General features: G+C 63.3%; 52 protein-coding genes and 2 rRNA genes (1 of these 54 cut by a window edge). 28 read left to right on the plus strand and 26 right to left on the minus strand.

Features of this window, described 5'->3' with window-relative positions; all coding sequences use genetic code 11:
* A partial coding sequence (locus LQ952_RS00955; RefSeq protein WP_238620676.1) for a glutathione S-transferase family protein occupies positions 1-583 on the plus strand: 583 nt, incomplete at its 5' end.
* 10 nt (positions 584-593) lie between these two features.
* Here the strand turns inward: LQ952_RS00955 and LQ952_RS00960 are convergent.
* On the minus strand, positions 594-1049 hold the full coding sequence (locus LQ952_RS00960; protein WP_430733429.1) for a YcgN family cysteine cluster protein: 456 nt from the start codon (positions 1047-1049) through the stop codon (positions 594-596).
* Positions 1050-1057: 8 nt separating this feature from the next.
* On the minus strand, positions 1058-1738 hold the full coding sequence (locus LQ952_RS00965; protein WP_238620678.1) for a hypothetical protein: 681 nt from the start codon (positions 1736-1738) through the stop codon (positions 1058-1060).
* Positions 1739-1899: 161 nt separating this feature from the next.
* On the opposite strand from LQ952_RS00965, the gene LQ952_RS00970 reads away from it, so the two are divergent.
* The 3 genes from LQ952_RS00970 to LQ952_RS00980 all read left to right on the plus strand — a co-directional run bounded on the left by LQ952_RS00970 (position 1900) and on the right by LQ952_RS00980 (position 4471).
* Complete coding sequence (locus tag LQ952_RS00970; protein WP_238620679.1) at positions 1900-2136, plus strand: flagellar basal body rod C-terminal domain-containing protein; 237 nt, start codon at positions 1900-1902, stop codon at positions 2134-2136.
* 18 nt (positions 2137-2154) lie between these two features.
* Entirely contained in the window at positions 2155-2652 is a 498-nt protein-coding gene (locus LQ952_RS00975; RefSeq protein ID WP_238620680.1) for a hypothetical protein, read from the plus strand.
* 136 nt (positions 2653-2788) lie between these two features.
* Complete coding sequence (locus tag LQ952_RS00980) at positions 2789-4471, plus strand: glutamine--tRNA ligase/YqeY domain fusion protein (RefSeq protein ID WP_238620681.1); 1683 nt, start codon at positions 2789-2791, stop codon at positions 4469-4471.
* Between the two features lie 105 nt (positions 4472-4576).
* Here the strand turns inward: LQ952_RS00980 and LQ952_RS00985 are convergent, their stop codons facing one another.
* Positions 4577-5230, minus strand: coding sequence for a TSCPD domain-containing protein (locus LQ952_RS00985; protein ID WP_238620797.1), 654 nt, complete (start codon positions 5228-5230; stop codon positions 4577-4579).
* Between the two features lie 98 nt (positions 5231-5328).
* Positions 5329-7485, minus strand: a complete 2157-nt coding sequence (locus tag LQ952_RS00990; protein ID WP_238620682.1) for an adenosylcobalamin-dependent ribonucleoside-diphosphate reductase — start codon at positions 7483-7485, stop codon at positions 5329-5331.
* A 456-nt stretch (positions 7486-7941) separates the two neighbouring features.
* Between LQ952_RS00990 and LQ952_RS00995 the strand changes: the two genes are divergently transcribed.
* Positions 7942-8703 carry a glutaredoxin family protein gene (locus LQ952_RS00995; protein ID WP_238620683.1) on the plus strand — a complete coding sequence of 254 codons (762 nt, stop codon included), beginning with the start codon at positions 7942-7944 and terminating at the stop codon, positions 8701-8703.
* Between the two features lie 75 nt (positions 8704-8778).
* On the opposite strand, the gene htpG is transcribed toward LQ952_RS00995, so the two are convergent.
* The 12 genes from htpG to LQ952_RS01055 form a co-directional block, all read right to left on the minus strand.
* On the minus strand, positions 8779-10665 hold the full coding sequence (htpG, locus tag LQ952_RS01000) for a molecular chaperone HtpG (protein ID WP_238620684.1): 1887 nt from the start codon (positions 10663-10665) through the stop codon (positions 8779-8781).
* A 77-nt stretch (positions 10666-10742) separates the two neighbouring features.
* On the minus strand, positions 10743-11603 hold the full coding sequence (locus LQ952_RS01005; protein ID WP_238620685.1) for a 23S rRNA (adenine(2030)-N(6))-methyltransferase RlmJ: 861 nt from the start codon (positions 11601-11603) through the stop codon (positions 10743-10745).
* Positions 11604-11766: 163 nt separating this feature from the next.
* Complete coding sequence (soxX, locus tag LQ952_RS01010; protein WP_430733428.1) at positions 11767-12432, minus strand: sulfur oxidation c-type cytochrome SoxX; 666 nt, start codon at positions 12430-12432, stop codon at positions 11767-11769.
* A 66-nt stretch (positions 12433-12498) separates the two neighbouring features.
* Positions 12499-13302 (minus strand): sulfur oxidation c-type cytochrome SoxA, encoded by an 804-nt coding sequence (soxA, locus tag LQ952_RS01015; protein WP_238620687.1) that lies wholly within the window; start codon positions 13300-13302, stop codon positions 12499-12501.
* A gap of 160 nt (positions 13303-13462) precedes the next feature.
* The gene (locus LQ952_RS01020; RefSeq protein WP_238620688.1) at positions 13463-13966 is read right to left on the minus strand and encodes a methylated-DNA--[protein]-cysteine S-methyltransferase; all 504 of its coding nucleotides are present in this window, start codon (positions 13964-13966) and stop codon (positions 13463-13465) included.
* A 10-nt stretch (positions 13967-13976) separates the two neighbouring features.
* Positions 13977-15746 (minus strand): hypothetical protein, encoded by a 1770-nt coding sequence (locus LQ952_RS01025; protein WP_238620689.1) that lies wholly within the window; start codon positions 15744-15746, stop codon positions 13977-13979.
* Positions 15747-15852: 106 nt separating this feature from the next.
* Positions 15853-16200, minus strand: coding sequence for a 50S ribosomal protein L19 (gene rplS / locus LQ952_RS01030; RefSeq protein WP_238620690.1), 348 nt, complete (start codon positions 16198-16200; stop codon positions 15853-15855).
* A gap of 13 nt (positions 16201-16213) precedes the next feature.
* Positions 16214-16978, minus strand: coding sequence for a tRNA (guanosine(37)-N1)-methyltransferase TrmD (trmD, locus tag LQ952_RS01035; protein WP_238620691.1), 765 nt, complete (start codon positions 16976-16978; stop codon positions 16214-16216).
* A gap of 10 nt (positions 16979-16988) precedes the next feature.
* Entirely contained in the window at positions 16989-17495 is a 507-nt protein-coding gene (rimM, locus tag LQ952_RS01040; protein ID WP_238620692.1) for a ribosome maturation factor RimM, read from the minus strand.
* A 29-nt stretch (positions 17496-17524) separates the two neighbouring features.
* Positions 17525-17785 carry a 30S ribosomal protein S16 gene (rpsP, locus tag LQ952_RS01045; RefSeq protein WP_238620693.1) on the minus strand — a complete coding sequence of 87 codons (261 nt, stop codon included), beginning with the start codon at positions 17783-17785 and terminating at the stop codon, positions 17525-17527.
* Between the two features lie 90 nt (positions 17786-17875).
* Positions 17876-19237: a signal recognition particle protein gene (ffh, locus tag LQ952_RS01050; protein WP_238620694.1), complete on the minus strand. Its 1362-nt coding sequence runs from the start codon at positions 19235-19237 to the stop codon at positions 17876-17878.
* 51 nt (positions 19238-19288) lie between these two features.
* The gene (locus tag LQ952_RS01055; RefSeq protein ID WP_238620695.1) at positions 19289-20056 is read right to left on the minus strand and encodes a 3',5'-cyclic-nucleotide phosphodiesterase; all 768 of its coding nucleotides are present in this window, start codon (positions 20054-20056) and stop codon (positions 19289-19291) included.
* A 145-nt stretch (positions 20057-20201) separates the two neighbouring features.
* On the opposite strand from LQ952_RS01055, the gene LQ952_RS01060 reads away from it, so the two are divergent.
* The 8 genes from LQ952_RS01060 (at position 20202) to folE2 (ending at position 28291) form a co-directional block, all read left to right on the plus strand.
* The gene (locus LQ952_RS01060) at positions 20202-21020 is read left to right on the plus strand and encodes a cytochrome C assembly family protein (protein WP_238620696.1); all 819 of its coding nucleotides are present in this window, start codon (positions 20202-20204) and stop codon (positions 21018-21020) included.
* A 140-nt stretch (positions 21021-21160) separates the two neighbouring features.
* A complete protein-coding gene (locus LQ952_RS01065; RefSeq protein ID WP_238620697.1) occupies positions 21161-22441 on the plus strand; it encodes an HlyC/CorC family transporter in 1281 nt (426 codons plus the stop codon).
* An 8-nt stretch (positions 22442-22449) separates the two neighbouring features.
* Positions 22450-23808, plus strand: a complete 1359-nt coding sequence (gene radA, locus LQ952_RS01070; RefSeq protein ID WP_238620698.1) for a DNA repair protein RadA — start codon at positions 22450-22452, stop codon at positions 23806-23808.
* A 107-nt stretch (positions 23809-23915) separates the two neighbouring features.
* Complete coding sequence (locus tag LQ952_RS01075; RefSeq protein ID WP_238620699.1) at positions 23916-24182, plus strand: exodeoxyribonuclease VII small subunit; 267 nt, start codon at positions 23916-23918, stop codon at positions 24180-24182.
* Positions 24183-25067 carry a (2E,6E)-farnesyl diphosphate synthase gene (ispA, locus tag LQ952_RS01080; protein ID WP_238620700.1) on the plus strand — a complete coding sequence of 295 codons (885 nt, stop codon included), beginning with the start codon at positions 24183-24185 and terminating at the stop codon, positions 25065-25067. It abuts the gene before it with no gap.
* A gap of 91 nt (positions 25068-25158) precedes the next feature.
* The gene (gene dxs, locus LQ952_RS01085; RefSeq protein ID WP_238620701.1) at positions 25159-27018 is read left to right on the plus strand and encodes a 1-deoxy-D-xylulose-5-phosphate synthase; all 1860 of its coding nucleotides are present in this window, start codon (positions 25159-25161) and stop codon (positions 27016-27018) included.
* A 67-nt stretch (positions 27019-27085) separates the two neighbouring features.
* Positions 27086-27463, plus strand: coding sequence for a 6-carboxytetrahydropterin synthase QueD (gene queD, locus LQ952_RS01090; RefSeq protein WP_238620702.1), 378 nt, complete (start codon positions 27086-27088; stop codon positions 27461-27463).
* A 15-nt stretch (positions 27464-27478) separates the two neighbouring features.
* A complete protein-coding gene (folE2, locus tag LQ952_RS01095) occupies positions 27479-28291 on the plus strand; it encodes a GTP cyclohydrolase FolE2 (RefSeq protein ID WP_238620703.1) in 813 nt (270 codons plus the stop codon).
* Positions 28292-28336: 45 nt separating this feature from the next.
* Here folE2 and bamC read toward each other — a convergent pair whose 3' ends face one another.
* On the minus strand, positions 28337-29482 hold the full coding sequence (gene bamC, locus LQ952_RS01100; RefSeq protein WP_238620704.1) for an NlpB/DapX family lipoprotein: 1146 nt from the start codon (positions 29480-29482) through the stop codon (positions 28337-28339).
* Positions 29479-30372, minus strand: coding sequence for a 4-hydroxy-tetrahydrodipicolinate synthase (gene dapA, locus LQ952_RS01105; protein ID WP_238620705.1), 894 nt, complete (start codon positions 30370-30372; stop codon positions 29479-29481). The genes bamC and dapA overlap by 4 nt, the downstream gene beginning before the upstream one ends.
* Positions 30373-30556: 184 nt before the next feature.
* On the opposite strand from dapA, the gene LQ952_RS01110 reads away from it, so the two are divergent.
* The 3 genes from LQ952_RS01110 to LQ952_RS01120 all read left to right on the plus strand — a co-directional run bounded on the left by LQ952_RS01110 (position 30557) and on the right by LQ952_RS01120 (position 33099).
* Positions 30557-31111, plus strand: a complete 555-nt coding sequence (locus LQ952_RS01110) for a glycine cleavage system transcriptional repressor (protein WP_238620798.1) — start codon at positions 30557-30559, stop codon at positions 31109-31111.
* Between the two features lie 69 nt (positions 31112-31180).
* Positions 31181-31657, plus strand: a complete 477-nt coding sequence (locus tag LQ952_RS01115) for a peroxiredoxin (RefSeq protein ID WP_238620707.1) — start codon at positions 31181-31183, stop codon at positions 31655-31657.
* A 29-nt stretch (positions 31658-31686) separates the two neighbouring features.
* Positions 31687-33099: a PhoH family protein gene (locus LQ952_RS01120; protein WP_238620708.1), complete on the plus strand. Its 1413-nt coding sequence runs from the start codon at positions 31687-31689 to the stop codon at positions 33097-33099.
* Between the two features lie 8 nt (positions 33100-33107).
* Here the strand turns inward: LQ952_RS01120 and LQ952_RS01125 are convergent, their stop codons facing one another.
* The 4 genes from LQ952_RS01125 to LQ952_RS01140 are packed head-to-tail and all read right to left on the minus strand — an operon-like array spanning position 33108 to position 36312.
* The gene (locus LQ952_RS01125) at positions 33108-34208 is read right to left on the minus strand and encodes an AI-2E family transporter (RefSeq protein ID WP_238620709.1); all 1101 of its coding nucleotides are present in this window, start codon (positions 34206-34208) and stop codon (positions 33108-33110) included.
* Positions 34205-34585 (minus strand): Crp/Fnr family transcriptional regulator, encoded by a 381-nt coding sequence (locus LQ952_RS01130; RefSeq protein WP_430733750.1) that lies wholly within the window; start codon positions 34583-34585, stop codon positions 34205-34207. The genes LQ952_RS01125 and LQ952_RS01130 overlap by 4 nt, the downstream gene beginning before the upstream one ends.
* A complete protein-coding gene (locus tag LQ952_RS01135; protein WP_238620711.1) occupies positions 34582-35325 on the minus strand; it encodes a type 1 glutamine amidotransferase in 744 nt (247 codons plus the stop codon). Before LQ952_RS01135 ends, LQ952_RS01130 begins: the two co-directional genes overlap by 4 nt.
* Positions 35326-35382: 57 nt before the next feature.
* Positions 35383-36312, minus strand: coding sequence for a LysR family transcriptional regulator (locus tag LQ952_RS01140; protein ID WP_238620713.1), 930 nt, complete (start codon positions 36310-36312; stop codon positions 35383-35385).
* 68 nt (positions 36313-36380) lie between these two features.
* Here LQ952_RS01140 and LQ952_RS01145 point away from each other — a divergent pair, with 68 nt between their 5' ends.
* Positions 36381-36884 carry a TM2 domain-containing protein gene (locus LQ952_RS01145; RefSeq protein ID WP_238620715.1) on the plus strand — a complete coding sequence of 168 codons (504 nt, stop codon included), beginning with the start codon at positions 36381-36383 and terminating at the stop codon, positions 36882-36884.
* A gap of 15 nt (positions 36885-36899) precedes the next feature.
* Here the strand turns inward: LQ952_RS01145 and LQ952_RS01150 are convergent, their stop codons facing one another.
* Both LQ952_RS01150 and clpB read right to left on the minus strand, forming a co-directional pair.
* On the minus strand, positions 36900-37199 hold the full coding sequence (locus LQ952_RS01150) for a hypothetical protein (protein WP_238620716.1): 300 nt from the start codon (positions 37197-37199) through the stop codon (positions 36900-36902).
* Between the two features lie 80 nt (positions 37200-37279).
* On the minus strand, positions 37280-39865 hold the full coding sequence (clpB, locus tag LQ952_RS01155; protein WP_238620718.1) for an ATP-dependent chaperone ClpB: 2586 nt from the start codon (positions 39863-39865) through the stop codon (positions 37280-37282).
* A 326-nt stretch (positions 39866-40191) separates the two neighbouring features.
* Between clpB and LQ952_RS01160 the strand changes: the two genes are divergently transcribed.
* From LQ952_RS01160 to hemG, 11 genes are all read left to right on the plus strand, one after another.
* A complete protein-coding gene (locus tag LQ952_RS01160; RefSeq protein ID WP_238620720.1) occupies positions 40192-41634 on the plus strand; it encodes an isochorismate synthase in 1443 nt (480 codons plus the stop codon).
* Between the two features lie 9 nt (positions 41635-41643).
* Positions 41644-43335, plus strand: coding sequence for a 2-succinyl-5-enolpyruvyl-6-hydroxy-3-cyclohexene-1-carboxylic-acid synthase (menD, locus tag LQ952_RS01165; protein ID WP_238620723.1), 1692 nt, complete (start codon positions 41644-41646; stop codon positions 43333-43335).
* Positions 43332-44144, plus strand: a complete 813-nt coding sequence (menH, locus tag LQ952_RS01170) for a 2-succinyl-6-hydroxy-2,4-cyclohexadiene-1-carboxylate synthase (protein ID WP_238620725.1) — start codon at positions 43332-43334, stop codon at positions 44142-44144. Before menD ends, menH begins: the two co-directional genes overlap by 4 nt.
* Entirely contained in the window at positions 44141-44992 is an 852-nt protein-coding gene (gene menB / locus LQ952_RS01175) for a 1,4-dihydroxy-2-naphthoyl-CoA synthase (RefSeq protein ID WP_238620727.1), read from the plus strand. Before menH ends, menB begins: the two co-directional genes overlap by 4 nt.
* Before the next feature lie 70 nt (positions 44993-45062).
* On the plus strand, positions 45063-46061 hold the full coding sequence (gene menC / locus LQ952_RS01180; RefSeq protein ID WP_238620729.1) for an o-succinylbenzoate synthase: 999 nt from the start codon (positions 45063-45065) through the stop codon (positions 46059-46061).
* A complete protein-coding gene (menE, locus tag LQ952_RS01185) occupies positions 46058-47464 on the plus strand; it encodes an o-succinylbenzoate--CoA ligase (protein WP_238620731.1) in 1407 nt (468 codons plus the stop codon). The genes menC and menE overlap by 4 nt, the downstream gene beginning before the upstream one ends.
* A gap of 2 nt (positions 47465-47466) precedes the next feature.
* A complete protein-coding gene (locus LQ952_RS01190) occupies positions 47467-47907 on the plus strand; it encodes a hotdog fold thioesterase (protein WP_238620733.1) in 441 nt (146 codons plus the stop codon).
* An 87-nt stretch (positions 47908-47994) separates the two neighbouring features.
* The gene (locus tag LQ952_RS01195) at positions 47995-49497 is read left to right on the plus strand and encodes a DUF2867 domain-containing protein (protein WP_238620734.1); all 1503 of its coding nucleotides are present in this window, start codon (positions 47995-47997) and stop codon (positions 49495-49497) included.
* A 53-nt stretch (positions 49498-49550) separates the two neighbouring features.
* Positions 49551-50012, plus strand: a complete 462-nt coding sequence (locus LQ952_RS01200; protein ID WP_238620736.1) for an SRPBCC family protein — start codon at positions 49551-49553, stop codon at positions 50010-50012.
* 42 nt (positions 50013-50054) lie between these two features.
* Complete coding sequence (gene ubiE, locus LQ952_RS01205) at positions 50055-50780, plus strand: bifunctional demethylmenaquinone methyltransferase/2-methoxy-6-polyprenyl-1,4-benzoquinol methylase UbiE (RefSeq protein ID WP_238620737.1); 726 nt, start codon at positions 50055-50057, stop codon at positions 50778-50780.
* Between the two features lie 101 nt (positions 50781-50881).
* A complete protein-coding gene (gene hemG, locus LQ952_RS01210; RefSeq protein WP_238620738.1) occupies positions 50882-52225 on the plus strand; it encodes a protoporphyrinogen oxidase in 1344 nt (447 codons plus the stop codon).
* A gap of 437 nt (positions 52226-52662) precedes the next feature.
* On the opposite strand, the gene rrf is transcribed toward hemG, so the two are convergent.
* Positions 52663-52778 (minus strand): 5S ribosomal RNA (gene rrf / locus LQ952_RS01215).
* 106 nt (positions 52779-52884) lie between these two features.
* A 23S ribosomal RNA gene (locus LQ952_RS01220) occupies positions 52885-55000 on the minus strand (it continues 772 nt past the right edge of the window).

A 55000-nucleotide genomic window follows, 5' to 3' on the forward strand; every position in this document is an offset into this window, starting at 1 on the left:
CGACTATATCGACCTGGAACACCCGCCGGAATGGTTTCTCGCCCTCTCCCCCACCGGCAAGGTCCCGGTGCTGCAGGTGGACCAGCGGACGGTCCTGTTCGAATCCGCCGTCATCAACGAATTCATCGATGACATCACCCCACCCGGCCTCAAGCCCACCGACCCGCTGACCCTGGCCCTGAACCGGGCCTGGATCGAGTTCGGCAGCCAGGCCATCATCGACCAGTACCGGCTCATGATGGCTGAAACGGAACATGACCTGGAACAGCATCTGGCCGCCGCCATCGCCGGACTGCGCCGCCTGGAAGCGGCCCTCGGTGAAGGCCCCTGGTTCAACGGCGAGGCCTTCTCCCTGGTGGATGCCGCCTACGCCCCCCTGTTCATGCGCTATACCCTACTGAACCGGGCCATACCTCTGCTCGACGGGGCCGACTTCCCCCGAATCCAGGCCTGGGCGGACCGACTCAATGCCCTGGATGCAGTCAAGACGTCCGTGGTGCCGGATTTCGCCGCCCGCCTCAAGGCCTATCTACAGACCAAGGAGGGGCACGGCCCCCGGCAGTTTGCAAGGATTCCGGGTTGAGAAGGAGCGGTCAACCCGGCCCGTCTTGGCAGGGCCAGATGACGATCCGGGTCTGCCAGTCATCCCGCATCCTCTGCTCGCAGAGGATGCGGCCTTGCACGGACACGCCCGCCCGATGGACGCTCTCCGGATCACCGGTAAGCAGAGGATGCCACGACGGCAGCCCCCTACCCTCATGGAGGCGGCGATAGGCGCAGGTAGGCGGCAGCCACGCCACCTGGGTCACTTCAGCCGGGGTCAGCCGGACACAGTCCGGTACCTGAGACAGGCGATCCTCATACCGGCTGCAGCGGCAGCTCTGGGGGTCCAGCAGACGGCAGGCCACGTCCGTGTAGTAAATCTCGTCGGTATCCTCGTCCTGCAGCTTGTGCAGGCAGCAGCGTCCGCAGCCGTCACAGAGTGCTTCCCATTCATGATCGTCCAGGTCGGCCAGCGGCCGGCCTTCCCAGAAACCGGGCTTGAGCAATGCCCCGGTCATGGCTGCAGCCGATCCAGGCCCTCGCCGGCCAGGATGCGCCCCTGGGCCTCGTCGAAACGGGCCGGTGCGACGTAGTGCAACACATCCCGGCCCCGGCGATTGAACATCAACACCAGCCCCTGCTCCGGATACAGCCAGTAGCGGCGACCATCATCCATGGGCAGGCGCTGGTAGGGCTCACCAAAACGGGCCAGCACGGATTCCTCATCATAACGGGCCCTTGGCACATAGGTGATCTCCGCCACCGGCAGCGCCAGCGCGGCCCGGGTGTCGCTTTCCGACAGTTCCAGACGGCGTGCGCCGCTGGGGGTGGCCTTGCCATGGACCGCCCGCTCGGCAAAGCCTGACAGGATCTCCTCATCCGCCACCAGTACCGCCAGGAAATTGGCCTCGAAGGGCCCCAGTTTCACCGGCCCGAAATAGGCCTCCAGGCTCTTCCCATCCTCCCGGGTCTGAAACAGGGCCAGGCTGGGAAATGCCATGAACCGTTCCCGCAGGTCCGACAGCGGCGTCTGTTCCAGGTGAATGCCGAAGACGCTGGAGGTCCCGTCGGCATGGACCTCCACATCCCAGGGCAGATCATCGTAATGGGTCCGGGGCGGCGAGCCGGTCAGCAGAAAGGCCAACCCGAAAAAGGGGATGGCAACGGATAGGGTCAACAGGATCTTTTTGAACATGATGTGGTCACAGTGGGAAGCGCCGTGGAATGGGCAAGATTAACATCCCCTGACCGGGGGGCGGGCGCGGCCGCCGGACGGCGCGAAGAATCCGCCCGATGGGAAGACATTCGCCCATCATTCAACTAGACTTGTAGTAAGCCTCAATCCAGAACAAGCCAATGGTCATCACAACCGCAAGCTACAGTGCGCTGTCCGGGATCCACACCGGCATGCAGGGGCTGCGCGGAAACGCGGCGGAGATCGCTGGTGCCGGACAGATGAACGGCACGGCGCAACGCAGTCTGATGGAACCCCTGGTCGAGCAGATTCAGCATGCCACCCAGGTGGAGGCCTCCGTCAAGGTCCTGCAGACGGAAGACCGGATGCTGGGCACACTTATCAACGTGAAGGCCTAACGGCGAGGAGTCCAAGCCATGATGGTCACGACCCCAGTCATGAACCCCGTCCAACCGGTGATTCCCAACCCGGTGATCCCCGCCCCTGTGGAACGTGAGGGTGGCGGCGGCACGGTGACCCCTACCGAATTCGATCGGGCCGTGCTCAATAGCGAGGAGGTCGAGCAAGGCCGACCCGACGCGGCACGCTCCCAGGAGGAGGCCATTGCCCGTCAGCAAGGCGGTAGCGAACTGGCGGCCCAGGCCCGGCTCCAGGCGGCCCGCGAGGCGGAAACCGCCCCGGCCGGCTTTGGTGTCGATCCCGCCCAACTGGCGGATCCCGAATCTGCCCGGCAAGCACCCGCAAGCACCGCAGGTGATGCCGCTGCCGCAGCGACCGGTCCCGCACCCGGCGATGAAACCGGCCGGCCCGGCGTGACCGAGATGCAGGAACGTCTGGAATCACGCATTGTTCGGGACATGTTCCCCGATCCCAACCGTCCGGCGGAATCCAGTCGGTTCTTCGATGTGACCTGAGATCAATAACGTGTTCCTGCCTCAAGCCCCCTGTTTCAGGGGGCTTTTTTGTTGACCTCTCGACGCCTCGCCCATATTGGCGCCGCCACGACCTCCCCCGTATACTGAGCGGCTTCCCCCAAGCACGCATCAGGCAATGACTGAACCGGACATCCAGGGCCCTACCCACTTCATCCGCAACCGTATCCGCAAGGAGCTGGATGCAGGCCAGTATCAGCAGATCGTCACCCGTTTTCCGCCGGAGCCCAACGGCTACCTGCATCTGGGGCATGCCAAATCCATCGCCCTGAACTTCAGCGTGGCCGAGGCGTTCGGCGGGCACACCAATCTTCGCTTCGACGACACCAACCCGGCCAAGGAGGAGCAGCGGTACATCGACGCCATCAAGGAAGATGTGCGCTGGCTGGGCTACACCTGGAAGCACGAGCGCCACGCCTCCGACTACTTCGAACAGCTCTATGCGTGGGCCCTGCACCTGATCGACCATGGCCTGGCCTACGTGGACAGCCAGGATGCGGAGAGCATCCGCGCCCAGCGCGGCACCCTCACCGAACCCGGCGTGGAAAGCCCCTTCCGCAATCGCCCCAGCGAGGAAAGCCGCGACCTGTTCCAGCGCATGCGTGCCGGCGAGTTCGCGGACGGCGCCCACGTGTTGCGGGCGAAGATTGACATGGCCTCCGGCAACATCAATCTGCGGGACCCGGTCATCTATCGCATCCGCCACCTGACCCACCCGCGCACCGGTGACCAGTGGTGCATCTATCCCAGCTATGACTACGCCCATGGACAAAGTGATGCCATCGAGCACATCACCCACTCCCTGTGCACCCTGGAATTCGAGGATCACCGCCCCCTCTACGAATGGCTGCTGGCGCACCTGCCGGTGCCTTCCCACCCGGTGCAGATTGAATTCTCCCGGCTCAACCTGGACTTCACCGTCCTCTCCAAGCGCCGCCTCACCCGCCTGGTGGACGAAGGCCATGTCAGCGGCTGGGATGACCCCCGCATGCCCACCCTGGCCGGGGTGCGTCGTCGGGGCTTCACCCCCGAAGCCATCCGCACCTTCTGTGCCGAGATCGGCGTCACCAAGTCCGACTCCATCATCCCCTTCGGCGTGCTGGAAAACGCCCTGCGCAACGATCTGAACGAACGCGCCCCCCGCACCATGGCCGTCCTGCGTCCCCTCAAGCTGGTGCTGACCAACTTCCCCGAAGGCGAGACGGAATGGCTGGACGCGGCGGTCCACCCACAGAAGCCGGACATGGGCACCCGCCGGGTAGCCATGACCCGTGAGATCTACATCGAAGCCGACGACTTCATGGAAGAGGCGCCCAAGAAGTTCTTCCGCCTCAAGCCCGGCGGTGAAGTACGCCTGCGCAATGCCTTCATCATCCGCTGTGACGAGGTGATCAAGGATACAGGCGGCCAGGTGGTGGAACTGCGCTGCAGCCTGGATCCGGACACCCGTTCCGGCCAACCCGGCGCCAACCGCAAGGTCAAGGGCACCATCCACTGGGTCTCGGCCGTCCACTCGGTGCAGACCGAAGTCCGGCTCTACGACCGTCTGTTCCAGGTGCCCGATCCCGCCGGCGACAAGGCCGTAGACTTCACCGAGCATCTGAACCCGGAATCCCTGGTGGTGATCCCGGATGCCCGCATCGAACCCGAGACGGCCAAGGCCCGGCCCGGCGACTCCTTCCAGTTCGAGCGCCTGGGGTACTTCGCCGCCGACCCGGACGGCACCCCGGAGCGGCCGGTATTCAACCGGGCCGTCACCCTGCGGGATACCTGGGCAAAGATCGAGGGCCAGGGCGCCTGATCCGGGTGCCCCCACAGGCATCAACCCGCTAGGCGCATCTAAAAAAGCCCCCGCCGATGATCCATCGGCGGGGGCTTTTTTCATGTCACATCATTTCATTTCCCATCAGCCGCACTTGCTGTCGCCGCAGTTCAGGCAGGTGAGGCAGTTGTCCATCACCACCACGGCCTTGGTGTGGCACTTGCCGCAGAGCTGGGCACCGGGGGGGAAGCTCTCCCGGGCCTGGGGATCGTCGCTGGCCTGATGCACGCTGGCCTCGTACTGGGCGCGCTTTTCCTCCACCAGGCGGCGCTGATGTTCGTCCAGACCCTCATCCTTGATCAGACCGATCATGCGCATGTGGCTCTCGATGGCATCGCCGATCTCGGCCACCAGGGAAGGCATGTACTTGCCGCCCTTCTTGAAATAGCCGCCCCGGGGATCGAACACGGAGCGCAGCTCCTCCACCAGGAAGGTGACGTCGCCACCCTTTCTGAATACCGCCGAGATGATGCGGGTCAGGGCCACGATCCACTGGAAGTGATCCATATTCTTGGAGTTGATGAAGATCTCGAAGGGACGCCGCAGCTCGTGCTCGGTGCCCGGGTTCAGGATCACATCGTTGATGGTCACGTACAGGGCATGCTCGGAGAGCGGGGTCTTCAGCTTGTAGGTGGACCCCAGCAGCATCTCAGGCCGTTCCAGCTTCTCATGCATGTGCACCACCTTGGGGGCCTTGTCGGCCGGCGCCGCTGCGGGCGCCGGTTCCTCTTGGGGTATAGCCGGCGGCTGGCTCTAGCCCTCGGGGCGAGGCTCGCGGCTGATGCCGAAAAACACGATCTTGCTACTGATCTTGATGGTCATGATGATGCCCTTGTTCAGAATTTACCGTAATACCCTTCCTTCAGGGCATCGTAGAGATTGGCGGCGTTATGGGTCTCGCCGTCGTATTCGATTTCTTCATTGCCCTTGGCCAGCACCACGCTGCCGTCTTCCAGCACGAAGCGATAGGTGGTGTTCTCCAGATCCTTTTCCTTCACCAGCACGCCCTGGAAGGCTTCCGGATTGAAGCGGAAGGTGGTGCAGCCCTTGAGCCCCTGCTCATAGGCATACATGTAGATGTCCTTGAAGTCGTCGAACAGATGGGCCGTGGGCACGTTGATGGTCTTGGAAATGGACGAGTCGATCCACCTCTGTGCCGCCGCCTGCACATCCACATGGGCCTTGGGATCGATCTCGTCGGCGGTGATGAAATACTCGGGCAACTGGGCCTTGGGGTCTTCCGCATAGGGCATGGCCTCGGGATTGACCAGGTGCCGGTAAGCCAGCAGTTCGAAGGAGTACACGTCCACCTTTTCCTTGGTCTTCTTGCCGGAGCGGATCACGTTGCGGGCATAGTGGTGGGCGAACGAGGGCTCGATCCCGTTACTGGCATTGTTGGCCAGGGACAGGGAGATGGTCCCCGTAGGCGCGATGGAGGTGTGGTGGGTGAAACGGCAACCCTGGGCCGCCAAGACCTTCACCAGCTCAGGGTCCACCTGGGCCACCTGCTGCATATAGCGGCTGTAGCGGGCATGCAGCACCTTGCCCTTGATCCGGTCGCCCACCTTGATGCCGTCCTGCTCCATCTCCGGGCGCAGGCGCAGCATGGTGGGGGTCACTTCGAACTCTTCTTCCATGATGGGCGCCGGTCCCTTCTCCCGAGCCAGGGACAGACCGGTGCGCCAGCCCGACAGGGCCATCTCCCGGGTGACGTCCTCGGTGAAGCGCAGGGATCTTTCCTCGCCGTACTTCATGCCCAGCATGGTGATGGCGGAGCCCAGCCCCAGGTAGCCCATGCCGTGGCGGCGCTTGCGGATGATCTCCTCCCGCTGCTGGGGCAGCGGCAGGCCGTTGATCTCCACCACGTTGTCCAGCATGCGGGTAAAGACGGCGACGGTCTCCCGGAACTGTTCCCAGTCGAACCGGGCCTTGGCGGTGAAGGGCTCGCGCACGAACTTGATGAGGTTGATGGAGCCCAAGAGACAGGCGCCGTAGGGCGGCAAGGGCTGCTCGCCGCATGGGTTCGTCGCCCGGATCTGCTCGCACCACCAGTTGTTGTTCATCTCGTTGACCTTGTCGATGAGCACGAAGCCCGGCTCGGCATAGTCATAAGTGGAGGTCATGACCACATTCCACAGCTTGCGGGCAGGCAGGCGTCGGTAGATGCGGCAGGCCACCAGGCCGTCGTTATTGGTGATGTAGTCGGCGGGATCGGGCCAGTCGCGCCACAGCACCTGCGCCGGATCATCCAGGTCGATGCCGTCCTGCTCCGCCTCCTGCAGGGTCATGGGGAAGGCCAGGGGCCATTCGGCGTCATCCTTCACCGCCTGCATGAAATCGGCGGTGATGAGCAGGGAGAGGTTGAACTGGCGCAGGCTACCGTCCGCACGCTTGGCGCGGATGAAATCCACCACGTCCGGATGACCGATGTCGAAGGTGCCCATCTGCGCCCCCCGGCGCCCCCCGGCGGAGGACACGGTGAAGCACATCTTGTCGTAGATATCCATGAACGACAAAGGCCCGGAGGTATAGGCACCGGCGCCGGAGACATAGGCCCCCCGGGGACGCAGGGTGGAGAAGTCATAGCCGATACCGCTGCCGGCCTTCAGGGTCAGCCCCGCCTCGTGGAGTTTCTGCAGGATGTCGTCCATGGAGTCATGGATGGTGCCCGATACGGTGCAGTTGATGGTGGAGGTGGCAGGCTTGTGCTCCCAGGCACCGGCATTGGCGATGATACGCCCGGCCGGGATCGCCCCCTGGCGCAGGGCCCAGAGGAACTTGCCGTACCATTTTTCCCGCAGTTCGGGGGTGGCCTCCACATCGGCCAGGGCCCGAGCGATGCGCTTCCAGGTGTCATCCAGGGTCTCATCCAGGGTCTCGTCGGTGCGGGTCTTGAGACGGTACTTCTTGTCCCAGATATCCAGGGAGGCCGGCTGCATCGGCACCTCCCGTGAAGATGGATTCGCAAGGGCTTGTTCGGCCTGGAGTTTCATGGGGGCGTTCCTTTTGAAGATACAACTTGTTGTGCCTTGTGGAATGAATAGGCACAACATAGGGGAATTTCGTGGGGCAAGACTAGACCCTGAGAGAGAGAAATTCAAGCTGGAAAAACGGTGGGGAATAGGCTATGTGCAGGCACAAAAAAGGACGGCTCTCTCAGTTTGAGGCCCTGCACCGGCAACAGCGGCGACGATCTGCGGCCTGACGGCCTTCCCCACCGAGTTTGATATTGGCCATGGTGGGATGCGGTTTCTGAGCCCTTGCGACAGCCATCAATGTGGGCCAGCGAACGGAAACTACGGCGGCCACAATCTAGAGTGAGCGCCGATGTGCGGGTGTGCCGCACGAGGCATGTCGGGCCATCGACGGTCACCGTTTCCACCAAGAGCACATCACCAGATGGCGCTGGGTGGCCGTTGAGCGGGCAAAAATCCCTGCAAGGAGACCACATGGCCTTGGATCACAATAGCAAAACAGCGACCCTCTACCGGATGGTCATGCCCGACCATCTTTGCCCATTTGGGCTCAAGTCGAAGGATCTCCTCGAGCGGCAGGGCTTCATCGTCGAGGATCACCCGCTTACGACGCAGGACGAGACCGAAGCGTTCAAGAAGGAGCATGGCGTCGAGACGACCCCGCAGACCTTCATCGATGGAGATCGGATCGGCGGCTATGAAGATCTTCGCGCCCATTTCGGCAAGGAGGTCAAGGACGCGGACGAGACCAGCTACGGGCCGGTCGTTGCGATTTTCTCGGTCGCTTTCCTCATGGCCCTGTCGGTCAGCTGGTACACGTTCGGCACCGTGTTCAGTGTCAGGACTGTGGAGTGGTTCATCGCGATCAGCATGTGCATCCTCGCCATCCAAAAGCTCCAGGATATCGAGAGCTTCTCGACGATGTTCCTGAATTACGATCTGCTGGCGCGACGCTGGGTCCGCTACGGGTACATCTATCCCTTCGGTGAGGCACTGGCCGGTGTCCTGATGATCGCCGGCGCGCTGATCTGGATCGCGTCTCCCGTCGCGCTGTTCATCGGCACCGTCGGCGCGGCCTCGGTCTTCAAGGCCGTCTACATTGACAGGCGCGAGCTCAAGTGCGCCTGCGTGGGCGGCTCGAGCAACGTACCGCTCGGCTTCGTCTCCCTGACGGAGAACCTGATGATGATCGCCATGGCCATCTGGATGCCGATCCGAATGCTCTGGCTGGGGTAATCCTGGTTTTGGGGTATTCGTGAGGGGCCTGTCCCTTCTCCCCCGCTGCGGGAGAGAAGGGCATGATCAACGCCGTCAGCCGCTGGTGATCAAGGCGTTCAGACGCCGCACGAAGCCCGCGGGGTCTTCCAGCTGGCCGCCTTCGGCCAGAATCGCCTGATCCATGAGCAGCCTGGCCCAGTCGGCGAAACGGGCGTCGTCGGTCTCCTCGCCCATGCGCTCGATGAGGCGATGGGCCGGGTTGACCTCCAGCACCGGACGGGTATCCGGCAGGTTCTGGCCCGCCTGCTTGAGCAGCTGCTGCATGTACAGGGCCATGTCGTGCTCGGAAAGGACGATACAGGCCGGGGAGTCGGTGAGACGGTGGGAGAAGCGCACGTCTTCCACCCGCTCCTCCAGAGCCGCCTTGATGCGCGGCAACAGGTCCTTGACCTTCTCCTCGGCGGCCTGCTGAGCCTGCTTTTCTTCCTCGGTCTCGGTGTCTCCCAGGTCCAGTTCGCCCTTGGCCACGGACTTGAGGGATTTGCCCTCGAACTCGTGCAGGTGGGACACCAGCCATTCGTCCACCCGGTCGGACAGCAGCAGCACCTCGATGCCGCGCTTGCGGAAGACCTCCAGATGGGGGCTGTGCAGGGCTGCCGTGTGGCTGTCGGCGGTAATGAAGTAGATGTGCTGTTGCCCCTCCTTCATCCGCGCCACATAGTCCGACAGGGAGACGATCTGGGCGGCATCACCGGTGTGGGTGCTGGCAAAGCGCAGCAGACGGGCGATCTGCTCCCGGTTGGCGTAGTCCTCACCGGGGCCTTCCTTCATCACCCGGCCAAAGGCGTCCCAGAAGCCCTGGTACTTCTCGGGCTCGTTGGCGGCCATGTCCTCCAGCAGTCCCAGTACCTTCTTCACCGAACCGGAGCGCATGCCGTCGATGAGCTTATTGCTTTGCAGGATCTCGCGGGAGATGTTCAGGGGCAGGTCGCTGGAGTCCACCACGCCGCGCACGAAGCGCAGATAGGTCGGCATCAGGTGCTCGGCGTCGTCCATGATGAACACCCGCTGTACATACAGTTTGATGCCGTGGCGACGGTCCCGGTCCCACAGGTCGAAGGGCGCGCGGGCGGGGATGTACAGCAGGGAGGTGTATTCCTGTCGACCCTCCACCCGATTGTGGGTCCAGACCAGGGGATCTTCGAAGTCGTGCCCCACGTGCTTGTAGAAGGCCTTGTACTCGTCGTCGGTGATCTCCGATTTGGGACGGGTCCACAGGGCGTTGGCCCGGTTCACCGTTTCCCATTCATCGTTGGGTTCGCCCTTGTCATCGGTGCCCGGCATGCTGATGGGCAGGGGGATATGATCGGAGTAGCGGGTGATGATGTGACGCAGCCGCCACTGATCCAGGAACTCGTCCTCGTCCGCCTTCAGGTGCAGGACCACCTCGGTGCCGCGCTCGGCCTTTTCCACGGTCTCCACGGAGAATTCGCCGGAGCCATCGGAGGTCCAGCACACACCATGCTCCGGGGTCATGCCGGCACGGCGGGTAGTGAGGGTCACCTGGTCGGCGACGATGAAGGCGGAGTAGAAGCCCACACCGAACTGGCCGATGAGATGGGCGTCCTTCTTCTGGTCGCCGGTGAGCTTGCCGATGAACTCTCGGGTGCCGGATCGGGCGATGGTGCCGATGTTCTGAATCACCTCTTCCCGACTCATGCCGATGCCGTTGTCACGCACGGTGACGGTGCGGGCGTCCTTGTCGAAGCTCACCTGGATCTGCAGGTCGCCCTGCCCTTCCATCAGGGCATCATCGGACAGGGCCTCGAAGCGCAGCTTGTCACAGGCATCGGCGGCATTGGAGATGAGTTCGCGCAGGAAGATCTCCTTGTTGGAGTACAGCGCGTTGATCATCAGGTGCAGCAACTGGCTGACCTCGGTCTGGAACTGTCGGGTTTCCTTGTGGGTATCGACGCTCATGGATGCTCCGCGGTTAAGGATTTTGGGTCTGATCGAGCGTGAGATATCTGGGGACGATCAACGAGGTTTCAAGGGGGTTATTTCAATGCGCTTGCGGGGACACCCCGCCACGCCAGCGTGCTGCCCCCCTGCCCCTGCGGGTCCAGACACGCGTGCAGCCAGGGCTGAAGCTCGGCCAGGGTCCGATCCAGCTGCCAGGGCGCATTGATGACGGCCATGCCGGAGCCATTGAGCCCCATGGGCGTCTCCGGCGGCGCAACGCACAGCTCACTCACCAACAGATCCTTCACCCCGCCCCGCACCAGCCCCTGGACCAGGCTTCGGTGGCGTCCCGCCGCCAGAATGGGATACCAGATCATGAAGACCGCCGTCGGCCAGCGACGATGGGCCTCCAACACCAGGTCCAGGGTCACCCGGTAGTCCCGGTCCCGCTCATAGGGTGGATCCACCAGCACCAGCCCGCGTCGGATGACCGGCGGCAGCAGGGACCGGGGGACTTCGCGGGCGTCCCGCTGATGCACGGCCACCTGCGGGTCATCACTGAAGTTGGCCCGCAGCACGGCATGGTCTGCCGGATGCAGTTCGTTGAGGATCAGCCGATCGTCTTCGCGCATCAGTGCGCGGGCCACTTTCGGCGAACCCGGATAAAGCTGCGGCTCCCCGAGCAACGGATTCAGGGCACGGATAATCCCCAGATAGGGCGCCAGGGCCGGAGGCGCATCGGGTGCAGTCAGCACCCGCAAGACCCCCATCCGGTATTCGGCGGTCTTGAGTGCCAGCGGATCCTGCAGGTCATACAGACCGGCCCCGGCATGGGTATCCACCACCGCCAGGGGCTTGTCCTTGCGGGTCAGGGCCGTCAGCACACAGGCCAGCAGCGCGTGCTTGTGCACATCGGCAAAATTGCCGGCGTGAAAGCCGTGACGGTAACTCAACATATAGGGGCTCTCTCGAGACTTGCGGCAAGGAAGATGGCACGGACGAAAACCGGCGGACAGACACGGCCGCCCACCGGAAAGCCCGATGTACTCGGTGGGAATGATAGAGCTTTTGCAGCAACCAGGGGGAAGATTAGGGACATCCCTGTCCCCGGCGTGACCATTATCGGCTGTGGCGGACATTCACCGGCGACTGCGGATCCAGCAGATAGGCCATGATGTGGGAGATGCTCTCCTGATTCAGGAACTGGCTGACACCAAAGCGAGGCATCTGGGTGCAGGGAAAATAACTGTGGGGATTATAAATCATGTCATAGACGAACCTGCGCACCGCCTCGCTGTCCCCCCGCAGGGCGCCGTAGGCGGCCAGGCTGGGGCCCAGATTGCCGAAACCCAGTTCATCCGGGTCCAGCTGGTGGCAGGCGTAGCAGTTCCCGCCCACGGGCCGGCTGTGGTCATCCACGTTGTGGCCAATACGGAACCCCGTCCCGCTGCGGGCCAGTTCAGCCCCCTGGCGCCAGTCTCCCAGCTGAATCCCTCCCTCGGGATAGACGATGCTGTCCCGGGCCGCACCGACGATACGCACCGCCATCTCGGGCTGGGGACGGTTACGAGCCTCGCTGCACATGCGCTGCAGGACATCCTGCGCCATGCGATCTGCCGCGGTGCCGCCTTCCTGGGTCTCCTGGGCGAGATTGAAACTGCCCGAGCGGAAGATCAGATACTCGGCATAGGCCTCCGGGGAGAGACGACTGAAGTCCCGTTCGGCCTGGGTATCCGGCCTGGGCTGGGCACAACCGGCCATCAGTGTCACCGAAACCAGCGCCATGCCGATAGCAATGAGGGTATGTCCGACAATATTGTTCTGTTTGTTCATGGTCTGCGCCCCCCATTATCAGCGCTTGAGATCAGGCAACGTAGCCACACCACCCTGGGCCTGATGGGTCCAGTAGGAAATGATGGCAATGGAGGCATCCGAACCGAACTGGATGCCGGCCTGGCGCATCTGGTAATAGCAGCCCCGGACCCGGTGCTGGGAAGTGCGCACCACCCCATGACCGATGCGGTAGGCAGGCCAGGAAACGGCCTTTGACCATTCCTCAACGTTGGATGCCACCGGCAGGAAGGACAGCCGGATACGCTTGCGGGGTGTGGAGTGACAGGTGGCGCAGGCAAAATCCATGCTGCCGGCACGACGATGGAACAGCACCTCCCCTGCATTGCGGGTCAGGCGTTCCATGGGGTGATTCATGGGAGGGTTCCATTTCATGCCGTTGGACTGACTGGCAACGTAGGTGTAGATGGCCACCAGGTCCGCCTCGCGGGTATCACTGGAGTGCTTGCGGGCGACAGGGTCGTCCTCGTCGGTAAAGCCTTGCAGGGTCTTCATGCAATGGATGATCCTGGATTCCAGGTCCATGACCTTGCCTGCGTCCTCGAACCAGCGCGGCATCCTCACATAGGCCCCTTTCAGCACGCCGGGCCCAAGGCCGAAATCACAGCGTTCCAGGGACACATTTTTCGGCCCCCGAACCTCATGAAACAGTTCTTCGCCACGCCACAGGGTCAGTTCCGCCGGATTATCGTCGGCCAGCATCAACAACTGCTCGCGCCCGGTCAGGTACGGCGAGTCGGAGGCCATGGCACCACCCACCAGCCCCCCGGCCAGCGCCACGCCGGCCAAGAATTTTTTGAGCATACCCCTGTCCTCCACACGTTTTTTCAACGTCTTTGTTGTGTTTTCGAGTCTCCCGTAACCCCTGCAACCAGACACCCGAAGCCCTGCCCCATAGACTGCGAGCAACATGGACAAATGTCAATAAAAAGGAAATATCCTAAGAACCGCAAGGAATGACCCACTACGAAAACCCCGACAGTGCTCCCTCGTGAACCAGCAACCAGGACTTGACCTCCAGTCCTGCCCCACAGGTTGCCCCCCCATAGCCACCCAGGCCACCGCGGGTCGATATCACGCGATGACAGGGCACGATCACGGGGAGGGGATTGGCCCGGCAGGCACCGCCGATCGCACGGGGACCGGACCCCACCAGGCGGGCAAGCGCCCCATAGCTGAGCACCTTGCCACTGGGAATACGGATCAGGGCTGACCAGATACGCTGCTGAAACGGGGTCCCCTGCAGATCCAGAGGCAGATCGAAGACGAAGGAGGGGTCCTTGAAATAGTGCCGCAGTTGCTCCGCGGCCTGGGAGGAAAGGGTATTGCAGGGATCGCGCAGGGGCACTTCGTCGGCGACATAATCCAGCGCCGTCAGACCCTGCCCGGAACAGCGCAGGGCCAGTCGCCCCAAGGGCGAATCCAGTACCAGATCGTAATCGGGACTGCGGGGCATGGGTGAGGCCATGCCCACAAGCCTACTGCTGTAACTGCAACTGCTGCAAGCGCTGCCGGAGCATCACCCGGCGCTCCGGCTCCGGGGTACGACGGATCAGGTCCTCGTAGATGACCCCGGCATCCCCGACCAGTCCCGCCTCGCCCAAGGCCTCGGCTGCCTGGAACCGGGCGCTGAGCGCCCACATGTCGGTACTGTCCCCCAGCAGGGCGGAACGAAGATACAGCCGGGCGGCCTGCTCATGCTCCCCCAGGGCACCGTGGGAATCGGCTTGCCAGAACATCAGCTCCCGCAACCTGCGACGCTCCGTCAATCGGGGAGCGACCACCTGGAACAGGTTCAGGGCGTCCTGATGACGGCGGACCGCCTGCAGATCGAACAGCACCTGCATGAAACGGTCCGCCGCCTCCCCTTCCAGCTGTCGAACAGCGGACAACACCCGGTAGAGACCATCGATACCCGCCTCTTCCTGCCCGCCCAGGATCAGGGTACGTGCCCGACGCAAGCCCCACAGGAAGGGGTCCACCCCGTCGGGCGCCCGGTCCAGCCCGGCCATCAGGCGGGAGGCGGTATTCAGATCTCCTTGGCTCAGGGCGGTTTCCGCCAACAGATGGCGCACCGGTGCCGGGACACGATCGGCCTGTCCGAACGGGCCATCGCCAAGGTAGAGGGCCTGCAGCAGCGGCTCACCCAATCCTTCGATACCCGCCAGTTGCTCGCTCAGACGGCGGTGGGCCCGAGCCTGCCCCTGGGGCATGGGGCTTCTCAAGGCCACAACCGCCAGCAGGCCACGGAAGGCCAGGGGCTGCCCGGCCTCCAGGCTATCCGCCAGTTTGAACCAGGGCTCATCATCGCCGATCAGAAGCTGACGCTCGTTGGCCAGTCGTTCCCCCAGGCGCAGATAACTCTGCCAGAGGGGCTGTGCCGTCAGCCGATACAGGTCATCCCCAGCACCCAGCCGAGATTGCGCCACCAGGGCGGATTCCAGCACCGGAATCTGCTGCATCGGGTCCCGTAGCGACTGGGCCGCCATGGCCGCCACCGCCAGGTAGCGAGCTGCCACCACCGAGTCCTTTTCCTGTACACGGGCGGCGCGACCGGCCTGACTAACCGCATCCTCGGCGGAAAGCGCGCCGGCCCGGAACCGGGCCAGGATTCGCAGAGCACCGGCCTCGTGACCGTCCACGCCGCTCAGGGCATTGACCGCTTCCTCATGCCGCCCCACCGAGAGCAGGATGCGCGCTTCCAGCAACGCGGCATCTCCGGCCTCGCGGCCGTAATCCTGGCGGTAACGGCGCAGCGCGGTCAGGGCGTCTTCCGGCCGACCATCCAGACTGTAGGATTCCGCCAGCATGCGGCGCCAGGCCCGAAACCATTGTTCCGTGGCATTGGGGGCGCCAAACCAGATCAGGGGTCTGAGTACATCCCGCGCTTCCCCCCCTCGTTCCAGGGCGATGAGGGCGTGGGCCTGTCGGGTGCGGGTCCAGATCACGAAATCCACCGGCAGTTCCACCGGCACGCCCCGAGCCCGCTCCACCACCTGTTCCCAGCGCTCGCTGGTCCCGAGGATCTCGATACGCGCCTGTTCCCGGGCCATCCAGCGTCCCGGCTGGGCCTGGTGATCCAGCGACTGCCTCGCCAGCACCCCCAAGGCCAGGTCGGTAGCGCCCAGGCGTGACAGGGCCATGGCCTCATCCACCACCGGGTCGGCAAGGACCCGCGGCATCCAGCCCAGCACCAGACTCATCAGGAAAAAGACCAGGAAAACCTTCGGCATCAGCAAACCAGGCATGACGATACTCCTTGACCACATCCTCCGGCGGCCCATTCATGCAGACGAAAAAAAAGCGCCCCGGTTTCCCGAAGCGCTTTCTTCATGCCCCTCAAGGCCATCAATGTTACTTGATGTCTTCCTTGATGCGGGCAGCCTTGCCGGTACGCCCACGCAGGTAATACAGCTTGGCGCGGCGCACGGCGCCACGACGCTTCACTTGGATCTCGGCCACGACCGGGCTGTAGGTCTGGAACACGCGCTCCACGCCTTCGCCATGGGAGATCTTGCGCACCGTGAAGGCGGAATTGATGCCGCGGTTGCGCTTGGCGATGACCACGCCTTCAAAGGCCTGCAGACGCTCGCGGCTGCCTTCCTTCACCTTCACCTGGACGACAACGGTGTCGCCTGGCGTGAAATCGGGCACCTCGCGGTTCATCTGCTCGGCTTCCAGTTGCTGGATGATGTTGCTCATGTTTCGACCCCTGTCAGTCACTGCTCGGCGCGGCCTGCGCGTCCGCCAGCTCGCGTTGATATTCTTCCAGCAGGCGGCAGTCCGCCTCGCTTAATTCCAGTTGTGCCAATATGTCGGGCCGCCGTTCCAAGGTTCGACCCAGGGCCTGCTTGCGACGCCAGCGCTCGATTCGGCCATGGTCGCCGCAACGAAGCACCTCCGGTACGCCCAATCCGTCCACCACCTCCGGCCGGGTGTAGTGAGGACAATCCAGCAGTCCCTGGCTGAAGGAGTCCTGCATGGCGGACAATTCGTCCCCCAGGGCCCCGGGCAAGAGCCGGGCGCAGGCATCGATCACCACCATGGCCGCCAACTCGCCACCGGACAGCACGTAGTCACCGATGGACCATTCCTCGTCCACTTCCAGCCGGATCAGCCGTTCATCAATACCTTCGTAGCGGCCTGCCAGCAAAATGACCCTTGGCAGGGTTGCCAGCTGCCGCACGCCGGCCTGATCCAGAGGCCGCCCCTGAGGGCTCATGTAGATCACCCGGGCCGGTACCTCGTCATCGGCCCGAGCAGCCCAAATGGCCTGCCGCAGGGGTTCTACCTTCATCACCATGCCGGGACCACCCCCGTAAGGGCGATCATCCACGGTCCGATGCCGGTCGTGGGTGTAGTCCCGCGGATCCCAGCAGTGGACGGACAACAGTCCGCGTTCGCGGGCGCGGCCCGTAATGCCCCAGTCGGCTACCGAGGCAGCCCACTCGGGGAACAGGCTGATGACATCGAATCGCACCGTGGCGGGCCTAGAAATCCGGATCCCAGTCCACGCGAATGATACCTGCCTCCAGATCAATCTCCAGGATGACCTGATCCCTGACGTAGGGTATCAGACGTTCCCGATCACCACTCACCACCAGGACATCGTTGGCGCCGGTCTCCATGAGGTGATCCACCCAGCCCAGACTGACGGCCTCCAGGTTGATCACCTCAAGCCCGACCAGGTCGGCCCAGTAATACTCGCCTTCCGGCAAGGGCTCCAGCTGTTCCGGACGAATGCCGATCGGAGCACCGACCAGTACGGCCGCTGCGTCGCGATCGTCGATGCCTGTCAGCTTGGCCACCACACCCTTACCATGGGCCCGGCCGGACTCCACACTGAGGACTCGCCACTCGCCGTCAATCTGGATGGACAGCGGGTTATAGGCCAGGATGCCCTCACGGGGCTCGGTCTCGGAAAACAGCTTGACCCAGCCCTTGACGCCGTACACCCCGGCAATGCGTCCCAGTATGATCCAGTCCGGACGGTTCATCTGCGGGGCGACTCGAACGGGCCGTCGCCTCAGGCGGCGGCAGCGTTCTGCTTGGTGAATTCCTTGATCAGCCTGGCGGCACGGTCGGAAGCCGCAGCGCCCTTGGACAGCCAGTGCTCCACGCGCTGGGTATCCAGGTGCAGACGCACCTCCTGACCACGGGCCACGGGGTTGAAGTAGCCCACACGCTCAATATAGCCGCTGTCGCGGCGGCTGCGGGAGTCGGTCACCACGATGTGGTAGAAAGGCGCCTTCTTGGCGCCGCCGCGAGCCAGTCGAATCGTTACCATCTGCTGTTAGCCCTGCTTGTCTGGTATCGTTTGGGGGACATGCCCCGGAAAAACGCGCCATTATACACGCGCATCGTCAAGGCACAAGCTTCAGAAGGGCAAACGCCCCCCCGGCATACGTCCCTTGAGGGATTTCATCATCTTACTCATGCCGCCCTTGGAAAACTGCTTGACCATCTTGCTCATCTGCAGGTGCTGTTTGAGCAGGCGGTTCACATCCTGCACCTGGGTCCCGGACCCGGCGGCGATGCGCCGCTTGCGTGAGCCCTTGATGATATCCGGATTGCGCCGCTCTTTGGGGGTCATGGAGTTGATGATGGCCACCATGCGCTGCAGATCCTTGTCATGGGACTTGTTCTTGATGGCATCGGGCAGATCACCCGCCCCGGGCAACTTCTCCAGCAGTGAGCTCATCCCCCCCATCTTGGACATCTGACCGAGCTGATCCCGCAGGTCTTCCAGATCAAAGGTCTTGCCCTTCTTGATCTTGCGGGCCAGCTTCTCGGCCTTGTCCTGATCCACCTGACGGGAAGCCTCTTCCACCAGGCTGAGGACATCCCCCATACCCAGGATGCGGGAGGCGAGGCGGTCGGGATGGAAGGGCTCCAGGGCTGCGGTCTTCTCCCCCATGCCAAGGAACTTGATGGGCTTGCCGGTGATATGACGCACCGACAGGGCCGCACCACCCCGGGCATCACCATCAGCCTTGGTGAGCACCACCCCGGTGAGCGGGAGGGCGTCATTGAAGGCCTTGGCGGTGTTGGCGGCATCCTGGCCGGTCATGCTGTCCACCACGAACAGGGTTTCGGCGGGATTCAGGCGCTCGTGCAGGCGACGGATCTCATCCATCATCTCCCCGTCGATGTGCAGGCGACCGGCGGTATCCACGATCAGCACATCCTGGTGCTGTCTGCGGGCCTGCTCCAGGGCGGCGGCGGCAATATCCAGGGGGGCCTGACCGGCCTCGCTGGGAAAGAAGTTCACGCCCACTTCGCCGGCCAGGGTCTGCAGCTGCCGGATAGCGGCGGGACGGTAGACGTCACAGCTGGCTACCATCACCTTCTTGTCCTGACGCTCCTTGAGCCAGCGCGCCAGCTTGGCCACGGTGGTGGTCTTGCCCGCTCCCTGCAAGCCGGCCATGAGGATCACCGCCGGCGGCTGCACATTGAGCTTGAGGCCGTCATTGGCTTCGCCCATGACCTTGATCAGCTCGTCGTTCACCACCTTGACCAGGGCCTGGCCCGGGGTCAGGCTGGCCAGCACCTCCTGCCCCACCGCCCGCTCCTTCACCCGGGCAATGAATTCACGCACCACCGGCAGGGCCACGTCTGCTTCCAGCAAGGCCTTGCGGACCTCACGAATGGTGTCCTGGATGTTCTCCTCGGTCAGGCGAGCCTGGCCGCGAAGGCGCTTGATGGTGCCCTGAAGGCGTTCTGAAAGGCTGTCAAACATAGGCTTGGGAGCGCCGCGGCGCCGCATGCAACCGGTTGGAAGGGTCAGGGATTATATCGTGAAAATATCACCACTGCAGAGCCGCAGCAGATCACGCCCGGTGACCTGGGCCTCCAGCGCCTCAAACACACCGTCTTCTTCACCGGGCTTGAGATGGGTGATACCGACACGAGGCGCATGGCGCAGCTTGGCAAGATCCTTTGCCAGCAGCGACGGACAGTAATGTCCGGCTCGCTGACCCAGAGCCTGATCCCGATCAGGGAAAGCACATTCCACGAACAGCAGATCCAGGGCATCATGGGCGTTGAGGGCATCCCAGAAGACGTCGTTGCTGGTGGTATCACCGCTGAAGGCAAACGCCACCCCGTCCCGCTCCACCCGGTATCCTACCGCCGGCACCGAGTGGGCCACCGGCAGCATGTCGATACGACGCCCGTCCAGATGGAGGGGAATATCAGGCACCATGGCATCGAACTGCACCACCGGGCGCTCCCGCTCCGGCAGCTCGAAGAAATCCGGCCAGATCTGCCAATTGAAAATGTGATCATGGATAATGTGCATGCAATCTGCGCGGGCATGGATCACCAGCGGCCGGGACTGAAGCCGACTGAACAGGGTATCCACCAGCAGCGGAAGGCAGGCAATATGATCCAGGTGGGTATGCGTGATCAGCAGATGCCTTATCCTGGCCATGGCTTCCAGGGAAAGATCACCCACCCCGGTACCACAGTCGATGAGGATGTCGTCATCGATCATGATGGAAGTGGTACGACGGCCGTCGCCAATGCCGCCGCTGCAACCCAGGACCGTGATCTGCATGCTCCTTGCGCACCTTGCTGGACCAGAACATTGGACCCGATCGTAACACGCTGTCCGCAGGGACCGATATCAAGATTGATCCCTTCACCGAGAAGGGAATTTATGCAATGATTCTCAATTGAAATCTAAGGTTTGGTGCTCATAAATGTTCGTAGCCGCCATCGGATTTATCACCACCGTGCTCTACTTCACAGGGGGCGCCCTGCTCATGCAGCGGCTGCGCAAGGGTTCCGGTGGCGCCGCGCCGCCCGCCCGGGGCAAGATACTCCTGTTTTCCGTTTGGGGGGGTGCGGTCGCCCTGCACGCCCTGCTGCTCTACCTCCACATATTCAGTGCCAACGGCACCGGCATGGGGGTCTTCAGCGTGGTCTCCATGGTGGCCTGGCTCATCGCCTTCTTCCTGCTGGTGGCCTCCATCCGCTACCCCATTCATATCCTGGGGATCCTGCTGCTCCCCTTTGCCGGGGTCACGGTCTCCCTGGAACTGGCCCTGGCGGGCGACCTTCACACCACCGCCGCCGCCGACCCGGGGCTTCGCGCCCACATGCTGCTGGCCATGATCGCCTTCAGCCTACTGACCATTGCCGCCATCCAGGCCGCCCTGTTGACCCTGCAGAACTACAGCCTGCATAACCATCGCCCCGGCGGGCTGATCCGCGCCCTGCCGCCGCTGTCCACCATGGATTCCATGCTGTTTCATGTCATCGGCTGGGGCTTCATCTTCCTGACTGCCGCCCTGTTGACCGGCCTGTTCGTGCTGGACGACCTCTTTGCCCAACACCTGGCTCACAAGGTGGTGTTCGCCATCATTGCCTGGCTGATCTTCGCCGCCCTGCTGATCGGCCGCTTCCGCTTCGGCTGGCGAGGCCGGCTCGCCGCCCGCTGGACCCTGATCGGGTTTGCCCTGTTATTCGTGGCGTACGTGGGCAGCAAGATGGTCCTGGAAATGGTGCTGGGCCTCTGACAAGACCGACGACTGCCCCCCGGCGGCCCGGGCCACACGGCCTCGGCCTGCCGTCCCGGGGCATTTCCCCCTTGACATCCCCCTGATCCGGCACGTGTAATTCCACAGGTGTGCAATCCCCCCGTGGTACCGGACCTCCCTTGGAACAAATACCCTTAAGTGTACTGGCCATATTGCTGGTGACGCTGTTCTTGTGCTCCGCCTTTTTCTCCGGCTCCGAAACCGCGCTGATGTCGCTCAACCGCTACCGCATGCGCCATCTGGCCCAGGCCGGACACGGCGGCGCCGGCCGAGCCCAGCGGTTGCTGGACAAGCCGGACCGACTCATCGGCCTGATTCTGCTGGGTAACAACTTCGTCAACATCATCATCACCCAGTTAGCCACCTACATCGGCTTCCGGGTCTACGGCGATGCCGGCATCGCCATCGCTACCGGACTACTGACCCTGGCCCTGCTGGTCTTCGCCGAGGTGGCCCCCAAGACACTGGCGGCCTTGCACTCGGAGAAGGTGGCCTACCCGGCCGCCTACGTCTACACCCCCCTCATGGTCGTGGCTTACCCCCTGGTGTGGACGGTCAACCTACTGTCCAACACCGTCCTGCGCCTGCTCGGCGTGCGCGCCCAGACCCGTGCTCAGCACGCCCTCTCCAGCGAGGAGCTTCGGGTTGCCGTGAATGAGGCCGGCGCCCTGATCCCGGCCCGGCATCAGCGCATGCTGGTGAACCTGCTGGATCTGGAAAAGGCCACCGTGGAAGACATCATGGTGCCCCGTAACGAGATCGTGGGCATCGACCTGGAAGATGACTGGGACGAGATCACCCAACAGCTCATCCACAGCCAATACACCCGGCTGCCGGTGTTCGAAGGCAACGTGGACAACATCCTGGGCTTCATCCATCTGCGCCGGGTCCTGCCCATGGTCTACCGCAATGAACTGGCCCCCGAACAGTTGCGCGAGTCCCTGCGACCTCCCTATTTCATTCCCGAGGGCACCAACCTCAATCGCCAGCTCCTCAACTTCCAGCGGGAGAAACGCCGCATCGGCCTGGTGGTGGATGAATACGGCGACATTCAGGGACTGGTCACCCTGGAGGACCTACTGGAAGAAGTAGTGGGCGAATTCACCTCGGACCCGGGCGCCATCACCCCGGAAGTCCTCCCCCAGGCGGACGGCAGCTACCTGGTGGATGCCACCATCCACCTGCGTGAACTCAACCGGCTACTGGGATCCCACTTCCCCCTGGACGGCCCCCGCACCCTCAACGGGCTGCTGCTGGAACACCTGGAAACCATCCCCGATGCCAACATCAGCGTCCTCATGGATGGCTACCCCATGGAGATCGTGCAGGTGAAGAACAACGCCATCCGTACCGTGCGCATCAGCCCGCGCCTGCCGCCACACCCGACGGGGCAGGACTGAACCGCCCCATGGCCAAGCCCAGGACCCAATACCAGTGCACCGCCTGCGGGGCACTGTCTCCCAAGTGGAGCGGCCAGTGCCCGGACTGCGGCGCCTGGAATGCGATGGAGACCGCGGTCTCCGCTCCAGCCGCCGCCGTCGGCAGCCGTTTTGCCGGCTACGCCGGCATCGCCGCCCCACAGGTTCGCCGCCTGGGCGAGGTCACCGGTGGCGGACAGGCCCGTACCAGCACCGGCATCTCCGAACTGGACCGGGTGTTGGGCGGTGGACTGGTGCAGGGCTCGGTGGTCCTGATCGGCGGCGACCCGGGCATCGGCAAGTCCACCCTGCTGCTGCAGACCCTGGCCACCCTGCCCGACCTGCGCAGCCTCTATGTCACCGGCGAGGAGTCACCGGAACAGGTCTCCCTGCGCGGACACCGTCTGGGCCTGCCCTGTGATGACCTGCGTCTGCTGACCGAGACCTGTGTCGAGCGCATCACCACCCACGCGCAACAAGAGCGCCCCCAGGTGATGGTGGTGGATTCCATCCAGACGATCTATTCGGAACAACTGCAGTCTGCCCCCGGCTCGGTCGCCCAGGTGCGGGAGAGTGCCGCCGTCCTGGTACGCTACGCGAAGCAGACGGGGACCGCCCTGTTCATCGTCGGTCATGTCACCAAAGAAGGCCAGATCGCCGGCCCCCGGGTACTGGAGCACATGGTGGATACCGTACTCTATTTCGAGGGTGATCCGGGGGGACGTTACCGGGTCCTGCGGGCGGTCAAGAACCGCTTCGGTGCGGTCAATGAGCTGGGCGTGTTCGCCATGCTGGAAACAGGCCTCAAGCCGGTCACCAACCCTTCGGCCATCTTTCTGTCCCGCCACGAAGCCCCCGTCTCCGGCAGCGTCATCATGGTCACCCGCGAGGGGACCAGGCCGCTGATGGTGGAGGTCCAGGCCCTGGTGGCCGAGAGCCACGCCCCGCAGCCCCGCCGCATCACCGTGGGCCTGGAGCAGAACCGTCTCACCATGCTGCTGGCGGTGCTCCATCGCCATGGCGGGCTGGCCCTCTATGATCAGGATGTCTTCGTCAACGTGGTCGGTGGGGTCAGGGTCACCGAGACAGCGGCGGACCTGCCCATGCTGCTGGCGGCCCTGTCCAGTTTCCGCGACCGCCCCCTGCCCCACGAACTGGTGAGCTTCGGCGAGGTGGGACTGGCCGGCGAGATCCGCCCCGTCCCCAACGGCGAGGAACGCCTGCGGGAAGCCGCCAAGCACGGCTTTACCCGAGCCATCGTGCCCATGGGCAACGCGCCCCGAAAGCCCATCGACGGCATGGAGGTGATGTCTGCCAAGCGCCTGGGTGACGTGCTGGACTGGATCTGATCCGTCCCAGGACAAGCAAACTCACCGCCGGGCTTTCCCGCCCCGCCGGATTCCTATAAGTTAGCAGCCTTTCAGGTACATCCCCTTTCAGGCAAGGATCAGAAGTGATGGCGAAAAAGACGCCCCCGCCCACCGACCCCGCCGCCTTCGAGCAGGATCTGGAGGCACTGGAGGCACTGGTCGCCCGCATGGAGCAGGGGGAACTGAGCCTGGAGGCCTCGCTCAAGGAATTCGAACACGGCATCGCCCTTACCCGCCGGTGCCAGCAGGCCCTGACCCAGGCTGAACAGAAGGTCCGCCAACTCACCGAGAGCGGCACCGATATCGACTTTGACACGCCGGGCCAAGGGTCCGATGAGGAAGGAGAACGCTGAGTGGAGTCACGCATTTCCGAACTGCAGCAACGGTTTGAAAACGCCCTGGCCGGTTGGCTGCCGGGGGATGCCATCCTCCCGGCGCGCCTGCACGAGGCCATGCGCTACTCGGCCCTCAACGGCGGCAAGCGCATTCGTCCCATCCTGACCTACGCCACCGGCACCGCCTTGGGCGTCCCCCTGGAACGTCTGGATGGCCCTGCCTGCGCCGTCGAACTGATCCACGTCTACTCCCTCATCCATGATGACCTCCCGGCCATGGACGACGACGACCTGCGCCGCGGTAAACCCACCTGCCACAAGGCCTATGACGAGGCCACCGCAATCCTGGCCGGTGACGCCATGCAGGCCCTGGCCTTCCAGATCCTGGCCGGGGACCCTGCCATGGTGGACGATCCCAGGGCCCGGCTGCGCATGATCGAGCACCTGGCGCGGGCCTCCGGCTCACGAGGCATGGTCGGCGGGCAGGCCATCGATCTAGGCTTCGAAGGACAGACGCCGGATATCGCCCAACTGGAGAACATGCACATCCACAAGACCGGCGCCCTGATCCGGGCCGCAGTGATGCTGGGTTTCAGCAGCTGCCCGGGGGTGGACGAGACGCTGGCCGGCAAGCTGGACTGCTTCGCCAAGTCCATCGGACTGGCCTTCCAGATCCGTGACGATATCCTCGACATCGAAAGCGACACCCAGACCCTGGGCAAGACCCAGGGGGCGGACCAGGCCTTGGGCAAGGCCACCTATCCGGCGATCATCGGCCTGGAGGCGTCCAAGCAGCAGGCCCGGGAACTGGTGGATCGCGCCCTGGACAGCCTCACGGATCTGGATGAAGGCGCCGACCTGCTGCGTTGGATCGCCCGCTACATCATCGAACGCATCCATTGAGCCACCGCCGCGGCACCCAGACCCTGCAGGTTTCGGCTTGCGTGGCTGGGCGCCCCCCCGGATAATGCACTTTTAGCCGGTCGACAGTGAAATGACACAAACCGTTTCGTACCCTCTGCTGTCTCGCATCCATTCGCCGGAAGACGTGCGCAAGTGCTCGCTCAACGAGCTCCCCGTACTGGCGGACGAGTTGCGCGCCTTCCTGCTGGAATCGGTCTCACGCACCGGCGGTCACCTGGCGGCCAATCTGGGCACGGTGGAACTGACCATCGCCCTGCACTACACCTTCGCCACGCCGGAAGACCGACTGGTCTGGGATGTGGGTCATCAGAGCTACACCCACAAGATCCTCAGCGGTCGGCGCGATGCCATGCATACCCTGCGCAAGAAGGATGGCCTGGCCGGCTTCCCCAAGCGGGAAGAGAGTCCCTACGACGCTTTTGGTGTCGGTCACTCCAGCACCTCCATCGGCGCAGCCCTGGGCATGGCCCTGGCGGCCCGCCAGAAAGGGGAAAAACGTAAATCCATCGCCATCATCGGTGACGGCGCCATGACCGCCGGCATGGCCTTCGAGGCCCTCAACCACGCCGGAGATGAAAAGGCCGACCTGCTGGTCATCCTCAACGACAACAACATGTCCATCTCGGCCAATGTGGGCGCGATGAACCGCTATCTGGCCCGTCTGCTGTCCGGCCCCATCTACTCAACCATGCGGGAAGGCAGCAAGAAGGTCCTGGAACACATGCCGCCCATGCGCGAGTTCATGCGCCGTGCCGAAGAGCACGTCAAGGGTATGATCATCCCCGGCACCCTGTTCGAGGAATTGGGCCTGAACTATTACGGCCCCATCGACGGTCATGACGTGGTCAGCCTGGTCAAGATGCTGCGCAACCTGCAAGCTATGGACGGGCCGTTGCTGCTGCATGTAGTGACTCACAAGGGCCGCGGCTACGCCCCGGCGGAAGAAGACCCCTGCACCTACCACGGCGTGGGCAGCTTCGATCCGGAACAGGGCATCCAGAGCGGCAAGAGCGGCGGCGGCACCCCCACCTACACCCAGGTCTTCGGTGACTGGCTATGCGACCAGGCCGCGGCCGACGAGCGCATGGTGGCCATCACCCCGGCCATGTGCGAAGGCTCGGGCATGCGGACCTTCGCTTGCAAATATCCGGAGCGCTACCACGACGTGGGTATCGCCGAACAGCATGCCGTCACCCTGGCGGCCGGCATGGCCTGCGAGGGCCTCAAGCCGGTGGTGGCCATTTATTCCACCTTCCTGCAACGTGCCTACGACCAGCTGATCCACGACGTGGTGCTGCAGGACCTGCCGGTGTTGCTGGCCATCGACCGGGCCGGCGTGGTGGGTCCCGACGGTCCCACCCACGCGGGCAGTTTCGACCTCTCCTTCCTGCGCTGCATCCCCGGCATGGTCATCATGACCCCCTCCGACGAAAATGAATGCCGCCGCATGCTGTCTACCGGCTACCTGCTGGATCAGCCGGCGGCGGTGCGCTATCCCCGCGGCAAGGGAACCGGCGTGACTGTCGACGAAGGTCTGATCCCCCTGCCCTTGGGCGAGGCCGAAATCCGCCGCAAGGGCAAGGACGTGGCCATCCTGGCCTTCGGCACCCTGCTTACCCAGGCCCTGGAAGTAGCCGAACGCCTGGATGCGACAGTGATCAACATGCGTTTCGTCCGTCCCCTGGACGAAACCCGGGTGCTGGAAGCCGCACGCCGCCATGGCCTGATCGTCACCATTGAGGACAATGTGGTCGCCGGTGGCGCCGGCAGTGCCGTGGCCGAGTGCCTGGCACGCCATGACGTGGCCGCCCGCCTGCTCCACTTGGGCCTCCCCGACCGCTTCCAGAGCCATGGCACCCGCGAGGAACTCCTTGCCGATGCGGGGCTGGACGCGGCAGGCATTGAGGCCGCCATCAAGGCACGCCTGTGATCAGCCGGCTTGTGCCGCTCATGACAGTCGCGTAATATCCGACAAAACTGGTAAACAATAGTCCGCCGTGCCCAAATATACACTCAAGGTGCTGACCGATTTCGCGTCGGCACATACACTCCGTGATTATCCGGGGAACTGTTCCCGCCTGCATGGTCATAACTGGAAGGTCGAAGCCGAAGTGGAGGCCACGGTGCTGGATCCCCTGGGCATGGCCGTGGACTTCAAGACCATCAAGTCGCTGGCAAGAGAGATTGCCGGCGAACTGGATCATACCTATCTCAACGATCTGGCACCCTTCCGGGACGTGAATCCCACGGCCGAAAACATTGCGGCCTGGTTCTTCCGGGAGATGGCTGCCCGCCTGAACGCACCGGGCGTCCGGGTCAGCGCCATCACCCTGTGGGAGACCGAGCGGGCCTGCGTCCGCTATACGGAAGCGTAGTCAAAGGACACCGTCATGAGCACACCCCTCTCCCCGGCCCGCACCTCGGCCATCCCCGACGTGCAGTCCAGTGCCGATACCCGGCGCATCCCCATCAACAAGGTGGGCATCAAGGACATCCGCCACCCGGTACGAGTGCGGGATCGCACCGGCAAGGAACAGCATACGGTGGCCTCCTTCAACATGTACGTGAACCTGCCCCAGGACTTCAAGGGCACCCACATGTCCCGCTTCGTGGAGATCCTCAATACCCACGAATACGAGATCACCGTGGACTCCTTCAAGAGCATGCTGCATGAGATGGCGGAGCGCCTGGAAGCCGCCACCGGCCACATCGAGATGCGCTTCCCCTTCTTCGTCAACAAGGCGGCACCGGTATCCGGCGTGCAGAGCCTGATGGACTACGAGGTCACCTTCATCGGCGAGATCAGTGACGGCAAGCCATGCATGAACATCCAGGTAGTGGTGCCGGTCACCAGCCTCTGCCCCTGCTCCAAGGGCATCTCCGAATATGGCGCCCACAATCAGCGTTCCCACGTCACCGTCAACGCACGGGTGGAACAGTTCGTCTGGGTGGAGGAACTCATCGACCTGGTGGAATCCCAGGCCTCCTGCGAACTCTACGGACTACTCAAGCGCCCGGATGAGAAGCATGTGACGGAACGGGCCTACGACAATCCCAAGTTCGTGGAAGACCTGGTGCGTGACATTGCCATTCGCCTGAATGCGGATGAGCGGATCAGCGCTTATTCCGTGTCCTCGGAGAATTTCGAGTCCATCCACAACCATTCCGCCTACGCCCTGATCGAGAAGAACAAGGCAGGCTAGCAGGGGCATGGCCATGCCCCTGCTTTCATGGACGCATGGCCCTACCTACCCTTCGCCCCCGGGACTAAACTCCTGCTCGATCCGCTCCAGTACCGCCGCAGCCTCGTTGGCGGAGAGGGCCTGCCCGGTCTGTGAGCGTGGGATCACTCGCACCCACTCACCCGCCTGCCGCAGATGGATCTGGTACTGGGTATCCGACCGTAACCTGGCACTCTCTCCGGTACTGAACAGGCGACTGAGGAACCCACCACCCCGGCGCTCATGGGCCTCCGGCCGGAAGGTCACGTAGTACACGCCTTCACTGCGATCCTGGTCATCCACCAGCAGGGCGGCACGATCCAGCAACACCCCCATGCGGCGCCACAGTCCGGCGAACTCTCCCCGAACCTCCAGGGCCATTTCTCCGTCCGTCTCACTCAGGCGAAGGCCTGGGGTGAGATCGGGAGCCCGTCCCAGCGCCTCGGCGGCCTGCTCGGGTTCCAGCCCCAGATGCACCATCAGGCGCACCAGCATCTCGGCCTCGGCTTCCGGATCGGAGGGGCGGACGCGCCAGCGCACGATGTCTTCCCGCTCGGCCACCTCCTCGACACTGCGGTGACTGACAAAGATCGCCGTGCCGGAATCACCTTGGGGCTCCACCCGCATGCGGTACTGATCCCGAGTGCTGGCATCATAGAAATCCCCGAACAGCCTTCCCAGCAAACCGCGTATACCGCCCTGCATGGGGACCTGAGCACGGGCCTGGAACCACTCGGTTTCCAAAATCCCGAGCACCGGCTCCTCCCGGTTCAGGGGCAACGCCTGAGCCTGGAAAAAGGCCCGCAGCTGGGGCCAGAGATCCACAGGCGACGTGTCTTGCACCTCCAGCCAGCGCACATTGCCTTCACGCCGAAGCTGCAACGTGGCCGCATCCACCAGGACCGGCGTCCGGACCTGGGTGATGGGCGCGTCCCCCCGTACCGGCCGGCGGTCATCCAGGGCACTCGCCCTGGTCGCGGTCTGATCGGGAATACGGAAGCTCGGATCCACGTTCGGGGCCACCAGATCAGGCGGGATCTCCAGGGCACGGGTTTCTTGACTGTCGGCATGACCGTCGCGGGAGCCAAGGCTCCCGCAGGCAGTCAGTACCATGACGGCAGTCAGGCCCGGCAGCAGTATCCAGGCCTTGGCCATAATGCGGTATGTCTTCATGCAGGATAGGTACTCAAAGGTATGCCGGCGGCCCGCAGGGCTTCCCGCAGGGGCTCGCGCAGGTTTTCGGACAGGGGCGTCAGCGGTAGACGAATCCCCTGGGGGATCAGTCCCATCTCGTGCAGGGCCCACTTGACCGGAATGGGGTTTGACTCCAGGAACAGTGCCTCGTGCAGCCCCTTGACGGGGGCATCGGCGGCAACAGCGGCCTCCCTGTCACCGGCCAGTGCCGCGGCACACATGTCGTGCATGGCGCCCGGTGCCACGTTGGCCGTGACCGAGATGACGCCTTTGCCGCCGGCCAGCATGAATTCCAGGCCGGTGGCATCGTCACCACTATACAGATCCAGACGGTCCCCGCACCGTTCCAGCAGGAGGCGAGCCCGCTCAAGGTCACCCGTGGCCTCCTTGAGGCCGACGATGTTGGAGATATCCGCCAGGCGTTCCACGGTTTCAGGCAGCAGGTCCACGGCGGTACGCCCGGGAACATTGTAAAGGATCTGGGGGATGGGCACCGCATCGGCGATGGCACGGTAGTGACGGTACAGACCTTCCTGGGTGGGCTTGTTGTAATAGGGGGTCACCAGCAGGCAGGCATCGACGCCCATCTGCATGGCCACCCGGGTGAGGTCGATGGCCTCGGCCGTGGAATTGGCCCCGGTACCGGCAATCACGGGCACGCGACCGGCCGCAAACTCCATCACCAGACGCAGGACCCGGCAGTGCTCGTCCACATCCAGGGTGGCGGACTCCCCGGTCGTACCCACCGCGACGATGGCGTCGGTCCCCTGACTGATATGGAACTCCACCAACCGCTCCAGCGCCGATTCGGAGATGAAGCCATCCTCCTCCATGGGTGTGACCAGTGCCACCATGCTGCCGTGAAACATCGAAACCTCCGCGCTGAATGCAAGCGGACATAGTAATGTCCGCCCTCCTCACCATCGAGCCATGGGGTGATGCCTGCAGGATTGTTTCCGCGCTGCCGGCGGCGATGTTCTACCGCCGGCCTTAATAGGCGAGGCAACCGGAAACTGATACCCTTTGCTCCATCATCATTGCCTGCCCGTGACCATGCCCCAGCCCACCAAGCATCCACGCACGACCCATCTGGTTATTTCAGCCATGGGAGATGACCGACCGGGACTGGCGGAACACTTGTCGCGGGTGATCCTGGAAAGCGGGTGCAGTATCCAAGACAGCCACATGTCGGCCCTGGGCGGTACATTTGCCGCCCTGATGCTGGTATCGGGCAACTGGAACACCCTGAGCAAGCTGGACGGCGCGATGGCGGCCCTGGGGCGACAGGCGGATCTGGAAATCCTCTCCCGGCGCACGGGGCCGTGTCAGGACACGGGGCCAAGCCTGCCCTATTCCGTGGATGTGGTTTCCCTGGACCAGCCGGGGATCGTGCATCAACTGGTGGGCTTCTTCACCGCCCGCGGGGTGGGCATCCGGGAGCTGAACAGCCACGCCTATGTCGCCTCCCACTCCGGGACACCCATGTTCAATGCCCACATGTCGGTGGAGATCCCCACCACGGAACACATCGCCTCCCTTCGGGAGGATTTTCTGGATTTCTGTGATGAACTGAATCTGGATGGTGTCATCGAACCCATCAAGGGGTAGGTTCGCACCACGCAACGCCTCCCCGCCCGGCTGTTTTTTCAGTGATGGCATGCCCAGGAGACCAGGACCATGACGGACAGCGTGATCGAAACCGGCAAGGCAGTGCCCGATTTTGAACTCCCCGCCACCGGCGGTGAACCCATCCGGCTCTCCAGGCTGCTGGCGGCGGGACCCGTGGTGATCTACTTCTACCCCAAAGACGATACCGCCGGCTGCACCACGGAAGGCAAGGATTTCACCGCCCGGCACGAAGATTTTCGCGCCGCCGGCGTCGCGGTGATCGGGATCTCCCGGGATGCCCTCAAGTCTCACGAAAAGTTCAAGGCCAAACACGGCTTTCCCTTCGAACTGCTTGCCGATGAGTCCGAGGCGGTCTGTGAGCTGTTCGGAGTCATGAAGCTGAAAAACATGTACGGTAAACAGGTACGAGGTATCGAGCGCAGCACCTTTCTCATCGATCGTGACGGCATCCTGCGCCGGGAATGGCGCAAGGTGACAGTGGCCGGCCACGTAGACGAGGTGCTTGAGGCCATCGACGCGCTCTGACCCACCCTCCCCCGTCCCGGAGCCCTCCCATGGTCAAGAAGGAGATCCACGGCAAGCGCCTGTTCGTGTTGGATACCAACGTGCTCATGCATGACCCGGCGGCGCTGTTCCGCTTCAAGGAGCATGATGTATTCCTGCCCATGGTCGTGCTGGAGGAACTGGACAAGGCCAAGAAAGGGGTCTCGGAGGTCGCCCGCAACGTGCGCCAGGCCAGCCGTTTCATCGATGAACTGATGGCTGATGCCAGCCATGCCCAGATTGCCCAGGGACTGTCGCTGGCCGGCGCACGCCTGGGCGATATGGACGCCGCCGGCGGCGGCCGGCTGTTCTTCCAGACCCGGGTATTGTCTTCCCACCTGCCGGACAGCCTACCGGGACGCACCCCGGATCACACCATCTTGGGCACGGCACTGGCCCTGCAGGGAGAACGTCCGGACGAGGCCGTCACCCTGGTCTCCAAGGACATCAACCTGCGCATCAAGGCGGCGGTACTGGGCATCCATGCGGAGGATTACTACAACGACCAGGTCCTGGACGATGTGAATCTGCTCTACCGGGGAACTTGCGAACTGCCGACGGATTTTTGGGACAGCCACGGCCGGTCCATGGAGTCCTGGCAGGAAAGCGGCCGCACGTTCTATCGCGTCACCGGCCCCATGGTGGGCCAGTGGTACCCCAACCAGTGCCTCTATCGGGAAGACGATCCTTCGTTCACCGCCATGGTGCGGAGCCGGGAGGGCGATGCCGCAATAGTGGAACTGGCTCGGGACTACACCGGTTCTCGGCACACGGTCTGGGGTATCCACGCCCGCAACCGGGAGCAGAACTTCGCCCTGAACCTGCTCATGGATCCGGCGGTGGACTTTGTCTCGCTGGTCGGCACCGCCGGCACCGGCAAGACCCTGCTTACCCTGGCGGCGGGTCTGGCGCAGACCCTGGAAGACAACCGTTACCGGGAGATCATCATGACCCGGGTGACGGTACCGGTCGGGGAGGACATCGGCTTTCTGCCCGGCACCGAAGAAGAGAAGATGACCCCATGGATGGGGGCCCTGATGGACAATCTGGAGGTGCTCACCCGCTCGGAAACCGGGGGGGACTGGGGCCGGGCGGCGACCAACGACCTGATCGGAAGCCGGATCAAGATCCGTTCCCTGAACTTCATGCGTGGACGCACCTTCCTCAATCGCTTCATCATTCTGGACGAGGCTCAAAACCTCACCTCAAAGCAGATGAAGACCCTGATCACCCGGGCCGGCCCCGGGACCAAGGTGGTCTGTCTGGGCAACGTGGGTCAGATCGACACCCCCTACCTGACGGAAACCACCTCGGGCCTGACCTATGTGGTGGATCGTTTCAAGGACTGGGCCCACGCCGGCCATGTACTGCTGCAACGAGGTGAACGCTCACGGCTGGCGGATTTTGCCTCTGAGCATCTCTGAACGTCGGTTCAAACCGCCTCATCGTCGTAGCTGGCCGCCTGTTCCTCATGATCGTTTATGTTGTCGTAGCGGGGCCAGGAACGGATCACCGCCTGGATCAGAGTGGCCAGCGGGATGGCGAAGAAGACCCCCCACAGCCCCCACAGCCCACCGAACAGGATCACCGCGGTGATGATGGCCACCGGATGCAGGTTCACCACCTCGGAGAACAGCAGGGGCACCAGCACGTTACCGTCCAGAAACTGGATCACCGCATAGGCGATGAGCACATAGGTGAACTCGCTACTCACCCCGAACTGGAAATAGGCCACCACCGCCACCGGAATGGTGACCAGGGCGGCGCCGATGTAAGGGATGATCACCGATAACCCCACCATGAAGGACAGCAACAGGGCATAGTTGAGGTTGAAATAGATGAAGGTCAGGTAACTGGCGGCCCAGACGATGAGGATCTCCACGAACTTGCCGCGCACATAGCTGGCGATCTTCATGTTCACCTCGGCCCAGACCTCGTTGGCCAGCCCCCGGTCCCGGGGCAGGAAACCGGTGATCCAGCCCAGAATGGCATCCTTGTCCTTGAGCAGGAAGAACACCATGATGGGCACGATGACCAGATAGACCATGATGGTGACCGCATGCATGGCCGATGCCAAGGTCAGGTTCACCACCCGCTGCCCCAGGGCGATGGACTCGGCGCGGATGGCGCCCATGATCTCTCGCACCTGCTCCTCGGTGATGAACTGGGGATAGCGCTCGGGCAATTGCAGCAGGATGTTCTGTCCCTGCACCACCATATTGGGCAGCTCGCGCACCAGCTGTGTGATCTGCTGGCTCATTACCGGCACCACCACCAGCAGGGTGGCCACCAATAGGGCCATGAACACCAGGAAGACCAGGGTGACCGCCGCCATTCTCGGAATACGCCAGCCGTGCAGGCGGCGTACGGCCCCCTCCAGCAGATAGGCAATGATGATGCTGGCCAGCAGCGGCGCCAACAGCTTGCCGGCAAACAGTACCACGGCAAAACCCACCAACAGCAGGAACGCCAGGATCACCACCTGGGGATCGGAAAAATGGCGTTCGTACCAGCGACGCAGGACCGGGATCATTCAGGCTTCTCGCACAGACGCTGATAATGGCGGGCAAACACCGCCTCCAGTTCATCAATCACTTCCACGGCCCCACACCCCTGCATCACATGTTGCGTCATGAGCTGAGAAGTCTCGTTGAGCAGACGCGCCTTGTCCAGCGCGGGATAGGTGGCCGACAGGCGCTTCATGGCCCGGATCACCGTTTCCTCGGCGGGGCGGGGAATGGGTTCCGGTAAGGGGATGGAGACCGGCACCGCCGGAGTGCGGCCGGCAAGAAACTCCGCAAAGGCCAGCAGGGTCTCCTGATCCGGGGCCGACAGGCCACGATACAGGTCCCGCAGACGTCGTTCGGAGGCCGCAGGGGCGCGATGGGTGGAAGGGGGGGGCAGACTCACTTAGGCTCCAGTTTGAGATTAAACACGGGCATCTTGCGACGTTCCTGCATCAGGCCCAGCGCGGTCACCAGGGCCGCCACCACCTGCGCCGTCAAGTCCTGCATCCCCGGCCAGGCCTCTCGGGCCTGCACCAGCAGTTCGGTGATGTTCGGCGGCGGGTTGTGGCCCGGCTCCATGATGATGTCCTCCAGCATGCCCGGCTTGAGCTCGGGGCGGAACAGCAGGCCGTAGGTCATGGGGTCCGGTCGTATCGCCAGCCAGCGGCCCGAGTCATCCACCAGGATCGGGGTGAGTCCTTCAGGCAATGCCACACTGCCGTGGTGCATGACCAGCACCTGCCGCCCATCCACGGCTTCCGCCAGCGGATCACCCTCGCCTGTCACCGTCTTGCGGGCGGTGACGAAACCCGCCCTGAAGGCAGGCTCCCGCGAGGCCTCGCCACCGGACGCCTGCGCCACCAGCAGCCCCCCCATGCCCAGCCCCACCACCGGACGCCGAGCCTTCTGAAAAATACCGATCAGATGCAACTCGTCGGGCACCTGGGGATTGTGGGTCTCGTCGGCGGTGGACCAGGCGCCACCCAACAGCCAGAGGCCATCGAACGGGGCGGCGGAGCCCGGCAGTCCCTGCCCCACGAAGGGACGGAAATAACTGAACCCAATGTCCCGCCGCTCGAGATGGCTCTCGATCAGCCCGAGAAATTCCGCATAGCTGTGCTGTACAACCGCGTAGTTCTTCATGGCGGACTCCCTGCAGGGTCTCGCGGCCTGAAAACACCCGGTCCCGAACCTGCACGATCAAGAAGACAGACAGCGCTCCCCTTCAGCAGCGGACTGGGTTTCGCAGTAATCGCGAGCGAAGGAGAGCAACTCCTCCATGGCCCGCAACCGGAACTTCTGACGCTGATGCACGAACGAAAACTGCCGCGTCAGGGGCGGCTCCAGCGGGATGCCCACCAGACGCGCCAGGGCCAGTTCCTTGTCGATGGTGGAGCGGGAGAGGATGGATACACCCATGCCGGCCTCGACAGCGCCTTTGATCGCCTCGGGGCTGCCCAGTTCCAGGCAGATGGCCAGGGCATTGCGATCCACATCCTGGGCCGCCAGATAGTCCATGATCACCTCGCGGGTGCCGGAGCCTTCCTCCCGGCAGATGAACGGGAACGGCAGGACCTCTGCGATGCTCACGCAATCCTTCGCCGCCAGTGGGTGAGAGGGCGGCACGATGACCACCAGCTGATCCAAGCGACACACCTCCACCTGAAGGTTGCGGTTGGAAACAGGTCCTTCCACCACCCCCAGATCGATGACGTTGTTCTCCACCATGGAGACGATCCCCTCGGAATTGGACACCTTCAGGCGCAGGCTCACCTCCGGGTACTTCTGCTTGAAGTTGCCCAGCAGGGCCGGGAGCATGTACTCGGCAATGGTGGTGCTGGCCCCCAGGGTCAGGGCCCCGGTAATATCGCCCGTGATCTCCCGGATGGCATTATCCATCTCCGCATAGGCCTCGAAGATACGCTCGGCATAGCCGTAGGCGGTCCGGCCGGCCTCCGTGAGGCTGACCCGGTTATGGGTACGATCGAACAGCCGCGTATTGAAATGCTCTTCCAGCTGGCGGACCTGGAAGGTGACCGCCGGCTGAGTCATGTGCAGGGCCTCCGCCGCTTTGGTGAACGACAACAGTCGCGCCACCGTATAGAACACCTGCAGTCGTCGGTCAGCCATGATGGGATATCCCTGATTTCGTCCTACACTCTGATGGTCGGCATCTTGATTGCCGCAGGAGGATACGCATGGGCCGAGACTGGAAGCGCCTGGACCTCAAGGGGGCAGGTCTGCAGCAGATGAATGCCCGCTACGTCCGCGACATGCGCCGCCCTATGGTTGCTTACGGTCTGATGGCCGGTTTCCCGCTGGGCCTGCATCGATTCTATTTGAAGGAGCCCCTCGGCGGGGCGGCTTATCTGCTCCTGACCCTGTGGCTGCTCGCCGGCCTGTTCCTCGGGACCCGGGTCTGGCTGCTGCTACCGGGCCTGGGCCTGCTGGGCGCCCTGGTCTTCGACCTGTTCTGGATCGACCGCCGTATTACACACCTCAACAAGGCCCTGCGCATGCGTCACTTCCTGCAACCGGGACACCGGCCGCCACCGGGCTATCAGGGGCGAAGGGACGCGCCGGAAACGGCAAAGGATCCTTCTCTCGGGGAACAACCGGCTGCGTTCAATCAGCAAGAGGCCATGCTGAGGGCACTGTTGAAGGCCGACAAGGGTCGGCGCACATCGCGTGACAGGACCTGAAAACCATCCGGGAGATCACGGATCGCCCGGACGCCAGATACCGAAGGCCTCCTGAGGGGCGTGTACAGGTTCCGGCGGCACTTGGCGCTGCTGTGCCGCCACGTCCTCGAACACACTCCCCATGAAGGACTGCAGTTGCTCCAGAAACTCCCGGCGCCGATCATCCGGCACATGCTGGCAGGCCAGTAAATAGCCGGTAACGGCGGCCATGTACTGGACCGCGACCAGAGGGTCCCCACAGCGGGGATCGTGACTCGCCAGCACCTCCTGAAGCTGCTGGACCAGTTCACCTGATAATTGCAGTGTTTCGCTCATGGACGAAGCATATGATGAAATGGAAAAATGGAAAAGCCCGAAGGGCGGTCCACCCGCCCCCTCCCCGGTCCTTTTTTCCTTCAGCTCGGACGATCCTTGCCGAAGGTCAGCCCCTCCCCGGCGCAATCCACCACCACGGCGTCACCGGGATGATACTCGCCCCGCAGGATACGCTGGGCCAGCGGGTTTTCCAGTTGCTGCTGAATCGCCCGCTTCAGGGGTCTGGCCCCGTAGACCGGATCGAACCCGGCCTCGCCCAGCCGGTCCAAGGCCGCCTCGGACACCGTGAGCTGCAGGTCGCGCTCCGCCAGGCGGCGGCGCAGATAATCCAGCTGGATGGTGGTGATGGCGCGAATCTGTTCCCGACCCAGAGGGTGGAAGACCACCACCTCATCCACACGATTGATGAACTCGGGGCGGAAATGGGTGCCGACCACCTCCATCACCGCTGCCTTCATCTCGTCGTAGCGTTCCTCTCCGGCCATCTCCTGGATCAACTGGGAACCCAGATTGGAGGTCATCACGATCACGCAGTTGCGAAAATCCACGGTGCGACCCTGGCCATCGGTGAGACGGCCGTCATCAAGCACCTGCAACAGCACGTTGAAGACGTCCGAATGGGCCTTTTCCACCTCATCCAGCAGGATCACCGAGTAGGGCTTGCGCCTGACCGCCTCGGTCAGATAGCCACCTTCTTCGTACCCCACATAGCCCGGCGGGGCACCGATGAGCCGGGCCACGGAATGTTTCTCCATGAATTCCGACATATCGATGCGCACCATGGCCTCTTCGGTGTCGAACAGGAACGCAGCCAGGGCCTTGGTCAGTTCGGTCTTGCCCACCCCGGTGGGGCCCAGGAACAGGAAGGAACCATTGGGGCGGTTGGGATCGGAAAGCCCTGCCCGCGCACGGCGGATGGCGTCGGCGACGGCCTTGACCGCCTCGCCCTGACCCACGACGCGCCGGGTGAGGGCTTCTTCCATGCGCAGCAGCTTTTCCCGCTCACCTTCCAGCATCTTGGAGACGGGGATGCCGGTCCAACGGGACACCACATCAGCGATTTCTTCCTCGGTCACCTTGTTGCGCAACAGTCGCATCTCATGCATTTCCGCCTGGGCGGCCATGTCCAGTTGCCGTTCCAACTCGGGAATGCGGCCGTACTGCAGCTCGGACATGCGGCCCAGGTCGCCGGCCCGGCGGGCGGTCTCCAGTTCCAGACGGGCCCGCTCCAACTCCTCCTTTATGGAGGCGGTGCCGGACAGGGCGGCCTTTTCCGCCTTCCAGATCTCATCCAGGTCCGAATACTCCCGCTCCAGCTTTTCGATCTCCACCTCCAGGGCCTCCAGACGCTTGCGGGAGGCTTCATCGGATTCTTTCTTCAGGGCTTCGCGCTCGATCTTGAGCTGAATCAGACGCCGTTCCAGACGATCCATGCTCTCAGGCTTGGAGTCGATCTCCATGCGGATGCGACTGGCTGCCTCATCCACCAGGTCGATGGCCTTATCCGGTAGCTGCCGATCCGTGATGTAGCGATGGGAGAGGGTCGCGGCGGCGACGATGGCAGGATCCGTGATGTCCACCCCATGATGGACTTCATAGCGTTCCTTCAGGCCGCGCAGGATGGCGATGGTGTCTTCCACATTGGGCTCGTTCACCAGCACTTTCTGAAAACGCCGCTCCAGGGCGGCATCCTTTTCCACGTACTTGCGGTATTCGTCCAGGGTGGTGGCACCGATGCAGTGGAGCTCGCCTCGGGCCAGGGCGGGCTTGAGCATGTTGCCCGCGTCCATGGAGCCTTCCGCCTTGCCGGCACCCACCATGGTGTGCAGCTCGTCGATGAACAGGATCACTCGCCCCTCCTGCTTGGCCAGGTCGCTGAGCACCGCTTTGAGACGCTCTTCGAAATCGCCGCGGAACTTGGCCCCGGCGATGAGTGATCCCATGCCCAGAGACAGCAGCCGCCGGTCCTTGAGACCCTCGGGCACCGCGCCGTCGACGATGCGCTGGGCCAGCCCCTCAACGATGGCGGTCTTGCCCACGCCGGGCTCACCGATGAGAACGGGGTTGTTCTTGGTGCGGCGCTGCAGCACCTGAATGGCACGGCGGATTTCCTCGTCACGACCGATCACCGGATCCAGCTTGCCCTGCTCGGCCCGCTCGGTGAGGTCGATGGTGTATTTTTCCAGGGCCTTGCGCTGTTCCTCCGCGTTGGGGTCCTCCACCCGCTGACCACCGCGCAGATCGTTGACGGCCCGGTCGATGGCCCCCTTGGCCGCCCCGGTCTTTCTGAGCACTTCTCCCAGCTGCCCCTGATGTTCCAGGGCCGCCAGCACGAACAGCTCGGAGGAGATGAACTGGTCCTTGCGATCCTGCGCCAGCTTGTCGCACAGATTCAGTAGCCGGCCCAGGTCGTTGGAGATATGCAGGTCACCGGCGGCCCCCTCCACACTGGGCAGGCGCTCCAGGGCCTCCCCCAACTGGGACCGCAGCAGGTTCACATTGACACCGGCCTGGGCCAGGAGGGGCCGTACCGATCCCCCCGCCTGGTCCAGCAGGGCGATCATCAGATGTATCGGTTCGATCATCTGGTGATCACGGCCCACCGCCAGGGACTGGGCATCGGCCAGTGCCATCTGGAACTTGCTGGTGAATTTGTCCATGCGCATGGTGGCAAAACCCCTTGAGACTATGTCAGATTAATCCTGGATATTGGGCCGGGGCAGCGGGCTTTCAAGCAGGACTGACTTGCAACCCATTTTTATTAACATATAGCTGACCCGGTGATCCATGATGCCGCTATCACGGCATTTCGGAACGTCCCTCCTGTGGCACAATCCAAAGTGATATAAGTCATATCTGCCCTCATTAACCGGTTTTTATAATTTTCGGCGGGCGGCGCTTCACGACGGCGACGGATCCTGCCCGCCCCCCGGAGCCGCCGGGCGATCCGGAACGGGAGCGCGAGGCCGGCCACTTGTTCAGAGGATGTACCGTGTCATCAGTCAGTCAATATCCGGTATCACTCGACCAGCCCCTGGGCGCCGGTACTCCGGGCGTGGGCCGAGATGCCGGAGGCGACTGTCTGGATACCGGCAGCCCCCTGCATGGGGCGGTGGAAACCCTGCTGGGCCGGATCAAGAACTGGTCCTTCCGCAGCGACCACCTGCTGCACCTGAGCGTGCCCGTCCCGAGGACCAGTCCCTTCCGCTGGCTGCAGGCCGCACCGGCCGGCGAGCGCAGCCTGTGGCAGAATCGGGAAGGGGACGAAAGCATCGCCGGCATCGGCATCGCCGTGGAGCTGAGCGCCCGGGAAGCCGCCGCCTATCCTGCCCTGCTGCGCCGGGTCCATGACACCCTCGGTGGACAAGCCACCGCCTTCATCGGCGGCCTCTCCTTCGACGGTCTGCCCGGACGGGATGACTGGGAGGGGTTTCCTGCGGCCCGCTTCGTGCTGCCGGCCATCGAGCTGCGCCGACAGGCGGGACAATACCGCCTGGGCGTCAACCTGCTGGCGGGCTCACGGCGGGATTTCATGACCCGCAAGACGCGACTCATCGCCGCCCTGTGCCACCTGCGTCAGACAACGGCGGACGGTCCGCTCCCTCCGCCGGTCCGCATCACCCGGCGCGTCGATCACATGGATTTTGACACCTGCAGTCGGCATATCGGCAACATCCTCACACACATCACCCAGGGCCTCATCCGCAAGGTGGTGCTGGCCCGACGGGTGGATCTGCAGCTGACTGCCCCCCCACCTGCCTTCCTGACCCTGGAGCGCTGGCACCAGAGCAACCCGGGCAGTTTCTGCTTTGCCATGGAAAACGGAGAACGGTTGTTCATGGGATGCTCCCCGGAGCGGCTGTTCAGTCGCGTGGGCCGCCACGTGTTCACCGAATCCCTGGCCGGCACCGTACGCCGCGGCGGCACGGCACAAGAAGACACGGCACTGGAGCGCATCCTGCTGCAGGACCCCAAGTTAATCCATGAGCATGAACTGGTCACCCGGTATGTGCGCGAGCAGATCGCCCCCTGGATCACACAGATCGAGGGTCCCGCCCAGGCCCGCATCTTCAAGCTGGACCGCATCCAGCACCGTTACCTGCCCATTCACGCCACCCTCAGGGAAGGTGTGCGCGATGACCAGTTGCTGGCCGCCCTGCACCCCACCCCGGCGGTCTGCGGCTTTCCCCGCAGCGAGGCCCGGGACCTGATCAGCCGACAGGAGACCGCCCACCGCGGCTGGTACAGCGGCGTGATCGGCAGGATCTGTCCGCAGCGCTCGGAATTTGCCGTGGCCATCCGTTCCACCCTGCTCCATCGCAACCAGGCACTGTGCTACTCCGGTGTCGGCATCGTGGAAGGCTCCGATCCCGAGGCGGAATGGAACGAGCTGGAAGCCAAGATCGAATCCTTTCTCGCCGTGTTGGAATCCTGAGTGTCAATCATGCGGGCAGCATTCACTCATATCAACGAGGCGTGGGCGCACCTCCTGATAGACCGTCTCTATCAGCACGGCGTCCGCGATATTTGTCTGGCGCCGGGCAGTCGCAGTGCACCGCTGTCCCTGGCGGCCGCCCGCTATCGTGACGACCATCCCGACCTGGGGCTGCATACCCACTTCGATGAGCGGGGCCTGGCCTTCCTGGGTCTGGGGCTATGCAAGGCCGGGCAACGTCCGGTCGCCCTGATCACCACCTCGGGCACCGCCGTACCCAACCTGCACCCGGCCCTGGTGGAGGCCTTCCAGACCCATCAGCCCCTGGTGGCGGTCACCGCCGATCGCCCTGAGGAACTGGTGGGCTGCGGCGCCAACCAGGCCATCGTCCAGCCGGGGATCTTCCAGAGCCATACGCGGGCGGCCCTGAATCTGCCGCCCCCCGACGCCACGCTGTCCGGCGGCTGGCTGGCCCAGCAGCTGGATGCGGTCCTTGCCCGACTGCGAGGACCTGACCGGGGGCCGGTCCACATCAATGTGCCGTTTCGTGAACCGCTCTACGGCACCTCGGACTCCATCGACTTCGGTCCCTGGCTGGCCGACGTGCCGCCGGTGGAAATGTCTCCGCCCCCGCATCCCGGTTTCAGCCTGCACCGGCTCAGGGAGCCGGTGATCTTCGTCGCCGGCCAGCTGGACACCGAAGAGGCTGAGGCGGTCCTGGCCCTGGCCGAAACGGCCTCAGTGCCCATTCTGGCTGACATCGGCAGTCAATTACGTCTCCGGGAGCACCCCTGCGTGCTGGCCCATCCGGACCTGCTGCTGGCGATCACCCACGTCAGGCGCCGTCTCAAGGCCATGCATCAGGTGGTCCAGTTCGGCGGCCGCATTACCAGTAAGCGAATCAACCAATGGCTGGCGTGCTTCCAGGGCCAGTACTGGCTGGTGAGCCCCCATGAGGACGGCCTGGACCCGGAGCACCACGCCACCCAGATACAGGCCTCGATTCCTGAGTTCTGCAACCAGCTCCGAGTCCCGCCTCAGCGGGGGCTGGGTATCGAATCCCTGCAGTCCCAACTCAGCGAACATCTGGAGCTGACGCTGACCTATCCCTTCTCGGAGCCGGCCGCTGCCCGCATCATCGCCGACATGATCCCCGAGAACATGCTGCTGCTGCCCGGCAACAGTCTGAGCATCCGGCTGCTGGACATGGTCGCCCGGCCTGGACGGGGCAATCGCTGCATCACCAACCGGGGGGCCAGCGGCATCGACGGGCTGGTGGCCACGGCCATGGGCCTGGCCATGGGTCATCCAGCCGGGGCGACCCTGCTGATCGGCGATCTGTCCCTGCTCCATGATCTGAACAGCCTGGCACTGGCACCCCGCTGTCACCACCCGCTGATCATCGTGGTCCTCAACAATGACGGCGGCGGGATCTTCAACCTGCTACCCGCCGCGGAACAGAAGGAGCATTTCCAAGCCCTGTTCCAGTTGCCCCATGGCCTGACGTTTCGCAGCGCGGCGGCCCTGTTCGGCCTGGCCTACGCAAACCCGGATTCGGCCGCCGGTTTTGAAAAAACCTATAGCGATGCCTGCCGCAAGGGCGGTGTTACCCTGATCGAACTGAACTTTCCCCACAACCAGAGCAGCCGGATCATCAAGGGCCTGATCAGCGCCCTGGTGGAAGTCCGCTATGAGACATGACCCGGCAACCCGTCATAGCGTCACTGGGCGCCGTCCATCACCCCACCCTGGTCCTGCTCCACGGCTTCATGGGCAGCGGCCATGACTGGCTGCAAACGGCCCGGCTACTTTCAGACCGGTACCACTGCCTGATGCCCGACCTGCCGGGCCATGCCGGTCAATCCCTTTCCGCGGACCTGAACTTCGAGGAGTATTGTGAACGGCTCTGGCAGCAACTGGCGCCGGCACTGCCTCCGCACGTCGGCCTGGCGGGCTATTCCATGGGTGGGCGCATAGCCGCCTGGCTGGCAATCCGCCATCCCGAACGCATCGCCGTCCTACTCCTGGAGGGCGCCCACCCGGGCCTGAATAGCGAAACGGAGCGGCTGGCGCGGCGGCGCCATGACGAGGCCTGGGCCCGGCGGCTCGAACAGGAACCCTGGCCCCGGGTCCTGGAGGACTGGTATCAGCAACCGGTGTTTGCCGACCTGTCCCCCGCCCAGCGTGATGCCTTCGTCCAGGCCCGATCCTGTCAGAACCCGATGACACTGGCCCGGGTACTGCGTGCCGCTGGTCTGAGTGGTCAGCCGGATCTTCGCCCCGGTCTGGCTGGACTGACCTGTGCCCGGGCCTTCATCGCAGGCACCCGGGACACCAAATTCAGCGCCCTGGGGCAGGGGCTGACCCATGCCTGCCCGGGGCTTGAACTTGTCAAACTGGACGGTCTGGGGCATAACTGCCACGCTCAGGCACCCGAGCAGGTGGCCGCCGTCATGCGCCGACTCTGCCATCCCATGCACTTCACACAAACGAGTACAGCATCCTCATGAGTACAGCAGCAGTCTCTTCCATCACCCCGGCACTGGACTGGCAGGACCATTCGGCCCCTTATGAAGATATCCTGTACCACAAAGCCGAGGGCATCGCGAAAATCACCATCAATCGCCCGGAGGTCCGCAACGCCTTCCGTCCCCGGACGGTCAAGGAACTGCGCCAGGCCCTGTCGGATGCCCGCTTTGACGAAGCGGTCGGCGTCATCGTCCTCACCGGCCGGGGGGATCTGGCCTTCTGCTCCGGGGGTGATCAGCGAGTCCGCGGTGATTCCGGCTACCAGGATGAACAGGGCGTCCATCATCTGAACGTATTGGACCTGCAGAAAGAAATCCGCTCCTGCCCCAAGCCGGTGATCGCCATGGTGGCCGGCTACGCCATCGGCGGCGGCCATGTGCTGCACCTGATCTGCGACCTGAGCATTGCCGCGGACAATGCCCGCTTCGGCCAGACCGGCCCCAAGGTGGGCTCCTTTGACGGCGGCTTCGGTGCCAGCTATATGGCCAGTGTGGTGGGCCAGAAAAAGGCCCGGGAGATCTGGTTCCTGTGCCGTCAGTACGATGCCCGGGAGGCCCTGGACATGGGTCTGGTCAATACCGTGGTTCCGCTGGCGCAACTGGAGCAGGAGACCGTGGCCTGGTGTCGCCGGATCTTGGAGCACTCCCCCATCGCCCTGCGGATGCTCAAATCCGCCTTCAATGCCGGGGTCGACGGCCAGGCCGGCATCCAGGAACTGGCCGGCAACGCCACCATGCTCTTCTATATGACCGAAGAGGGACAGGAAGGCCGCAACGCCTATCTGGAGAAGCGCCAGCCCGATTTCCGTAAATTCAGACGCCAGCCCTGACCCGTGCCGGCCCCTCTTCATGGAGAGGGGCGCAAACCCGGGGCTGGCCACCGACAGGAACGGACCACCCATGGAAGCACGCCCCCCTCATGAAATGCGGCTCTGGCGTTTCTCCCTTCCCCTCAGGCAGCCATTGCCCATGCCGGGGCACCGCCTGACCCAACGAGAGGGACTGTTGCTGGAGTGGTGTCGTCCCCGCGCGGACAGCCTCTGGTCCGAAATCAGCCCCCTGCCCGGTTTCAGCCAGGCCACGCTGGATCAGTGCCTGCAGCAGATCCGGCAGATCCTGGACCGGGGCGGCGCACCGGTCGACCGCTTCCGTCATCTGCCGACCACGACCGCACCGGAAGTGCGTTTCGGCCTGGAAGCCGGGCTGCTGCAATGGACTCAACACCTGCCACCAGCGGCCTCGGTCCCGCGGTGCTGCCTGATCCGTCACGACGACGCCCTGGACCTTGCGGATGATCCGGAACCCCTTTGCTTCAAACTCAAGGTGGGACGTGACGCCCTGGCGACGGATATCGACAGGATCCAGCATGTGGCGGCACAACTTGCCGAAGGCCAGTGGCTGCGTCTGGATGCCAACCGTTCCTGGAACCTGGAACAGGCCGAAACGCTCTGTCAGGCCATTGACCGGCAACGGATTCAATTCATCGAGGAACCCCTGCGGGCCGGCAGCGACTACCGACAGTGGTGGCCGCACACCGGCATCCCCTTCGCCTGGGATGAGACCTTGAGAGAGGGGAAGACACCCGATCTGTGGACACCGGGACTGGGCGCCCTGGTCATCAAGCCCATGCTCACCGGCCTGAACCGCAGCAGCATCCTGGTTCATCAGGCCCGCCGACGAGGCATTCCCGCCATTCTCAGTGCCGCCTACGAAAGCAATCTCAGCCTGGACCTCTATGCACGCCTCGTCCACCACTGGGACATCCGGGGTCCCCAAGGTCTGGATACCTTCGGTATATTTGCCCGGGCACTGCTGATGCCCATTCTCAGCCAACCGGAACACCACGCATTGCCGATCACACCACAAGCCGAACTGGAATACCTTGGATGCTGGACATGAGCCCCCACCCGCCCTGTGCCGACATGCCCTGCCTGCTGCAGAAGGCAGGCAGACGTCATGCCGAAGAACCCGCCATCATCACCCCCGAAGACAGCCTGAGCTTCGCCGAGTTGGAGGCACGGGTGGATCAGCGGGCCATAACCTTTCTGGCCCGGGGTGTTCAGGCCGGAGACTGGATTGCCCTGCGCACCCGGGCTACGGTGGCCGGCGTCATCGACCTGCTGGCCGTACTCCGCAGCGGCGCCTGTCTGTTACCCGTCAATCCGGCAATACCGGAAACCCCGCTGGGCACATTGCTGCAAGAACAGGGTATCCGCTGGCTGGTTCGGGAGCCTGGTCGGCCCCTCCAACCAAGCGTCAGGATCGATCGGGATGTCACCACCTCGGCCCCGCCACCTGCCGCCATGGCGCTACGCCACCGATTTCAGGCACACACACCTTGCACGGGCATCCTGACCTCCGGCTCCACCGGCCGGCCGAAGCTGGCCGTCCACAGCTATGCCAACCATGTCCTCAGTGCGGCCGGTTCTGCGGCACTCATCCCGTTGTGGCCGGGAGACCGGTACCTGCTATCCCTGCCTACCTACCATGTGGGTGGCCTGGCCATCGTGTTTCGCTGCCTGCTGGGGGGCGCAGCCCTGGTGCTGGACGGGCGTGCCGAGAATGCTGGCTTTCTGCTGCACATGGGCGTCACCCATGTCTCCATGGTGGAAACCCAGCTACACCGTCTGCTGAAGCAGGGAAACCCTGCTTCTTCGACCCTGCGGTGCCTGCTCTTGGGGGGAGGACCGGTGCGTGCCTCCCTGCTGGAACAGGCACGCCGGCAGGGCCTGCCCTGCTGGACCAGCTATGGGCTGACCGAAATGAGTTCCCAGGTGATCGCCCAGCCCCCGGAAGGGCCGGCCCGCATCCTGCCGCACCGGGAATGCCGTCTGGACGCCGATGGCGAGATCCTGGTCCGCGGCGGCACCCTGTTCCTGGGGTATCGGGACTCGGGCGGCATCCTCCCCTCGACCGACGGGGAAGGCTGGTTCCATACCCGTGACCTGGGCCGATGGGAGGACGGCCGTTTCCAGGTGGTGGGGAGACTGGACAATCAGTTCATAAGCGGTGGTGAAAACATTCAGCCGGAAGCCATTGAGCACCTGCTGCATACCCACCCCGATATCCTCCGGGCGGTGGTGGTGCCGCGACAGGACGCAGAGTTCGGCCACCGTCCCGTGGCCTTCATCCAGTCCAACGCGGAACTGGACGACCATGCCCTGCGCACCTGGCTCAGGGAACAACTCAAGCCCTTCATGGTGCCGACGACCTTCTTGCCCATGCCGCCCACCGGCGATCTCAAGATTCAGCGCCGAGAATTGATCCGGCTGGCCAATACCCCGCATCCTCGGGAGCGCTGACCATGATGCCACTGTGGCAACGCCCCATAGACCTCGAGGCGATCAATGCCGTCCACCAAGGCACCCTCATGGAAGCCCTGGGGATCGAGATCACCCGAATCACCGACACGGCCCTGTTCGGGACGCTACCTGTGGACGCACGTACCCGCCAACCCCATGGTCTGCTCCACGGCGGTGCCTCCGTGGCCCTGGCCGAAACCCTGGGCAGCGTGGCCGCCAACCTGGCGGCGCCTCCGGGATGGATGGCGGCGGGCATGGAGATCAGCGCCAGTCATCTCAAGTCCGTCCGCCACGGCCGGATCCTCGGCTGTGCCCGGCCACTACACCTGGGACGCAACACCCAAGTCTGGGAGATCCGGCTGGAGGACGAGGCAGAGACAATCGTCTGCGTCTGCCGACTGACGGTGCTGCTCAGGGAACGATCTTCCTCGTCGGCGCCCTGACACCCAAACCTGTCAAACACAGACGTTCATCAAGGCAGGAGAAAAACCCCGTATAGTAAAGTGACAAGCCCTCACCGGAGATCTCCCATGGCGACACCCGGCACCTCGAAGACACCCGCAGACAATGCGATCAGCCCGGATGCCCTGACCCTGGTTTTCGGCGCCAGCGGCTACATCGGCAGTAATCTGGTACCCCGCCTGCTGGACCGGGGCATCCGGGTTCGGGCCTGCTCACGTACGCTGAGCGTGCTGGAGGCCCGGGGCTGGACGGGGGCCGAACTGGTCCCGGCCGACGCCCTCAAGCCCGAGACCCTGGGGCCGGCCCTCAAGGATGTCCAGATCGCCTACTATCTGGTCCATTCCATGGGTGCCGGTAAGTCCTTTGGCCGTCTGGATCTGGAGGCGGCAAGGAATTTTGCCCAAGCCGCCGCCGAGGCCGGTGTCCGGCGCATCGTCTACCTGGGCGGGCTGGCCCCGGCCTCCGCCCGCAGCGAGCATATCGTCTCCCGGCGCCTCACCGGTGACGAACTGCGCAAGGGCAGCGTCCCGGTCACCGAACTGCGCGCGGGCATCATCGTCGGCCCCGGCTCGGCGGCCTTTGAAGTGATGCGCGATCTGGTCCTGCATCTGCCGGTCATGGTCACCCCCAAGTGGGTCTCCCGCATGTCCCCACCCATCGCCTTGGATAATCTGCTCGACTACCTGGAGCGCGCCCCCCGCATCCCGGAGGCCGCCGGCGAGATCCTGGACACCGGTGGTCCTGAGTACCTCACCTACGCGGACATGATGCGCACCCTGGCTGAGGAGGCCGGGCGCAGACCGCCCCGGATCGTCCCGGTCCCGCTGCTGTCACCCAAACTGTCCTCCTATTGGCTGCGCCTGGTCACCTCCGTGCCCACCGCCATCGCCCAGGCGCTGATCGAAGGTCTCAAGGAAGACTATGTGGCCGATGATGTGCGTACCCGCAGTCTCATGCCCCAGGACCTGATGGATTTTCGCACTGCGGTGCGCGCCACCTTCGCAGCCGAACAATCCCACGCGGTCGCCGCCCGCTGGACCGAAGGGGCATTCATGTTCCGTGACTACCGGGTGGACTACGCCTATTACGCCAAGCGGGCCTGTGGCAGCGCCCTGGCTCGGGCGACCCCGACCCAGGTCTGGGAGGTAGTCAGTCGCATCGGCGGAGAAAATCGCTACTTTGCCTATGAGACCCTGTGGAAGCTCCGCGAAGGCATCGACTGGCTGCTGGGAGGCCCCGGCCGCAACTATGGGCGCCGTCACCCAACCGAACTGCGCCTCGGCGACATGGTGGACTCCTGGCGGGTGATGGCCATCGAACAGGAAAGACGCCTCACCCTGGGATTCGGGATGCGCGCCCCCGGGGCGGGTGTCCTGGAAATCGAACTGATGCCGGAGGACCAGGGAACCCGGATCACCGTTACCAACTACTGGCACCCGGCCGGTGTGTGGGGGCTACTGTACTGGTACCTGATGGCACCGGCCCATGCCTTTGTCTTCAAGGGGCTGGCCGAGGGGATCGCCCGGCGGGCCGAAACCGTCCCGTCTCTTGACCCATCCGGCGGTGTTTGACATAACCACGCGGGGTCTTTCTTACCCCGCCGTTCATGGGAGCTGATTACCAGATGCCGGTCGTTGATCATGACATGCTGTTTCCGGCGGAACAGGAAGAAGTCTTCGGGATGATCCGTCGAGTGGATGAGTTTCCGCGCTACGCCGATGCCGTGGAATCCGTCACGCCCCTGAACGAGAAGACCTATCGCTGGCAGGTCCGCGCCAACGGCATGGTCTTTCATTGGGATGTGACCATCGTCGACGAGAAGCCGCCGCACATGATCCGCTGGCAGTCCCTCAGCGGTATCCGCAATACCGGGCACTATCGCTTTTCCTCCGTCCCCGGAGGCACTCGGGTGCAACTCACCATTGAATACCATCTGCCCACCCGACTGCTGGACAAGACCGTGGGCCGAGTGGCCAGACCGATCATTCATCACATCAGTCGCCAGGCCTTCGAACGCATCCGCCGTTCCTTGATCGAAGACCAGGCGGCGCAGCGCCGCAATGGCCCGCCCCCATCAAAGACATAACGTCGCGGCGCACGTCACCCTCCCTTTGCACTGGAACCCTGCATGGACAAACAGCAACGCATCATCCAGATGTTCAACGACATCTCCCCTACCTACGACAAACTGAACCGCATTCTCAGCTTCGGGGTGGACCGGCAGTGGCGCCGCAACGGATGCCGGGCAGCCATGCAGATCCACGGCGGTCCGGTGCGGCACCTGGTGGATGTGGCCACCGGCACAGGCGACCTGATCCTGTTCTGGCGCGAAGCGGCGGCATTCTGTGGAACGACCATCGAACGGGCCACCGGCGTGGACCCGGCGGTAGGGATGCTGGAACTGGCCCGCCGTAAGGTGGATGATGCGACGTTCATGGAGGCGCCGGCCACTGCCCTGCCCCTGGAGGATGGGAGCGCCGACCTGGTGAGCATCAGCTACGGCATTCGCAACGTGCTCGACGTGGAAGGCGCCCTGAGGGAGTTTCACCGGGTGCTGGCACCGGGCGGGCTGGCGGTGATCCTGGAGTTCATGAGCCATGAAAAACTCACGCTGATGGATCGGATGAACCGCCTGTACATGAGCAAGGTGCTGCCCCGTGTCGGTGCCATGATTTCCCGGGACAAGGAGGCCTACACCTATCTGCCGGAGTCCATCCAGGGCTTCATGAGCACACAGCAACTCTGTGACAAACTCACCCAGGCCGGGTTTGAGTTGGTGGAGGTCAAGGATGAATTTCTGGGAATCTCGACGCGCTTCATCGCCCGCAAACCGGGGGCATCCGCCACCATGTGATGTGCCGGATGTCAGGGCACATGATCCGATTGCCATCAAGCATTTCAGGCTGAATCGCGGCCTGACAACATCGATTTCAGAGACAAAATAGGGAGACACCCATGCGGGTAGCCATTATCGGGGCCGGTATCAGCGGTCTGGCCACGGCCTTTTATCTGCAACGCGCCCGAAGCGATGCGGAGATTGTAATCTACGAAGCCAACCCCCACGTGGGTGGCACCCTGCACACCATTGACATCGAAGGCTTTCGCTTTGAGGAAGGCGGCAACGGTTTTCTGAGCAACAAACCGGACATGCTGCAACTGGTCACGGACTGCGGCGCCGGCGACGTGCTCATGCGCAGTCAGGATGCCTCCCGCAGACGCTTCATTTACACCGACCGCATGCACCCCATGCCCGACTCTCCGGGCAAATTCCTCAAGACCGAACTGCTCAACTGGCCGCAGAAACTGCGGGTGATGGGCGAGTTGTTCATCCGCCCCAAGCGGGATGACAGCGATGAAACCCTGCAGTCCTTCGGCTACCGTCGTCTGGGCAAGGCCTTCACCGACATCTTCCTGGATGCCATGACTGCCGGCATTTACGGCACCACCGCCGACCGGGTCTCCGTGAAGGCCGCCTTCCCCCTGGTGACGGAGTTGGAACGCAAGCATGGCGGCTTGTTCAAGGGCATGATCGCCCGCCGCAAGCAGAGCGCCGGCCCCGGCGGCGTGCTGATGAGTTTCAAGGGTGGCATGAATGCCCTGACGGAACATCTGCATAAGACGATCAAGGCCGAATGGCACCTGGACACACCGGTGGAAGCCGTGGTTCAAGAAGGCAAGGGTTTCCGGGTCGAAGCCGGCGACCAGTCGGCTACCGTGGATCAGGTGATCCTGGCCGTGCCGGCCCATGCGGCCGCCCGCATCCTGGCAGGGTTGGATCAGGAACTGGAACGGCAGTTGGATGCGGTCAACTACGCCCCCATCGCCGTGGTGGGCTTCGGCTGGAAGCACCTGGATCATCCTCTGGACGGCTTCGGGGTACTGACCACGGCTGCCGCCCGCATGCCTTTCCTCGGCATCCTTTGGGACAGTTCCATCTTCCCTGATCGCGCCCCGGAAGGCATGAAATGCGTGCGCGTGATGCTGGGCGGACAACGGGATCCACACATGGTCGACCTGGATGACGACGCCCTCATTGCCCACGCGCGCGACGGCGTCAGCAAGGCCCTGGGGATCGATGTCTCGCCTGACGTACAGTTCGTGAAGAAATGGCCGCGGGGTCTGCCTGGGTATCCGGTGGGTCACATCGAAGCTATGGATCGTCTGATGGCACACGTGGGCCGTTATCCGGGCCTGCACCTGACCGGCAACGCGTACCGGGGCATCGCCATGAACGACTGCGCCCGCAACGGCCGCCTGACCGGCGAGGCCGCCGCCCTGCTGGGAGAGAAAAAGTTCTGAGTAGGCCCTGAAAAAGCCCCTGACCGTGACGCCCGAGAAGGCCGCATACCCCCCCGACGGAAGCGCTCCTTACCGTCGGGTCCCACCCTTTTGCCTTCTGCCCTCTTGCCGTCGCTCTGCTCTCTTGCCGTCACGCCCGCCCCCCTGTCGTCACTCCCGCGCAAGCGGGAGTCCAGGGTGTTGAGTCTGCCGATGGATTCCCGCCTTCGCGGGAATGACGATCTGCAGGGCAGCACTGGACTCACTGCTCGGGAGACTGATGGATTCCCGCTTTCGCGGGAATGACGCGGCGGTGGCGGGAATGACGGTATGGAGTCCTGCCCGGGGTTGGCGGGAGCGCGAGGGCTGTGTGGCTTAGGGGCCGACGAGGCGGGGTGGCCTGAATTGCGGGCAAGAAAAAACCCCGACCGGTTGCCCGATCGGGGTTTGGAATAAGTGCCTGGCAGTGACCTACTTTCACATGGGGAGGCCCCACACTATCATCGGCGCTGAACCGTTTCACTTCCGAGTTCGAGATGGGATCGGGTGGTTCCGGTTCGCCATGGCCGCCAGGCAAAACTGACTGCTGATGCTGAATTTTTCAACATCGGCAAAATCGGGAAAACATCAGGCATGTCATGTCGTTGCAACTACACACCCTCAAACTGCTTGGGTGTTATATGGTCAAGCCTCACGGGCAATTAGTACGGGTTAGCTTCACACATTACTGCGCTTCCACACCCCGCCTATCAACGTCGTAGTCTTCGACGACCCTTAAGGGGCATCAAGTGCCCAGGGAGATCTCATCTTGAGGAAGGCTTCCCGCTTAGATGCTTTCAGCGGTTATCCCGTCCGTACGTAGCTACCCGGCAATGCCACTGGCGTGACAACCGGAACACCAGAGGTACGTCCACTCCGGTCCTCTCGTACTAGGAGCAGATCCTCTCAAATCTCCGACGCCCACGGCAGATAGGGACCGAACTGTCTCACGACGTTCTAAACCCAGCTCGCGTACCACTTTAAATGGCGAACAGCCATACCCTTGGGACCTGCTTCAGCCCCAGGATGTGATGAGCCGACATCGAGGTGCCAAACACCGCCGTCGATATGGACTCTTGGGCGGTATCAGCCTGTTATCCCCGGAGTACCTTTTATCCGTTGAGCGATGGCCCTTCCATTCAGAACCACCGGATCACTAAGACCTGCTTTCGCACCTGCTCGACGTGTCTGTCTCGCAGTCAAGCACCCTTGTGCCTTTGCACTCAATGCGCGATTTCCGACCGCGCTGAGGGTACCTTCGCGCTCCTCCGTTACTCTTTAGGAGGAGACCGCCCCAGTCAAACTACCCACCACACACGGTCCCTGTCCTGGATAACAGGACGAGGTTAGAACTCCAAACATGCCAGGGTGGTATTTCAAGGTCGGCTCCACCGAAACTGGCGTTCCGGTTTCAATGCCTCCCACCTATCCTACACAAGCAGGTTCAAAGTTCAGTGTGAAGCTGTAGTAAAGGTTCACGGGGTCTTTCCGTCTAGCCGCGGGTACACTGCATCTTCACAGCGATTTCAATTTCACTGAGTCCCAGGTGGAGACAGTGCCGCCATCGTTACGCCATTCGTGCAGGTCGGAACTTACCCGACAAGGAATTTCGCTACCTTAGGACCGTTATAGTTACGGCCGCCGTTTACCGGGGCTTCGATCAAGAGCTTCGCCTTGCGGCTGACCCCATCAATTAACCTTCCGGCACCGGGCAGGCGTCACACCCTATACGTCCTCTTTCGAGTTTGCAGAGTGCTGTGTTTTTAATAAACAGTCGCAGCGGCCTGGTCTCTGCGGCCCCCAGCAGCTACAGGCGCAAGGCCTTTCACCACCAGAGGCGTACCTTCTCCCGAAGTTACGGTACCATTTTGCCTAGTTCCTTCACCTGGGTTCTCTCAAGCGCCTTGGGATTCTCACCCTGCCCACCTGTGTCGGTTTCGGGTACGGTCACACCGTGTCTGAAGCTTAGAGGCTTTTCTTGGAAGCTGAGCATCAATCACTTCGCTCCACATGGGAGCTCGTCATCACGCCTCAGGATTGTGCCTCCGGATTTGCCTGGAAGCACTCCCTACACGCTTAAACCGGACACCAACTGCCGGCTGATCTAGCTTTCTCCGTCCCCCCATCGCAACATGGTGCGGTACAGGAATATTAACCTGTTTCCCATCGACTACGCATTTCTGCCTCGCCTTAGGGGCCGACTAACCCTGCGCCGATTGACGTTGCGCAGGAAACCTTGGGCTTTCGGCGGATGGGGTTTTCACCCATCTTATCGTTACTCATGTCAGCATTCGCACTTCCGATACCTCCAGCATGCCTTACAGCACACCTTCGCAGGCCTACGGAACGCTCCTCTACCACGCCACTTTCGTGGCGTCCGCAGCTTCGGTACATGGCTTAAGCCCCGTTGAATCTTCCGCGCGGGCCGACTCGACCAGTGAGCTATTACGCTTTCTTTAAAGGATGGCTGCTTCTAAGCCAACCTCCTGGCTGTTTCTGCCTTCCCACATCGTTTCCCACTGAGCCATGATTTTGGGACCTTAGCTGGCGGTCTGGGTTGTTTCCCTCTCCACGACGGAAGTTAGCTCCCGCCGTGTGTCTCCCATGATTGCACTTCCTGGTATTCGGAGTTTGCAATGGGTTGGTAAGTCGGGATGACCCCCTAGCCATAACAGTGCTCTACCCCCAGGAGTGAGACATGAGGCGCTACCTAAATAGCTTTCGAGGAGAACCAGCTATCTCCGGGCTTGATTAGCC

Source organism: Ectothiorhodospira lacustris (assembly GCF_022227785.1).
Classification (GTDB): domain Bacteria; phylum Pseudomonadota; class Gammaproteobacteria; order Ectothiorhodospirales; family Ectothiorhodospiraceae; genus Ectothiorhodospira; species Ectothiorhodospira lacustris.

What these genes read in the sequence shown, in the direction of transcription:
- LQ952_RS01195 (WP_238620734.1), top strand. Translation starts at nt 47,995, where the DNA reads ATGGCGACACCCGGCACCTCGAAGACACCCGCAGACAATGCGATCAGC.
- LQ952_RS01140 (WP_238620713.1), bottom strand. Translation starts at nt 36,312, where the DNA reads ATGGCTGACCGACGACTGCAGGTGTTCTATACGGTGGCGCGACTGTTG.
- ubiE (WP_238620737.1), top strand. Translation starts at nt 50,055, where the DNA reads ATGGACAAACAGCAACGCATCATCCAGATGTTCAACGACATCTCCCCT.
- menH (WP_238620725.1), top strand. Translation starts at nt 43,332, where the DNA reads ATGACCCGGCAACCCGTCATAGCGTCACTGGGCGCCGTCCATCACCCC.
- rplS (WP_238620690.1), bottom strand. Translation starts at nt 16,200, where the DNA reads ATGAGCAACATCATCCAGCAACTGGAAGCCGAGCAGATGAACCGCGAG.
- LQ952_RS00975 (WP_238620680.1), top strand. Translation starts at nt 2,155, where the DNA reads ATGATGGTCACGACCCCAGTCATGAACCCCGTCCAACCGGTGATTCCC.
- menE (WP_238620731.1), top strand. Translation starts at nt 46,058, where the DNA reads ATGAGCCCCCACCCGCCCTGTGCCGACATGCCCTGCCTGCTGCAGAAG.
- LQ952_RS01125 (WP_238620709.1), bottom strand. Translation starts at nt 34,208, where the DNA reads ATGATCCCGGTCCTGCGTCGCTGGTACGAACGCCATTTTTCCGATCCC.
- LQ952_RS01145 (WP_238620715.1), top strand. Translation starts at nt 36,381, where the DNA reads ATGGGCCGAGACTGGAAGCGCCTGGACCTCAAGGGGGCAGGTCTGCAG.
- rimM (WP_238620692.1), bottom strand. Translation starts at nt 17,495, where the DNA reads ATGAACCGTCCGGACTGGATCATACTGGGACGCATTGCCGGGGTGTAC.
- folE2 (WP_238620703.1), top strand. Translation starts at nt 27,479, where the DNA reads ATGAGCACACCCCTCTCCCCGGCCCGCACCTCGGCCATCCCCGACGTG.
- LQ952_RS01025 (WP_238620689.1), bottom strand. Translation starts at nt 15,746, where the DNA reads ATGCCTGGTTTGCTGATGCCGAAGGTTTTCCTGGTCTTTTTCCTGATG.
- LQ952_RS01075 (WP_238620699.1), top strand. Translation starts at nt 23,916, where the DNA reads ATGGCGAAAAAGACGCCCCCGCCCACCGACCCCGCCGCCTTCGAGCAG.
- LQ952_RS01005 (WP_238620685.1), bottom strand. Translation starts at nt 11,603, where the DNA reads ATGTTGAGTTACCGTCACGGCTTTCACGCCGGCAATTTTGCCGATGTG.
- LQ952_RS01060 (WP_238620696.1), top strand. Translation starts at nt 20,202, where the DNA reads ATGTTCGTAGCCGCCATCGGATTTATCACCACCGTGCTCTACTTCACA.
- soxA (WP_238620687.1), bottom strand. Translation starts at nt 13,302, where the DNA reads ATGCTCAAAAAATTCTTGGCCGGCGTGGCGCTGGCCGGGGGGCTGGTG.
- LQ952_RS01020 (WP_238620688.1), bottom strand. Translation starts at nt 13,966, where the DNA reads ATGGCCTCACCCATGCCCCGCAGTCCCGATTACGATCTGGTACTGGAT.
- dapA (WP_238620705.1), bottom strand. Translation starts at nt 30,372, where the DNA reads ATGTTTCACGGCAGCATGGTGGCACTGGTCACACCCATGGAGGAGGAT.
- LQ952_RS01110 (WP_238620798.1), top strand. Translation starts at nt 30,557, where the DNA reads ATGCCCCAGCCCACCAAGCATCCACGCACGACCCATCTGGTTATTTCA.
- rpsP (WP_238620693.1), bottom strand. Translation starts at nt 17,785, where the DNA reads ATGGTAACGATTCGACTGGCTCGCGGCGGCGCCAAGAAGGCGCCTTTC.
- LQ952_RS01055 (WP_238620695.1), bottom strand. Translation starts at nt 20,056, where the DNA reads ATGCAGATCACGGTCCTGGGTTGCAGCGGCGGCATTGGCGACGGCCGT.
- bamC (WP_238620704.1), bottom strand. Translation starts at nt 29,482, where the DNA reads ATGAAGACATACCGCATTATGGCCAAGGCCTGGATACTGCTGCCGGGC.
- LQ952_RS00990 (WP_238620682.1), bottom strand. Translation starts at nt 7,485, where the DNA reads ATGAAACTCCAGGCCGAACAAGCCCTTGCGAATCCATCTTCACGGGAG.
- menD (WP_238620723.1), top strand. Translation starts at nt 41,644, where the DNA reads ATGCGGGCAGCATTCACTCATATCAACGAGGCGTGGGCGCACCTCCTG.
- radA (WP_238620698.1), top strand. Translation starts at nt 22,450, where the DNA reads ATGGCCAAGCCCAGGACCCAATACCAGTGCACCGCCTGCGGGGCACTG.
- LQ952_RS00965 (WP_238620678.1), bottom strand. Translation starts at nt 1,738, where the DNA reads ATGTTCAAAAAGATCCTGTTGACCCTATCCGTTGCCATCCCCTTTTTC.
- menC (WP_238620729.1), top strand. Translation starts at nt 45,063, where the DNA reads ATGGAAGCACGCCCCCCTCATGAAATGCGGCTCTGGCGTTTCTCCCTT.
- LQ952_RS00980 (WP_238620681.1), top strand. Translation starts at nt 2,789, where the DNA reads ATGACTGAACCGGACATCCAGGGCCCTACCCACTTCATCCGCAACCGT.
- LQ952_RS01200 (WP_238620736.1), top strand. Translation starts at nt 49,551, where the DNA reads ATGCCGGTCGTTGATCATGACATGCTGTTTCCGGCGGAACAGGAAGAA.
- soxX (WP_430733428.1), bottom strand. Translation starts at nt 12,432, where the DNA reads ATGGCGCTGGTTTCGGTGACACTGATGGCCGGTTGTGCCCAGCCCAGG.
- clpB (WP_238620718.1), bottom strand. Translation starts at nt 39,865, where the DNA reads ATGCGCATGGACAAATTCACCAGCAAGTTCCAGATGGCACTGGCCGAT.
- htpG (WP_238620684.1), bottom strand. Translation starts at nt 10,665, where the DNA reads ATGAGCGTCGATACCCACAAGGAAACCCGACAGTTCCAGACCGAGGTC.
- hemG (WP_238620738.1), top strand. Translation starts at nt 50,882, where the DNA reads ATGCGGGTAGCCATTATCGGGGCCGGTATCAGCGGTCTGGCCACGGCC.
- LQ952_RS00995 (WP_238620683.1), top strand. Translation starts at nt 7,942, where the DNA reads ATGGCCTTGGATCACAATAGCAAAACAGCGACCCTCTACCGGATGGTC.
- menB (WP_238620727.1), top strand. Translation starts at nt 44,141, where the DNA reads ATGAGTACAGCAGCAGTCTCTTCCATCACCCCGGCACTGGACTGGCAG.
- ffh (WP_238620694.1), bottom strand. Translation starts at nt 19,237, where the DNA reads ATGTTTGACAGCCTTTCAGAACGCCTTCAGGGCACCATCAAGCGCCTT.
- LQ952_RS01150 (WP_238620716.1), bottom strand. Translation starts at nt 37,199, where the DNA reads ATGAGCGAAACACTGCAATTATCAGGTGAACTGGTCCAGCAGCTTCAG.
- LQ952_RS01120 (WP_238620708.1), top strand. Translation starts at nt 31,687, where the DNA reads ATGGTCAAGAAGGAGATCCACGGCAAGCGCCTGTTCGTGTTGGATACC.
- LQ952_RS01190 (WP_238620733.1), top strand. Translation starts at nt 47,467, where the DNA reads ATGATGCCACTGTGGCAACGCCCCATAGACCTCGAGGCGATCAATGCC.
- LQ952_RS01135 (WP_238620711.1), bottom strand. Translation starts at nt 35,325, where the DNA reads ATGAAGAACTACGCGGTTGTACAGCACAGCTATGCGGAATTTCTCGGG.
- LQ952_RS01115 (WP_238620707.1), top strand. Translation starts at nt 31,181, where the DNA reads ATGACGGACAGCGTGATCGAAACCGGCAAGGCAGTGCCCGATTTTGAA.
- LQ952_RS00970 (WP_238620679.1), top strand. Translation starts at nt 1,900, where the DNA reads ATGGTCATCACAACCGCAAGCTACAGTGCGCTGTCCGGGATCCACACC.
- dxs (WP_238620701.1), top strand. Translation starts at nt 25,159, where the DNA reads ATGACACAAACCGTTTCGTACCCTCTGCTGTCTCGCATCCATTCGCCG.